The organism is Gemmatimonadota bacterium, assembly GCA_009838845.1.
Classification (GTDB): domain Bacteria; phylum Latescibacterota; class UBA2968; order UBA2968; family UBA2968; genus VXRD01.
In genome coordinates this window covers 1-57,671 of sequence record VXRD01000014.1, presented here as the reverse complement: position 1 = coordinate 57,671, position 57,671 = coordinate 1, and the positions used below count along the sequence as shown (strand labels likewise).

At 51.1% G+C, this 57,671-nt stretch carries 51 protein-coding genes and 1 tRNA gene (1 of these 52 running past the window's edge); 18 read left to right on the top strand and 34 right to left on the bottom strand.

Translation table 11 applies throughout. The features are described from left to right. From F4Y39_02100 to F4Y39_02050, 11 genes are all read left to right on the top strand, one after another. A protein-coding gene (locus F4Y39_02100) for a capsule assembly Wzi family protein (GenBank protein ID MYC12499.1) crosses the window boundary here: on the top strand, positions 1-1,512 show its 3' portion. It extends 108 nt beyond the left edge of the window; only the last 1,512 of its 1,620 coding nucleotides appear in the window; its start codon lies beyond the left edge, outside the window; it ends in the stop codon at positions 1,510-1,512. A gap of 13 nt (positions 1,513-1,525) precedes the next feature. Then, on the top strand, positions 1,526-2,698 hold the full coding sequence (locus F4Y39_02095) for a glycosyltransferase family 39 protein (GenBank protein MYC12498.1): 1,173 nt from the start codon (positions 1,526-1,528) through the stop codon (positions 2,696-2,698). Further along, positions 2,695-4,089 carry an O-antigen ligase family protein gene (locus tag F4Y39_02090; GenBank protein MYC12497.1) on the top strand — a complete coding sequence of 465 codons (1,395 nt, stop codon included), beginning with the start codon at positions 2,695-2,697 and terminating at the stop codon, positions 4,087-4,089. Before F4Y39_02095 ends, F4Y39_02090 begins: the two co-directional genes overlap by 4 nt. Continuing rightward, positions 4,082-5,002, top strand: a complete 921-nt coding sequence (locus F4Y39_02085) for a glycosyltransferase family 2 protein (GenBank protein MYC12496.1) — start codon at positions 4,082-4,084, stop codon at positions 5,000-5,002. Before F4Y39_02090 ends, F4Y39_02085 begins: the two co-directional genes overlap by 8 nt. Further along, a complete protein-coding gene (locus F4Y39_02080; GenBank protein MYC12495.1) occupies positions 4,834-6,111 on the top strand; it encodes a DegT/DnrJ/EryC1/StrS family aminotransferase in 1,278 nt (425 codons plus the stop codon). The genes F4Y39_02085 and F4Y39_02080 overlap by 169 nt, the downstream gene beginning before the upstream one ends. A gap of 8 nt (positions 6,112-6,119) precedes the next feature. Then, positions 6,120-7,724, top strand: a complete 1,605-nt coding sequence (locus F4Y39_02075; GenBank protein ID MYC12494.1) for a methyltransferase domain-containing protein — start codon at positions 6,120-6,122, stop codon at positions 7,722-7,724. Beyond that, on the top strand, positions 7,717-9,840 hold the full coding sequence (locus F4Y39_02070; protein MYC12493.1) for a hypothetical protein: 2,124 nt from the start codon (positions 7,717-7,719) through the stop codon (positions 9,838-9,840). The genes F4Y39_02075 and F4Y39_02070 overlap by 8 nt, the downstream gene beginning before the upstream one ends. 174 nt (positions 9,841-10,014) lie before the next feature. Further along, positions 10,015-11,373, top strand: a complete 1,359-nt coding sequence (locus F4Y39_02065) for a hypothetical protein (protein ID MYC12492.1) — start codon at positions 10,015-10,017, stop codon at positions 11,371-11,373. A gap of 19 nt (positions 11,374-11,392) precedes the next feature. Then, on the top strand, positions 11,393-12,208 hold the full coding sequence (locus tag F4Y39_02060; protein ID MYC12491.1) for a hypothetical protein: 816 nt from the start codon (positions 11,393-11,395) through the stop codon (positions 12,206-12,208). A 35-nt stretch (positions 12,209-12,243) separates the two neighbouring features. Next, positions 12,244-12,831 carry a penicillin-binding protein activator LpoB gene (lpoB, locus tag F4Y39_02055; GenBank protein ID MYC12490.1) on the top strand — a complete coding sequence of 196 codons (588 nt, stop codon included), beginning with the start codon at positions 12,244-12,246 and terminating at the stop codon, positions 12,829-12,831. Positions 12,832-12,900: 69 nt separating this feature from the next. Continuing rightward, positions 12,901-13,446 carry a porin family protein gene (locus F4Y39_02050; protein ID MYC12489.1) on the top strand — a complete coding sequence of 182 codons (546 nt, stop codon included), beginning with the start codon at positions 12,901-12,903 and terminating at the stop codon, positions 13,444-13,446. Positions 13,447-13,516: 70 nt separating this feature from the next. Here the strand turns inward: F4Y39_02050 and F4Y39_02045 are convergent, their stop codons facing one another. Genes F4Y39_02045 through ggt form a run of 3 tightly spaced genes read right to left on the bottom strand, consistent with a single transcriptional unit; the run spans position 13,517 to position 17,380 of the window. Continuing rightward, a complete protein-coding gene (locus tag F4Y39_02045) occupies positions 13,517-14,539 on the bottom strand; it encodes an ROK family protein (GenBank protein ID MYC12488.1) in 1,023 nt (340 codons plus the stop codon). 10 nt (positions 14,540-14,549) lie between these two features. Then, positions 14,550-15,815 carry a hypothetical protein gene (locus F4Y39_02040; GenBank protein ID MYC12487.1) on the bottom strand — a complete coding sequence of 422 codons (1,266 nt, stop codon included), beginning with the start codon at positions 15,813-15,815 and terminating at the stop codon, positions 14,550-14,552. Next, on the bottom strand, positions 15,755-17,380 hold the full coding sequence (gene ggt, locus F4Y39_02035; GenBank protein MYC12486.1) for a gamma-glutamyltransferase: 1,626 nt from the start codon (positions 17,378-17,380) through the stop codon (positions 15,755-15,757). Before ggt ends, F4Y39_02040 begins: the two co-directional genes overlap by 61 nt. Positions 17,381-17,574: 194 nt before the next feature. On the opposite strand from ggt, the gene F4Y39_02030 reads away from it, so the two are divergent. Next, positions 17,575-18,687 carry a M20 family metallopeptidase gene (locus tag F4Y39_02030; GenBank protein MYC12485.1) on the top strand — a complete coding sequence of 371 codons (1,113 nt, stop codon included), beginning with the start codon at positions 17,575-17,577 and terminating at the stop codon, positions 18,685-18,687. Between the two features lie 82 nt (positions 18,688-18,769). Here the strand turns inward: F4Y39_02030 and F4Y39_02025 are convergent, their stop codons facing one another. The 5 genes from F4Y39_02025 to F4Y39_02005 form a co-directional block, all read right to left on the bottom strand. Then, a complete protein-coding gene (locus F4Y39_02025; protein ID MYC12484.1) occupies positions 18,770-19,036 on the bottom strand; it encodes a MoaD/ThiS family protein in 267 nt (88 codons plus the stop codon). A gap of 38 nt (positions 19,037-19,074) precedes the next feature. Then, a complete protein-coding gene (locus F4Y39_02020) occupies positions 19,075-21,375 on the bottom strand; it encodes a xanthine dehydrogenase family protein molybdopterin-binding subunit (protein MYC12483.1) in 2,301 nt (766 codons plus the stop codon). Between the two features lie 78 nt (positions 21,376-21,453). Next, on the bottom strand, positions 21,454-21,786 hold the full coding sequence (locus F4Y39_02015) for a DUF2442 domain-containing protein (protein ID MYC12482.1): 333 nt from the start codon (positions 21,784-21,786) through the stop codon (positions 21,454-21,456). Then, the gene (locus tag F4Y39_02010; GenBank protein MYC12481.1) at positions 21,761-22,030 is read right to left on the bottom strand and encodes a DUF4160 domain-containing protein; all 270 of its coding nucleotides are present in this window, start codon (positions 22,028-22,030) and stop codon (positions 21,761-21,763) included. Before F4Y39_02010 ends, F4Y39_02015 begins: the two co-directional genes overlap by 26 nt. 54 nt (positions 22,031-22,084) lie before the next feature. After that, positions 22,085-23,011, bottom strand: a complete 927-nt coding sequence (locus F4Y39_02005) for an NAD(P)-dependent oxidoreductase (protein MYC12480.1) — start codon at positions 23,009-23,011, stop codon at positions 22,085-22,087. A 77-nt stretch (positions 23,012-23,088) separates the two neighbouring features. On the opposite strand from F4Y39_02005, the gene F4Y39_02000 reads away from it, so the two are divergent. Further along, positions 23,089-24,636 carry a carbohydrate kinase gene (locus F4Y39_02000; protein MYC12479.1) on the top strand — a complete coding sequence of 516 codons (1,548 nt, stop codon included), beginning with the start codon at positions 23,089-23,091 and terminating at the stop codon, positions 24,634-24,636. Here the strand turns inward: F4Y39_02000 and F4Y39_01995 are convergent. The 3 genes from F4Y39_01995 to F4Y39_01985 form a co-directional block, all read right to left on the bottom strand. Then, complete coding sequence (locus F4Y39_01995; protein ID MYC12478.1) at positions 24,629-26,419, bottom strand: ATP-binding cassette domain-containing protein; 1,791 nt, start codon at positions 26,417-26,419, stop codon at positions 24,629-24,631. The two genes, F4Y39_02000 and F4Y39_01995, sit on opposite strands and share 8 nt — an antisense overlap. After that, positions 26,412-28,115: a hydantoinase B/oxoprolinase family protein gene (locus F4Y39_01990; protein ID MYC12477.1), complete on the bottom strand. Its 1,704-nt coding sequence runs from the start codon at positions 28,113-28,115 to the stop codon at positions 26,412-26,414. Before F4Y39_01990 ends, F4Y39_01995 begins: the two co-directional genes overlap by 8 nt. Positions 28,116-28,246: 131 nt before the next feature. Beyond that, on the bottom strand, positions 28,247-30,349 hold the full coding sequence (locus F4Y39_01985) for a hydantoinase/oxoprolinase family protein (GenBank protein MYC12476.1): 2,103 nt from the start codon (positions 30,347-30,349) through the stop codon (positions 28,247-28,249). A gap of 124 nt (positions 30,350-30,473) precedes the next feature. Here F4Y39_01985 and F4Y39_01980 point away from each other — a divergent pair. The 3 genes from F4Y39_01980 (at position 30,474) to F4Y39_01970 (ending at position 32,567) form a co-directional block, all read left to right on the top strand. Next, positions 30,474-30,550 (top strand) — tRNA-Gly (locus F4Y39_01980). Positions 30,551-30,598: 48 nt separating this feature from the next. Beyond that, positions 30,599-31,738, top strand: coding sequence for an alanine--glyoxylate aminotransferase family protein (locus F4Y39_01975; protein MYC12475.1), 1,140 nt, complete (start codon positions 30,599-30,601; stop codon positions 31,736-31,738). Beyond that, a complete protein-coding gene (locus F4Y39_01970) occupies positions 31,530-32,567 on the top strand; it encodes a rhomboid family intramembrane serine protease (protein MYC12474.1) in 1,038 nt (345 codons plus the stop codon). The genes F4Y39_01975 and F4Y39_01970 overlap by 209 nt, the downstream gene beginning before the upstream one ends. A gap of 7 nt (positions 32,568-32,574) precedes the next feature. Here F4Y39_01970 and F4Y39_01965 read toward each other — a convergent pair whose 3' ends face one another. The 15 genes from F4Y39_01965 to F4Y39_01895 all read right to left on the bottom strand — a co-directional run bounded on the left by F4Y39_01965 (position 32,575) and on the right by F4Y39_01895 (position 47,976). Then, positions 32,575-34,182 carry an NAD(P)/FAD-dependent oxidoreductase gene (locus F4Y39_01965; GenBank protein MYC12473.1) on the bottom strand — a complete coding sequence of 536 codons (1,608 nt, stop codon included), beginning with the start codon at positions 34,180-34,182 and terminating at the stop codon, positions 32,575-32,577. 3 nt (positions 34,183-34,185) lie between these two features. Continuing rightward, positions 34,186-35,004 carry a ferredoxin--NADP reductase gene (locus F4Y39_01960; GenBank protein ID MYC12472.1) on the bottom strand — a complete coding sequence of 273 codons (819 nt, stop codon included), beginning with the start codon at positions 35,002-35,004 and terminating at the stop codon, positions 34,186-34,188. A gap of 10 nt (positions 35,005-35,014) precedes the next feature. Further along, a complete protein-coding gene (locus F4Y39_01955) occupies positions 35,015-36,112 on the bottom strand; it encodes an Ldh family oxidoreductase (GenBank protein ID MYC12471.1) in 1,098 nt (365 codons plus the stop codon). 33 nt (positions 36,113-36,145) lie between these two features. Then, entirely contained in the window at positions 36,146-36,532 is a 387-nt protein-coding gene (locus tag F4Y39_01950) for a VOC family protein (protein ID MYC12470.1), read from the bottom strand. Positions 36,533-36,577: 45 nt separating this feature from the next. Next, the gene (locus F4Y39_01945; protein MYC12469.1) at positions 36,578-37,600 is read right to left on the bottom strand and encodes a dipeptide ABC transporter ATP-binding protein; all 1,023 of its coding nucleotides are present in this window, start codon (positions 37,598-37,600) and stop codon (positions 36,578-36,580) included. Between the two features lie 136 nt (positions 37,601-37,736). Continuing rightward, entirely contained in the window at positions 37,737-38,726 is a 990-nt protein-coding gene (locus F4Y39_01940) for an ABC transporter ATP-binding protein (GenBank protein MYC12468.1), read from the bottom strand. A gap of 1 nt (position 38,727) precedes the next feature. Further along, complete coding sequence (locus F4Y39_01935) at positions 38,728-39,480, bottom strand: hypothetical protein (protein MYC12467.1); 753 nt, start codon at positions 39,478-39,480, stop codon at positions 38,728-38,730. 12 nt (positions 39,481-39,492) lie between these two features. Beyond that, complete coding sequence (locus tag F4Y39_01930; GenBank protein ID MYC12466.1) at positions 39,493-40,629, bottom strand: ABC transporter permease; 1,137 nt, start codon at positions 40,627-40,629, stop codon at positions 39,493-39,495. Next, positions 40,630-41,625 carry an ABC transporter permease gene (locus tag F4Y39_01925; protein MYC12465.1) on the bottom strand — a complete coding sequence of 332 codons (996 nt, stop codon included), beginning with the start codon at positions 41,623-41,625 and terminating at the stop codon, positions 40,630-40,632. 9 nt (positions 41,626-41,634) lie between these two features. Further along, positions 41,635-43,731 carry an ABC transporter substrate-binding protein gene (locus tag F4Y39_01920; GenBank protein MYC12464.1) on the bottom strand — a complete coding sequence of 699 codons (2,097 nt, stop codon included), beginning with the start codon at positions 43,729-43,731 and terminating at the stop codon, positions 41,635-41,637. Positions 43,732-43,743: 12 nt separating this feature from the next. Continuing rightward, a complete protein-coding gene (locus F4Y39_01915) occupies positions 43,744-44,481 on the bottom strand; it encodes a zinc dependent phospholipase C family protein (GenBank protein ID MYC12463.1) in 738 nt (245 codons plus the stop codon). Between the two features lie 13 nt (positions 44,482-44,494). Beyond that, a complete protein-coding gene (locus F4Y39_01910) occupies positions 44,495-44,698 on the bottom strand; it encodes a hypothetical protein (GenBank protein MYC12462.1) in 204 nt (67 codons plus the stop codon). Further along, positions 44,698-45,120 (bottom strand): type II toxin-antitoxin system VapC family toxin, encoded by a 423-nt coding sequence (locus F4Y39_01905; GenBank protein MYC12461.1) that lies wholly within the window; start codon positions 45,118-45,120, stop codon positions 44,698-44,700. Before F4Y39_01905 ends, F4Y39_01910 begins: the two co-directional genes overlap by 1 nt. After that, on the bottom strand, positions 45,117-46,907 hold the full coding sequence (locus F4Y39_01900; GenBank protein MYC12460.1) for a hypothetical protein: 1,791 nt from the start codon (positions 46,905-46,907) through the stop codon (positions 45,117-45,119). The genes F4Y39_01905 and F4Y39_01900 overlap by 4 nt, the downstream gene beginning before the upstream one ends. 91 nt (positions 46,908-46,998) lie before the next feature. Next, positions 46,999-47,976: an MBL fold metallo-hydrolase gene (locus tag F4Y39_01895; GenBank protein ID MYC12459.1), complete on the bottom strand. Its 978-nt coding sequence runs from the start codon at positions 47,974-47,976 to the stop codon at positions 46,999-47,001. On the opposite strand from F4Y39_01895, the gene F4Y39_01890 reads away from it, so the two are divergent. Together F4Y39_01890 and F4Y39_01885 are read left to right on the top strand one after the other, a co-directional pair. Next, a complete protein-coding gene (locus F4Y39_01890) occupies positions 47,927-48,694 on the top strand; it encodes a 3-ketoacyl-ACP reductase (GenBank protein ID MYC12458.1) in 768 nt (255 codons plus the stop codon). The two genes, F4Y39_01895 and F4Y39_01890, sit on opposite strands and share 50 nt — an antisense overlap. A 131-nt stretch (positions 48,695-48,825) precedes the next feature. Then, a complete protein-coding gene (locus F4Y39_01885) occupies positions 48,826-49,605 on the top strand; it encodes a hypothetical protein (GenBank protein MYC12457.1) in 780 nt (259 codons plus the stop codon). A 145-nt stretch (positions 49,606-49,750) separates the two neighbouring features. Here the strand turns inward: F4Y39_01885 and F4Y39_01880 are convergent, their stop codons facing one another. The 8 genes from F4Y39_01880 to F4Y39_01845 all read right to left on the bottom strand — a co-directional run bounded on the left by F4Y39_01880 (position 49,751) and on the right by F4Y39_01845 (position 57,604). After that, complete coding sequence (locus F4Y39_01880) at positions 49,751-51,229, bottom strand: tetratricopeptide repeat protein (protein ID MYC12456.1); 1,479 nt, start codon at positions 51,227-51,229, stop codon at positions 49,751-49,753. Next, entirely contained in the window at positions 51,121-51,888 is a 768-nt protein-coding gene (locus F4Y39_01875; GenBank protein MYC12455.1) for a CPBP family intramembrane metalloprotease, read from the bottom strand. The genes F4Y39_01880 and F4Y39_01875 overlap by 109 nt, the downstream gene beginning before the upstream one ends. 25 nt (positions 51,889-51,913) lie before the next feature. Further along, on the bottom strand, positions 51,914-52,309 hold the full coding sequence (locus F4Y39_01870) for a hypothetical protein (protein ID MYC12454.1): 396 nt from the start codon (positions 52,307-52,309) through the stop codon (positions 51,914-51,916). Positions 52,310-52,407: 98 nt separating this feature from the next. Next, positions 52,408-54,123 (bottom strand): peptidase domain-containing ABC transporter, encoded by a 1,716-nt coding sequence (locus F4Y39_01865; protein MYC12453.1) that lies wholly within the window; start codon positions 54,121-54,123, stop codon positions 52,408-52,410. Between the two features lie 238 nt (positions 54,124-54,361). Beyond that, complete coding sequence (locus F4Y39_01860; protein ID MYC12452.1) at positions 54,362-54,688, bottom strand: hypothetical protein; 327 nt, start codon at positions 54,686-54,688, stop codon at positions 54,362-54,364. Positions 54,689-54,727: 39 nt separating this feature from the next. Beyond that, positions 54,728-55,480 carry a CPBP family intramembrane metalloprotease gene (locus tag F4Y39_01855; protein ID MYC12451.1) on the bottom strand — a complete coding sequence of 251 codons (753 nt, stop codon included), beginning with the start codon at positions 55,478-55,480 and terminating at the stop codon, positions 54,728-54,730. A gap of 76 nt (positions 55,481-55,556) precedes the next feature. Beyond that, positions 55,557-56,828: an HlyD family efflux transporter periplasmic adaptor subunit gene (locus F4Y39_01850; protein MYC12450.1), complete on the bottom strand. Its 1,272-nt coding sequence runs from the start codon at positions 56,826-56,828 to the stop codon at positions 55,557-55,559. Positions 56,829-56,884: 56 nt separating this feature from the next. Then, positions 56,885-57,604 (bottom strand): response regulator transcription factor, encoded by a 720-nt coding sequence (locus tag F4Y39_01845; GenBank protein ID MYC12449.1) that lies wholly within the window; start codon positions 57,602-57,604, stop codon positions 56,885-56,887. Positions 57,605-57,671 lie beyond the last annotated feature (67 nt).

The following is a 57,671-nucleotide window of genomic DNA, read 5'->3' as shown; positions in this document are numbered from 1 at the left end:
CATCCCGTGTATCCCTTATTGGATCGCCTGAATGCACGAGACTGGGTCGCCGTGCCCGATACGCGTCCCTTGACCCGGATACAAGTTGTGCGGATGCTGTCCGCCGTGTCCAGTCAATCTATGTCGGCAACCGAGCGTGGCCTCATCAACCGATATATCGCAGAATTGGAAAATCGCGCGGCCTTTGCACGCGAACCCCGATGGACCTGGCACGACTCTGCGGCGTCCGTCATCCTCGAACCGCTGGCACGGCAACAGGTGATTGCGCGCAGGGGCGATGGATTTTTGAACGAGACCGCGTCGCAAACCTATATTGGTGGTTCTATGCGCGGGCGATTCCACATATTGGGATTTTATGCACGCCACTTTGAGGCCCGCGAGTGGAGCGACCAACCGCGCCTTCGCCGAGAAGATGTGCTGGCCCATCCCCTTGAAGACGTGCAACTCAAAGGCAAAAAAGTGGATTTCCGCGAAAGCGCGTTTCAACTGGCCTGGGCAAATACATGGATGCGTGTAGATGTGGGTAAAGGAAGCCTCAGTTGGGGCCCCGGGCGCACGGGAAATTTATTGCTCTCCAACAATGCGCCATCTTATGGCTTGTTCCGGTTGCGAACATCACATGGGCGATTGCGCTATACCCATATCGCTTCATCACTGCGCGCACGCCCGGGATTAATCGACACAACGCGACGGTGGATCGACAATGGGCATGTGCGTATTTTTTTAAGGCAGAAGCGACTTGCCGCGCACCGACTGGAGATTGCGTTCTCAAAAGTGAGAATAGGATTGCACGAGGCAGTGGTATATGGCGACCGAGGATTTGAACTGCTCTACGTTTTGCCAGTCGCCGTATTTGCTGGAACGCAAAACCACCTGGGAAATCGCGACAATCTCGTAATTGGAGCCGATATATCAGCTCACATCCTGACGGGACTAACACTTTATGGCGCGTGTTTTTTCGACGATATGGTCAAATTCGATCCCAATGCGTTTTCCAATCAATTTGCCTTTCAATTGGGCGCATTCTGGGTCGATCCCCTGGGCTTGCGAGATACTGACGTGCGCGCCGAATATGTGCGTGTGGAACCTTATGTGTACGCACACAATTTCCACATCAATACGTATGAACACTACGACGCGCTGTTGGGCTATCCAACCGGACCAAATGCAGACCGATATTTTGCACGAGTGACACACCGCTTTTCGCCGAGCCTGAATGCGTCTTTAACTTTTGAAAGAGAGCGACAAGGTGAAAATCCAGTAAATCCAGATGGAACAATTGTCAATGTAGGCGGCAATGCACAACTGGGGCGTCGATTAGAGGACCCAACTACGCGAAACTTTATGTCGGGCAATATAGAGACACTAAAAAAAATAGGTGGCCACGTGTTATTCGCACCCGTGAGAAATTGGACTTTACAAATGCAATATCAACACCATCGCATCACAACACAGCAAAGCAGGGTAACAGGGCATGAGTGGACAGCGACAATAGCTGTGAACTTCTATTAAGCGGGAAAGAGAAATGAGTCATCGCCAGTACCTGTGGGGCTTGCTCGCATTCGCATTATTATTGCGCGTAGGGTTTGGGTTGTCGCAATCCGATTTGACCAATGCATCTGATGAGGTACATTGGGATCGTTTGGGACAGGCTTATGTCGCGCTGGGCGTTTTGCACCCCGATACCGGAATGTACCGCCCCCCATTATACAGCTTATTTCTGGCCGGCATTTATCATACCTTTGGTCACAAACCCGTCCTGGTGCGGATTGCCCAGGCCATCTTGGGCACAATCACCTGCTATTTCATCTATGTTCTGGGCTGTAGAATGGGCAGGGTATTGGTCGGTCTGATCGCTACTGGTTTGTTCGCTATTTATCCGTTATTTATATTTTTTTCCGGCGTGTTGATGGCCGAAACCATTCTGATTTTTTTGACAACTATTAGCTTTTTGTGCTGTGTCCAATTCTGGGAAAAAAACACCTTTACGATGGCGATGATATTTGGTGGAATTGTGGGACTATCCGCACTTTGCAAGCCCGTTTTATTGCCCTGGTTACCTCTTGTTCTCTTTTTTTGGTGGCAAAAATCTCGCCTGGCACCTGTACAAAAAGCATCGCGCGTGCTAACCGTAGTCGGCGCACTCTGCCTGATTATTTTGCCCTGGACAGCGCGCAATCATATCGTCTCGGGCGAATTTGTGCCTATCTCGACTAATTTGGGGATCAACTTGCTGGTGGGAGCACACCTAGAAGGACGCGGCGTTTACGACAACCACATCGATTATCTGGCACTTTATCACACACTGGCCGACACATCTCAGGGCACAGCGGCCGACCGCCGCATCGCGGGCATTGTGTTGGGATGGATAATCGCGCAACCACTGCACTATCTGAGTTTGAGCATTGACAAACTGCTCTATTTTTGGTGCCCCTGGGTGCCGGGAGAGCCGCCATTATACAACGCAATTGCCGTGCTTTCCTGTACCCCATTGCTAACCCTGGGACTTGCCGGCACATTTATCCAACGCCAGAGGTCCGAAGGTCTGGCACTTATTCTACTGATAATTTGCATGTCACTATTGCACATGGTATTCTTTGCTCACACGCGCTTTCGGCTACCTGTTGACGCGGTTTTGTGCGCGCCTGCGGCCTGGGTATGTGTGCAGTGGATTAACCGAATAGGGCGAAGGGCGTGATACTTCGAGCAGATTTTTTTGACCCTGCAAAACCTCACCTGCTGGTTCTGGTGTGTTTTGGGCAGATATTGTTGATTGCACTGCCGTTTTTAGTAAATGACGCGCTTGCGGCGATTTTCGTCTTGAGCTTGTTGTCGGCAATCGCACTTTTTGGCTCTCTCACGCTGTCAGTGCTCTATTTGTGTTTCACCGCCGCGGTTGTGCCTTCCTGGTTTTACGAAGACTATCTGACCTTGCCTCTGGACTTCAAATTTTATGAAGGTCTTCTCGTAGTGGTGATGGGCATTGCCGCGCTCAACTATTTGTTAGAAGGCCGATGGAATTGGCGACGGCATACTTTTTTGGATCAACCAATGCGCGTATTGCTGGGGCTGGTCGTATTTTCATGCTTGTTGGGGTTGATCTACGGACAGTCGGTCTCGCAAATGTTGCGCGATGTGCGCTATCCATTATACTACACGTTGTTCTTTGTGATAACGTGGTTTTTTGATATACGGAGATTCTCCACATTCCTGCATTTATTTCTCTTCATCGCCGCAATTGTCGGCATCGAGTACTTGCTTGAATTTCTTTTACAGGTAGATGCGAACATTGCGGGCGGTTTTGTTCGGGTCGCACGGCTCGAAGGCATTGTGTTGCCGATGGGCATACTCATTATTGCCGCCATTTTGTTATTTGAAGCACGGGCATACAGACGAGCATGGGCGTGGGGCGCGATATTGCCTATCGGGCTGGCCCTGGTTTTGACAATGGGGCGGGGCATGTGGATTTCGCTATTCGTAGGGCTGGGCAGCCTCGCCGCGTTGACTGTGCTGGACAAGCAGGCCGCCCCCCGACGCCTGTCGCGTCTTTTTATAGTGGCATTGGTTCCCCTGCTGCTATTGGCGATGGGTTATATTTTCCAGCAACAAACCCGTGCTGCCGTCAGTGATATCGCATTGGACCGCGTGACGCGCAGCGTTGAAGCCATAAGTGGGCGGTTGATATCTTATGGCAAAGCACTGGAAAAAATTCGTCAGCGCCCTTTGCTCGGCGGCGGACACGGTGAAACCGTGACGTCTTTGGTGACATTTCCACCACCGCCACAGATATTGACAGTAGGTGCAGTTGACAACGTTTATTTAACGATTGGGATGCGAATGGGGCTGGTTGGCGTCGCAGCATTTTTGTGGGTCTTCGGCTTTGCTCTGTGGCGTGCATATCTATTATTCCAGCAAAGTTCTGATACCCGCGTGCGTCTGTTCTGCGCGGCATTTATCGCCATTTACGCTGCGCTACTGGTCTATGGCATGGCAGACGCAACCCTCTTTGCCAATCGGTTGATCTTCATCCATGCGACATTTTTGGGGCTTATTGCGCGGCTGGTAGCAGAGGAAAAAAATAATGCCTGAGCGCGTGACAGCAATAGTGGTCAATTGGAATGCCGGAAAACATCTGGCGCAATGCGTTGCCGCATTGATCAATCAGTGTGGAATTGATCTCGATGTGATCGTAGTCGATAACGCATCGTCGGACAACAGTCTGGAGGCATTGAAAACTTATGGCGACCGCGTGCGCGTGATTCAAACCGGCGAAAATCTGGGCTTTGGACGCGCAGTGAACCGCGGTGTGGCTGTCTCGCATAGCGCAATTGTCGTAGCCATGAATCCCGATGTTGTGTTGCAGCCAGATGCTGTGAATACAATGGTCGAATTTTTGAACACTCACGCCAATGTGGGCATGGTAGGGCCAAAGTTGAAAGACGCGGATGAACAGGTACTGGCCTCATGCGGCGAAGCACCCAGACTCAGAGACGAAATCTGTCGTAAATTCCTATTGCATCTAATATTTCCATTGCTTAAATTTCGGCGACGAAGCCCCTCCAAACCCGAAGCCGTGGCCTGGGTAACCGGAGCGTGTTTCGCGGTTCGTCGCCGCGTTCTGGACGCAGTCAACGGGTTGGACGAGGCCATTTTTATGTATTACGAAGATGTAGATCTCGGCCTGAGCATCAACCGTGCGGGCTGGCAGGTCATGTATTTGCCCCACGCCGAAGGCATACATATTGGGGGCGAAAGTTCCAAACAGGCATTGACGCGGATGCTCGTGGTCAGTGAAGCGTCTTATGCCTATTTTATTGCCAAACACCTGGGACAATGGGCCGCGCGCTTGCTCCGGCTCCTGCGTCCCATCGAAATGACATTGCGCGCATTGCTCTGGGGAAGTGTGTTTTTACTCGTCCGAAAGCATCGCACAGAGGCGCGAGCGCGTTTGCGGGCTTACTGGTTTATCTTAACTCACGGCGCTGTGGAGGAAGGTCCATGATTCCTATTTTTCGTCCCTGGTTTGACAACGCAGAAGTCGAAGCTGTGCGCGAGGTATTGATGTCCGGTTGGGTCGGACCCGGGGAAAAGGTCGAAGAACTCGAAGCGAGATTCGCCCATTATGTGGGAGCACAGCACGCGGTATCTCTGAACTCGTGCTCGGCGGCCCTTCTGCTGGCTTTGAAAACACTGGATATAGAAGGGGGAGAGGTCATTACCACACCCTTGACCTTTGTATCGACCAATCACGCAATTTTGCAAAACGGAGCCACGCCGGTTTTTTGTGACATAGATCCCGAAACACTCAATATCGATCCAAAAGCAATTGCCGCCAAAATCACGGCGCGCACCCGAGCGATTATGGTGGTGCATTTTGCCGGGCACCCTTGCGACATGGATGAGATTCTATCCATCGCAAACCAGCACGGAATTCCAGTCGTAGAAGACGCCGCACACGCCAGCGGCGCGCGTTACAAAGGCCAAATGGTCGGCGGAATGGGCACAGTGACATGTTTTAGTTTTGATGCGCGTAAAAATTTGTCAACATGTGACGGTGGGATGTTGACCACCAACAATTCAGGCCTTGCCGAGCGCGCGCGAAAACTGCGCTGGATGGGCATCTCGCGCGGAACTTATGATCGGTTTCGAAAAAATGGCGCAGAGCGCCGATGGGAATACGAAGTGGGCGAACTCGGCTATAAATGCTATATGAACGATCTCAATGCGGCAATTGGTCTGGTGCAATTGGGCAAATTGGAGTCAGCCAATGCACAACGCCGAGAGATTTTTTTGCAGTACGGACGTGCATTTGCCGCCCTCGACTGGATGCAAATACCTGTAGAAAAACCCCAGGTCCGCAGTGCAATGCACGCTTATGTGGCACGCGTATCCCAGCGCGATGAATTGATAGATCATCTGGGGCAACACAACATCGATGCGGGCGTACACTACAAGCCCTGCCATTTATTTGAAGTGTACAAACCCTATCGCACAGACCTGCCCATCACCGATGCCGTGTGGCGCGATCTGGTCACGCTGCCCCTGTTCCCAAGCATGACCGAAAACGAAATTGGACAAGTCATCGCAGCCGTGTGCGACTTTCAACCCTAAGGTGTGTTTTGACGCCCGTTATCTTATTCGGTATTACCGCAATTCTATCGGCTTTATTCACAGCGGTTGCGCGCCTGATGGCTCGCCGTTTTAATGCGCCCGACGCGCCTGTTTCAACTCTGGGCGGTACAGCTTTGCTGGCCGCTCTTTTTTGTGGCTTTTGGTTTTTGCCTCAATCGCTCCCTTTGGGCCTCGTCATCGGTGCTGTGGGAATGGCACTCATAGGCATTTTAGACGACTGGAAGCCTTTTGCACCGCTACACAAATTTGCGTTGACCCTTGTAGCTGCAGGCATTGCCGCCTACCTCGGCCCGTGTATCCATCTCACAAATATTATCTGGATAGATGGCCCCCTGACTGCGCTGTGGATGGTCTGGATGTGCCATGCGTTCAATGTTCTGGACATGGAAGACGGTCTTTCCTCGGGTAGTGGAACCATTGCTTCATTGAGTTTGTGGGTGATAAATGCAGGCGATTGGGCACTCGTAACAGCGGGCGCACTCACGGGATATTTGCTACACAATTTTCATCCCGCCCGCATCCTCATGGGCGATACTGGAAGCCTGTTAATTGGCTTTCTGCTGAGTGGTATGGCTATTGTTGTCTCAAACCATATTGATGGTCTCATAGGCGTTATCGGACCTTTGATCGTTCTGGGCCTGCCCATCTTTGAAGCGGTATTTATCAGTGCGATCCGATTTGCCAAAGGCCGCTCTATTGTCCGACCCAGCCGGGATCACGTTGCACAGCGATTGATACAATGGGGGCTACCAGTGCGTGCAGCAGTCGCTCTGATGTGGTTGGCAGGCATTGTTTTGGGTGGCCTGGCACTCGTGTTCGCGTTAGGGCATTGGATCAGTTTGGTTGGCGTTGCGTGCCTCGCCATTGGTGCGTGGTGGGGATTGTCGCGCGTGGATATGGAAGGCGATGGATGTGATGGACGCCCGGTCGGTCTATTTGGCAAAAACTGGTTGATTCACCGCACAATGCGCCAGACAATGGACAAAGTAAAGGAGATGGTAAGTGGAAAATTGCTGGATGTGGGGTGTGGCAATAAACCCTATGCCAGCATTTTTGAGACGCGCGTGCAACAATACATCGGCCTGGAAAAAGGGCGCGAGCGGTATGAACGCGCCGACGTATGGGGCGATGTGCTGGCCCTCCCCATCCGCGACCAAACCTGCGGTACCGTGTTATGCAATCAGGTCTTAGAACATGTGCCGCAGCCCCAATTGGCAATTGACGAAATGGCGCGCGTATTGCGACCGGGTGGCTATTTAATTCTCACCGCACCCCATATTTGGGGCTTGCACGAAATCCCCCACGATTATTTTCGTTTTACGCCTTATGGCTTGCGCCATCTCGCTGAAAAATCGGGGCTAACCGTCCATACAACGCACGCGCTTGCGGGATTTTGGGTCACAGCCGGGACGCGATTCTGTTATTATTTGGCGCGTTTTGAACGCGGTCCTCTAATCCCCTTTGCGCGCATTGGATTTTTTGTCATCCAACTCGGCGCACTATTTTTGGATCGCTTGCACCGCGTAGAGAGCGAAGCGTGGAATTTTCTACTCATCGCACAAAAGCGCGCAAAGGTTTTATCCCATGAGTGATTTTATCGCGTCCATTAAAGCCAATTTTAATGAGCGGTACCCGGGTATCCACCATGCGATAGTGAAACACTATTTCACATCTATCATCATCCTGATCATCTTCTTTGCATTTATCCTTCGATATTTCCAATTAAACGTCGGTTTGCCCTATTTGTATTTTTGGGATGAACCCCTTACAGCCAGCAACGCGCTTCAGATGATAAAAACGGGGGATTACAACCCCCATTTTTTTAAGTACGGTTCTCTGATGATTTATTTGAACCTGCTGATCGATCAGTTATACCGTATTTATCTCTCACTCACGGGCGATTTGGCAAGCGTAGAAAATATACGCATTGGAGCCGACACCGGTTGGCACTGGACGATATCTCATCCGAGCTTTTATTTTTGGAATCGTTTTTTGACCGCCACAATGGGCATCGCAACAGTATTTATCGCCTATTTAATCAGCAGGTCGATATGCAACAGATGGACAGGCATCATATCGGCCCTTTTTTTATCTGTTCTCCCGATCCACATAGTTCATTCGGGTTTTGTAACAATGGACGCGCCAGTCGCCCTGTTTGTCTCGCTTGTCGCCCTATTCTCCATTTTGTTTATCGACCAAAAAAAAATCATCTATTTCATATTGGGTTTAATATGCGTCGGCTTTGCCACAGCGATAAAATACAATTCGTGCCTGGTAATTTTGCTCCCCATTGCATCGCTGATTTGGATGTCTTACCGGGATGAACTCTCGCGCCAAAAATTTTATTGGCTTGCGATCCCCTGCCTGCCAGCGGTGACTTTCTTTTTTATGATGCCCTACGCAATTCTCGACTTTCCAAATTTTATTAAGGATGTTTTACACCAAATTAATTACTACAAAACCACGGGACACCCCGGCGCAACAATCAGCCCTGGATGGGATTATTTTGCATTTCAGATACGGGAATTTTACCAAAACATAGGGCTAACAGGCACCATCCTGTTTGCAATCGGTCTGGCGGGGACAATTTCCCGCCCTGTATTGCTCCTGATCTTATTATTTCCCGCGAGCTATCTTGTATTTATGAGCGGCATGACCGTCAACTTTCACAGAAACTTTATACAGGTGTACCCATTCATCGCCGTCTTTACTGGTGTCGCGTTTTACAATCTGCATGCAGCATTGACGCGCTTTTATCCAAAGCTCAAAAAGCCAATTCTGATTGTATGCCTCGCAGCCATGCTCGTTTTACTGCCACGAGCTTATGACGCTTATCAAACGGGCATAGTATTGCACAACACCAGAGATACCAGAAGCACAGTCATAGATACGCTCAACGCAATGGAAAATGTGCAAAAAGTCGTCTTTGCCAGAGAACTGCGTATTCACAAACAAGACCTCGACAGATTAAAATACGACTATGCGATACAGCCCATAGAAATAATGAGCGCGGAGCAAAATAGAGACCGCACACACTATGTCTTGCCAGTCGAAATATCTCAGATTTACACTTATCACCAGGGGGAAATACAGACAAAACAAGCAATCATCAACAAAATCCCCGACGAGCATATTCTGCAATACATCGACAACAATTACATCGGACAAAATATTGGCAAAGATTACATCAAACAAAATGCCGCAACCATGCTCGATGTATTTTCCACGAGTCCTTCGCTGATCATCGCAAATCAGATACCGCACGAACCATTGCACCCCAGCACTATTGCATTTGATACCTGCAAGCTATCTCCCACGGGCGTGCAAATCAACATCCGCAATACCGCAACACTCCGCGATGGCGTAATAACAACCCCGTCTTACCACCTGAAACGCGGGAGATACCTGTTCACATTTCAAGCAAACAAATCTGCGACACCAGAACGCTCTAAAAGCTTTATTTTTAGAGAATACGAAACAAAAATCACCGTAAAACGCCTGAACGCATTCCGCGAACATGCGAGCATCAAGGTCTCAATCTTTGCAGACCAGACGCTCTTAACACAACAAATATTCATCCCAACAGAGAACTTCGCTCAAATGGACGCCTTTTTTTCGCTCGAAAAAAACCAGCGCGTTTCAGTCAAAATAGAAAATCTCTATCCTGTGAAAACAACAGTTAAGCAACTGAAAATTTTGGCTTTGTAAAATTTTCAAACTGTTGTAAAAATTCACACCTGTGCCATAGCGTCACATATCCCGCCTTTTCTATCCTGATTATATCATGTTGTAATTCAACAACTTAAAACAATTCATCTCAATTGGCACGCTGTTTGCATAACACTTTTACCGCACACAAAAACCTCAACGGAGAAATGTGCGGTGAAAACAATTTACTACACAGTGCTTTTGCTAACCGTCTCGCTACACGGCTGCGCCACCTATTCTCACTTTTCGGGCGACTTTCGCACGAGCCTGCGCGCGCGCAATTACGAAGACGCCCGTGCAAAAATCAAAAAGTCGAGAAAAAGAGGCAACCAATTGCTCTATCTCCTCGAAAATGGCCTCTTAACCCACTATCAGGGTCACTACGAAACATCCAACCGCTATTTTGCCGAAGCCGAGCGGTTATCAGATCGACTCTATACCCGCTCGGTTTCCCGAGAAGCCGCCGCATTTTTGACCAACGACGCCATACGCAACTACCGCGGCGACAGCTTTGAAATGGTTGCCGTACACTACTATCGCGCGTTGAACTACTGGTATCTGGGCCTCCCTGAAGACGCCCTTGTCGAATGTCGCAAAGCCAATTTGAAACTCGACCAATACGCCATCCACAATGGACAGACGAGTTACAAAAATGACGCCTTTATTCACTACATCACCGGCCTGTTCTACGAAGCCACAGGCGAATTCAACGACGCACGTGTCTCCTATCAGCACGCACAAGACGCCTATTCATACTACGAAAAAAAGTTCTATACCGCCCCACCTCAAACCATCGCCGAAGACCTCAAACAGGTAGATGACATTCTCAACGGCAAGGAATCCGACATGCGCTTTGCCTCGCTCAACATCCCGCCCTTTGTACCGCCTGTGGGCAATGGCGAACTCGTGATCTTTTCTGAAATCGGCTTTATCCCCCGCAAAGTCCAGGAGGAAATAGATCTGCCCGTTTACGAAGAAGACATCAAACACAGCAAAGGCGACAAAGTATCTACCATCGCCGCCGAAATCTCACACCGCCGTCACCGCGTATATCCCATTCGCGATGTCGAATACTGGTTGCGCGTTACCCTTCCCAAATACGAGGCCGTTGCCCCGCGCACAAAGCACATTCTCATCCGCGCAGGAAATCGCACCATCCAAACGCAGATCGCCCAAAATTACGCCGCAATTGCAAAAACATCGCTCCGGGATCACTACCCGAGGATTATGATCAGAACAATTGCACGCGGGCTTGTGAAATACATAGCCCACCGAGAGGCCAAAGACGAAAATGAAGTCCTCGGTTTCTTCGTCAACCTGTTCAACATCTCAACCGAAATCGCCGACACCCGCAGTTGGGTCTCCTTGCCCCACAATATACAAATCGGCCGCCTCGAACTGCCACCCGGTATTCACACCATCACGCTCGAAGCACTCGACGCCAACGGGCGCATTATCGAAACCGAAACCTTTACCAACATCGAAATCAAACCCGGCCAACGCACGTTTTTAAATCACAGGATCTATCAATAATTACACAAGGAGGAACACAATGAAACTTTCACATCGAAGTCTTTTGTCGATAATCGCTCTCGTCCTGCTGGTCATGTCAACGGCAAACGCGGCGCAATCAGACCTGCCGCCCACGCGGGGCATCGTCGTCAACCTCGTCGAATGGGACGGCGGAGAATTGCCCGCCGTTTATGAACGCACGGACCAGCTACCCTTCACCCGTGAGGACCTGTTGCAATTGGTACAAAGCGACTTTAAACCCGACCAAATCGCACAGATGGTTTCCGAGCGGCGATATGCGGGCGATGCATCTGCTGAAGGTCTGATTGCACTGAAGGAAGCCGGTCTTGCACCCGTCGTTATACAGGCCATCTCCAAACACGCGCTCGCGCCCAATCAATCGCTCAACCTCACCATTTACCTGACCTTTGACGGGCATTCCCAAACAGTGCGCCATCGCTTTCTCTACGTCATCATTCCCGACGACGAGATCCAGCGCGTCTTCACTGCCGACTTAAACACAGTGCTCGCCGGACAGTGGAAAAGAGACACCCTGATCGATGCCACAGACCCCTTGATCCCGCGAAAAATTCGGCGCGTCACCTTCTCGGGAACAATCCCACTCAAAACACACGGCAGCAAAACCGTACGAATTTTCACATCCTCGCGCCCGGGAATCCATCAAATCGACGAGATACCAGCGATAGACCTCTCGCGGGTTCAAACATATCAAATGGATTATCCAGTCAGTTCACCCATTCAAGACTGCCGCGCCTATATCCGCTACAAACAGGATGTAGTGCTGCCGGACAAATGGCACATGATTGACACGCGCATGGAATGCGAATGGCGATAAGACACGCCTTTCACCTCTCAACAAGGAGTTAAGCCATGAAACTCATCACCTGGATAGCAATCGCCCTGATCGGTATCACAACTGGATGCGCTGGGCCCAGAGCCTTTACAAAAGGGACGTATGAAGATCCCAAAACCATCGCCTTGCTCGACGACCGCTTTAACGAAAACGACATGCAACTCATCGCCAAAAAAGTCGTCGATTCAATCCTCAAAGCCCCATTGAACAGACCTGAACCCGCCATCATGCTCGGCAAAATGCGCAATCGCACTACCGAACACATCGACATGGTAGCCCTCTCCGACAAAATCAAAACCGCATTGATCCAGAGCGGCAAAGTGCGCTTTGTCGATGTCACCAACCGCAAAGACATCGCCACAGAATACGACTATCAACAATCGGGCTACGTCGATCCCACACAGGCCAAAGCACCGGGCAAACAGACCGGATCAGACCTGATCCTCACAGGCACACTCAGCGCGAACGTGCAGGAAGTGGGCAAAGACAAACTCATCTACTACAAAGCCACTTTCCAACTCACGGATCTGGTCTCATCAGAAATTATATGGACAGACGAAAAAGAAATCCGCAAAGCCTACAAAAAGCGCAGCATCGGATTGTAATTGCGCAGAAGACCTGGGATTATTAGGTTGGGGTTTACGGATAATCCTGATCCAGAAAGGAGCAAAACCATGAAACACCTGTTATTCACACTCGCAATCGCTATACTTCTGGGGAGTAGTGCCAGCGCGCAAACTGGCCGCACTGATGGGGCAGAAGAAAGCGAATTCGGCAAAGGGGGATACCCGTTTGGCGGCCCGAGCCATCGCGTCTATCTCAACACCGCCTTTGGCTCTGGTTTTTTTGACCTGACGGACGTCAACAAAACGCGCACGGGTTTTCTCTATGGGGTTGACCTCGGCGTCGAAATGGACCAGTGGCTCGGCATTCAGGCGAGCTATAATTATCTTTCCGACCGCGACATGTCCATCTTCAGCCTCGGCTCGCGTTTTGCCTACGCCTTTGACCCCTTTGTGTACCACGTCTCGCTCAACGCCGGGCTATATGCGCCCAATGAAGGCAGCCGCAACTTTGGTCTGGCACCTGGCGCAGGCATAGACATCGTCCTCCACAAAAGGGTGCGTATCGGACTCGACTACAAACACGACTTTATCTTTACCGACAACCGCACCACCGACATGGACCGGATTTACGCAGGTCTCAAATTCTTCTTTTAATCAAAAAAACAAGAAGCGAGGGCCAAACAATCCCTCGCTTCTTGCGTCTTATCCACAGGCCTCATATCACCTATCCAAACACCTCACTCGCGACAAAAGCCATACCCAGTGCAGCAGCAGAATCGCCGCCGCGCGCCCATTCAAACTGCGTTGAAACAGCCTGCGTATCAAAGGGATTTTCGAGATAGATCGGCCACGACCCATCCTTAAATCCTTCGATTACCCACGCCATATACCGATCGCGAAAAGACGCTTCTGAAAGCCCTCCGCCGATCACCACAAGCCCGGGGTCGAATAACCGCACCCAATTCGCGATCGCATAACCCAGAATAAATGCCTGCTCCTTAAAAAGCGACACCGCGAGCGGATCGTCATTTTCCGCGTAATCGCGGAGTTGATACGCTTTTTCCTCAATTGACGCATCAGAAGCATTCAGTGCGTGATCCTTCCATTTATCCCTCGCCAATTCAATCTCAAGCCTGCGTCGCAATGCCATAAGCGACACCCAGGCCTCCGTACATCCCGTCAAACCACACGAACAAGCTGGCAACGCTCCATTCGCCTCCCGAAACGGAACCGAAGCATGCCCCACTTCCAGCGCGAGACCATTTGCCCCCTCGTAAATCTGCCCACCGGGTAAAACCAATCCACCGCCCAAACCCGTTCCCGGTGCGACAAGCAAAAGACCCGTGTCGCAATCCGGACGCGCAGCGTATTCACCCGCCGCCGCGGCATTGCCATCATTCGTCATATACACGGGCACACCCGCACGCGCAGAAAACTCGTCGCGAATATTCGTCCCCACCCAATCCGCCCCCAGATTGGCCTGCACCCGAATCACGCCATTGCTACTCGGCGCAGGCACATCCAGACCAATACCCGCGATATCCGATTGACGCCTTCCAGCGCGATCCGTCAATAACAACAGCGCTTCCTCAAGCTGTGCAAACGTCGCCTCATACCCTTCTTTGACGCGACTGGGCACCTCCACCATATCGCCCAATAAATTGCCTGAAGTATCGACGAGAATGGACTTCACACTCGTCCCACCGACGTCCAAACCCACAAAACAGCGCGTATCGCTCTCTCCCATAATCCCATTCCTATCTTCGTGTAATCACAAACAACTGGCGCGTCCCATCTCTGGAAATCGATGGAAAAAGCACCTGATCACTCGTGCGATTCCAGCACGGCGCGGGATCGCTCCTCAAATCCCCCGATATCCACGCCCCCTGATCGTATCGCTCGGTTCGCGCCCATGCCCCGTCAGCCATGCGATACATCACATAAACCGTTCCGCGCTTTGGTCCCGAACCATTGATGACCCACTTCCCATCTGGGGAAAACGCATTGTCTCCGCCAGGCTCCGGAAAAACAGACTGATCTCCCAAAGTCCGTACAATTTTCTGCTCATCGGTATCGTACACTACCAGATCATCTGCATTGTGACCGAGAATCTCATGCCCTTCCAACCACTCGGGATGACCACCAATAAAAACCTTCTGTATGGTCAAATCACTGCCATCGGAATTCACGGTAAAAGGCACATTGAGCCGATCCCCTCGCCCACCGAAATTGCCTCGCGCATAAAAATAAATCCGATCATCATCCCGGTTCCACAGCGTATGGTTGATAAACATCTCCTTGCTCTCAACTCCCGGGTGGTAATCCCGCAATGCATCTCCCAATTGGGCAAAAGATACAATCAACTCTTTTTGACCCGTATTCACATCAACCTTAAAAATCCCATCGTCCTCGGGATGTACAACCCCTTCAGTCCAGTCCGCCGCGCCGAGATATCCCGTCACCAACCGCAGACGCGCCATGCGCGCGTAATTTAATCCCAGAAAATAGCCGCCATTTTGCGCCACACCGCTGTTGCCAAACGACGTATCTTCATAGCGATACTCGCGGATCCTTTTCCCCCTGGAAATATCAAATAAAACCGTAAAAACCTTCTGCGTCTCTGGATCGCGATCATTGAAAAAAAACTGCATCTCCGGCGATTCGGGATTCCAATAAAACATCGTACCCTGCTGCGGATTCCATCCCTGCGACTGATCAACTATCTGGATCGAATACTCATTCTCAGTATCGATCAAAATCACATCCGCTGCCTCGCCAGGTCCGGGCATATGATCCTGAAAACCATTCCGCAACGCGACGATATAGCGACCGCTCTGATTCCAGGGAATGGTCTGCGACTGACCGATATAACCAAAAAAGTGATGTTTGGGACCATACGTGATCTGCTCAACTTCAAGCTCAAATGAATCTGACAATTTATTCTCCTCGTGTATTTTACGGATTAAACTCCTATCGCATAGCCATCGCGTCTCGGATCTGCACCGCCCATCAGCGCGCCCGATTCTGCATCTACCACAATACCCTGCGCACCCCCGCAAACGGGTGAATAATCGGGCAACACCTTCACATCGTGCCCACGCGCTTTCAGTGCGCGCCGAATAGACTTCGACACCCGCCCTTCAATAGACACATTAGTACCTGCACTCTCAATGCGGAACCGGGGTGCTTCAATCGCCGCCTGTATATTCATGCCGTAATCCAGCACATTGGTCAAAAATTGCACCGACGTTTGTTGAATACCCCAGCTACCCGGCGTACCCAGAGCAGAAAAAAGCGCGCCATCTCGAAACACCAGCATCGGCGACAAACACATATCCACTTTTTTGTGAGGCGCAATACAATTTGGGCTATTGGGCACAAGATCGCCCCATCGAATAAAATTGTTCAAAAACATGCCCGTATCGCCCATCATCACCCCCGACCCAAAACCCGACCCCAAACTCTGAGTTATAGCCACGGCATTGCCATCACCATCGACCACATCGAAATGTGTCGTGCATTCATTGAGCCAGGCCTTTGGATCGCCCGGGTCAACCTCGCCCGGCAACTTCGTCGCCGGATACCACTCGCCCCGATGCACGCCCGCGCGATTTCCAATCAGCTTTCGGCGTTCTTCTGCATACCCCTTCGCCAGCAATCCTTCAACAGGAGCCTGCGGGGCTGCCGCGTATTCGATCCGATCTGCATTGCCCAACTTCACAGCTTCGATGAACAGATGCAATGTCTGCTCCGAATGGTGTTCCATCTCAGCCAGATCGTATCCCTCCAGCATATTGAGCGTTTCAAGGATCTGAAATCCCGCACTCGGTGGCGGCGGACAAAATACCTCATAGCCGTGATAAGTCGTCACCAATGGATCGACCCATTCCGGTTCAAAATCCGCCAAATCGCGCTCGGACAACCAGCCCCCTTCACCCTGAATATATTCCGCCATTTCGCGCGCGAGATCTCCGCGATAAAAAACCTCCGCTCCCCCTTCAGCGACCCTTCGAAACGTCCGCGCCAAATCCTTTTGAATTAAAATCTCCCCCGGCAGAGGTCCGCGCCCACGCGACAGAATAACGTGTTCGGCCCTGTCGTTCATCTTTCCGCCACTGGTCATCGATTGGCTATTCCTCACCGTCACGGCATACCCGTTCTCCGCCAGATCAATCGCAGGCGCAAATACATCTGCTGGTGTCATCGTGCCATAGCGCTCCAACAATTCCAACCAGCCACCACAAGCACCCGGCGTCAAACACGAACGCGGCCCAGCATCTTTATCCGCCGGTCCATCAAACAACTCGGCACGCGCTTGATACGGTGTTCGCCCACAATAATCCAGCACGCGCCTGTGGTCGTTTTTCGCATCATACACAATCGCATACCCCACCCCCGCAATACCAGACATATAGGGTTCCACAACATTGAGCGCGGCAGCAACCGCCACCGCAGCATCAAACGCATTGCCCCCTTCAAGCAACATCCGCGCGCCAGATAGCGCGGCCAGCGGATGTGCGCACGCAACCATCCCGCGCGTACCCGTAACCGTTGGTCTATGTGTCACACCATGTGCTGAAAAAGCCATAACACTGCTCCTGATAGTTTGATTTCACGCCACAATAGGCCGAATTAAGATCGGTATAATCTACGTCCAAGAAAAAAAATTGGCAACCGTAGAGTCATAGCGATTATTGTTGCAGAATCTATTGCCCCAATCGCCGCACCAACGTATATTGCCCATCCACTATCCCATTCATCCATAATCTGGAAAGAAACCTTATGGACCCCGTACAACTCACGCGCGAATTTGTATCCTTCAACTCAACCAGCTATTTGAGCAACGTAGATTGCTCAAACGCCATGGCAGAAAGTATGCGCAAAGCTGGCCTCGCGGTCGAACGCATCCCCTACACAGACCCCAGCGGCGTTCCCAAACTGAACCTCGTCGGAAAAAAAGGAAATGGCACCGGTGGCCTCGCCCTGATGGGACACAACGACGTCGTACCCGCCGAAGGGTGGGCCTGGGACCCCTTTGAAGTCGTCGAAAAGGGCTCCCGCATTTACGGACGCGGCGTAGCCGACATGAAAGGTTCGGTCGCCTGCATGATCGCCACGGCAAGCCGTTTCTCCATCGACGAACTTAAACACCCCATCTACGTGGTCGTCACCGGAGATGAAGAAATCAACTGCGGAGGTGCCGATGTCGTCGCCCAAAAATCCGGGGTATTAAAAGAATCCGATGTGCGCTACGGCATTATTGGCGAACCGACCCTGCTCGACGTGGTACATGCCCACAAAGGCTCGGTCAAAATCAGCGTCACAGCCACGGGAAAAGCCACACACAGCAGCACGGGAACAGGCATCAACGCCAATCACAAACTCATCCCCTTCCTCAACGACATGCTCGCCATAGACCGCGAACTCAAAACCGACGAAAAATACCTCAACAATGCCTTTACACCCCCACACGCCACCCTCAACACCGTCATACACGGGGGTGAACAAGCATCGAACATCACCACGCCAAAAAGCGGGGCAACCCTCAACATGCGCCCCATGCCTGGGCAAGACTTCGCGCCCCTGCTCGACAAAATCAGGACACTGGCCAAAGAACGCGGAGTCCACGTCGATATCTACGACGGACTCGCTCCACTCCATACCCCCGTAGAATCTCGCATCGTGCAAGAAGCCCTCTCCGTTGCAAACAAGAGCGAACCCAAAACCGTAGCTTATGGCACCGATGGCATGATCTTTGGCAAAACCATGGAACTCGTCGTACTCGGTCCCGGCAATATCCAACAGGCACACACTATTGACGAATGGATCGAAATCGAACAACTCCATCAAGCGGTGGATACCTTCTCGGAAATGGTGCGGCGGTTTTGTAGTTAGGTACTCTCTTCCAAATATAAAAAAGCCCCGTGATCTCTCAATCACAGGGCTTTTTCATGTGTAATCGGACCGGCGCGAACCTCTACCCACCCGCAATCGACGTCACGAAATGAACCTCGCTATCGGGGGATATTTGTGTCCGCAAACCCTCTTCGGTGACAACGCCATCAATCGCAACAGCCAGTCCAGGTGCAATCCGATAATCCTCGTACACCACCCGATCTTTAATACCGGGAAATTGTGCATCCAGATTTTCGATCACCTCGCGCAGCGTATTGCCACCAACAACCACTTTTTCCTGACCATCGGTCAATTTGCGCATCAGCGAAGGAATCCACACTTCAGGCATAGTCAAACTCCTGTATCTCTGGCCCTCAGATCAGCGGATCAGGCCGAGCCGTTTCCACCGTTTTTATCCCACCAGGCTTCCAGCACGCGCGGAGGCGACATGGGCAACTCTGTCAGACGCAGGCCAATGGCATCGTAAATCGCATTGGCAACTGCTGCTGTGGGTGGCACAATCGGCACCTCTCCCACCCCGCGCACACCGTATGGATGCCCCGGATTGGGAACCTCGACAATATGCGCATCAATCATCGGCAAATCCAAACACGTTGGCATCCGATAATCCAACAAGCTGCTATTCCGCAAAATGCCATCTTCATCATACACATACTCTTCGTTGAGCGCCCAACCAATCGCCTGCGCCACGCCGCCCTGCATCTGCCCCTCCACATAAGGCGGATAAATCGCTTTTCCCGCATCCTGGAAAATCGACGCGCGCAAAATATCGACCTTACCCGTATCGGGATCGACCTCCACATCCACAATCGCCACCGCATAAGCCCCTCCAACACCTGTGGGTTTTGCCGTGGCGCGCCCCATCACTGGCCCACCCGTTGAATCGAGCTTGGCCGCCAAATCTTTAAACGTAATCGACTTCGACGGATCGGACTTCGAGCGGAACACAGCCTGATCGAACTCGACATCATCCTCAGAAATCTCCCACAAAATCGCCGCACGCGCCATCATCTGCTCTTTGATATCCTGCGCGCATTTATAAGCCGCCCAACCCGTCGCAAATGTCGTGCGCGAACCACCCGTCACACCCGTATAACCAATCGAATCCGTATCGCCCACCTGCGGACGAATCTGCTGCTCTGAAATACCCAGCACTTCTGCCATCTGCATCGCAACCGACGTACGCGTACCCCCAATATCTGTCGATCCCTCCACCAGATTGATCGTGCCATCGTCATTCACACTCGCAGCCGCACTCGAAACACCGCCCCCATTGCCCCAAAAACCAGACGCCACACCGCGACCACGATATTTTCCATTGAGCACTGTCTGATAGTGATCAGAAGAGACCGCAGCGCGAACGCATTCCTCGTGCCCAATGCGCTTATTCACAGGCCCATCTGCGCGGCGCGTGCCTTCTTTTGCAGAATTGCTCAACCGAAATTCCAGCGGATCGACCTCCAATTTCTCGGCGAGTTCATCCACCACAGTTTCAACGGCAAAAGCCGCATTCGTCGTGCCCGGCGCGCGATAAGCCGAAGAGGAGGGCTTGTTGTTCACCACATCATAACCATCCACCAGAACATGCGGGATAATATAAGGCGCCAGCATATTGCGCGCGCCCGCGCCCACGGGACTGCCAGAAAAAGCCCCCGCCTCATAGACCAGTTCGCTCTCGGCAGCGACGAGCTTGCCGTCATTGGTCGCGCCCATCTTCACCCGGATCCACGAACCCGACGTCGGGCCAGTCGCCTGCAAGACCTCAGTGCGGGTCATAATCATTTTCACCGGATGCCCGGTCTTTCTCGACAACAGCGCGGCAATCGGTTCCAAATACGCTTTGATCTTCCCGCCAAATCCCCCGCCAATCTCCAGGGGCACAACCTTAATTTGCGACACGGGGATGCCCAAAATTCTCGCAGTCTGATCCCGCACGCCAAACGCACCTTGATTGCTGCACCAGATCGTCACCACGCCATCGGCATTCCACAACACCGTGGCATTTTGCGGTTCGATATAGCCCTGATGCACCATATCCGTGAGAAACTCGCGCTCCACAATCACATCGGCTTCGTCAAATCCCTGCTCGATATCGCCCAATTCCGTGCGAAAATGCGACGCCACATTGCTAAAATTCTCGCTCCTCTCGCCCATCGAATTGGTTCTCTGGTCTTCATGTACCAGAGGGGCATCATCCTTCATCGCCTCCCGCACATCCAGCACATGGGGCAGCACCTCGTACTCTACCTCAATCAAATCCAGCGCTTCTTCGGCAATATGGACATTGGTCGCTGCCACCGCCGCCACGGGATACCCCTGATAGAGCACCTTCTCGCGTGCCAACACTGCCGCACACATATCTTTAACGCGCACCACCTCTTCGCCTAAATCGGCCAACTGCTCCTCGGCATTGAGCGCCAAATCCTGCCCCGTAACAACCGCGCGCACGCCTTCGAGCGCTTCGGCCTTGCTCGTATCAATCGACTTAATCCGAGCGTGCGCATGCGGGCTTCGCAAAACTCTGGCATGCAACATATCGGGCAAATTGAGGTCCGTACCGTAAATCGCCCTGCCCGTCACCTTATCTGCGCCATCGTGCCGCACGGGCCGCGTCCCCACGACCTTATAATCCGTAATGCCCAAATAATCTTCCTGTGGAATCGCCATTTATTCCTCCTGTGAGTTTGTATCAGAAATACATTTTCGAAAATTTGTAATCAAAACAACTAAGCGACGCGTCTTTGATCATTTCTTGACACTGCCAGAACCGAGATAGTCTGCAATACGGAGTTCATCATTGATAGCGCACTTATCCGGATCCCATAAGAGTTCTGTGCGACCTGGAGAGATCTCGTACTTTTCGCGTTCATCGGAAGATGCGTGATAAAGCGTCGGAATCCATTTCAAGGGCACAGACAGAATGCGTCCATCCGTTAATTCGATATGGATATGCACCTCATCAAAACGCACCTGATGAATAAGGGCTTCTTGAGGAAAGGTATAGGCAGAAACTGGATATGGAATATCATACCATTTCACTTCAATCCGTTCTTCAGTTTGTTCTACCTCTATACTCATACCATGCCTCCAATAAAAATGCTTGATTTTGTTCAATAATCTTCAAAGCTCGATTTAATTCAGGCGCTCTCAACGTACGACCAGAACGCGCAACTTGAATAGTGGGTTCGATCCAGACTTTAGCATCATGAGTATCATTTTGCATACCCTTTCCCACATGAACACTGGCTCGATTTTCATGAAGCGCATCAAAACTGTGAAACCAAAAAATGAGACTACCTTCTCTGAGAATCCTCGGACTCATCTAACTCCTTCTCAAAAAAAATAATTAAGACCTCGCCCCCTGTCCAGTCTTTAATTACGCATCGCTTATCTTGATACCCGACAGGGTCTCAATAGTCTTTGTCACGGCTGAAAAATCGAGTGCGCCAGCACCCAGGCTACTGGCGGCCGCATACATTTGATAGGCCACAGCCCCCAGCGGCACAGGCACATTCATCGCACGCCCCATCTCCACGCCAATACCGATATCCTTCTTCATCAAATCGAGCATAAACCCCGGCGCATACTCGTCCTTAAACACAAAATCTGCAACGCGCGCCTGAAAAGCCGACGAATCGCCCGAACTCACGCTAATCACCTGCCGCATCACCTCGGGATCAGCACCCGCTTTAACGCCCAATGTAAGCCCCTCTGCAATCGCCGCCATCGAAATACCGCCGAGCAACTGATTGACAATTTTAACCGTTTGCCCCACCCCAACATCACCCACATGAAAAATATTCTCGCTATTGCCCATCGCGTCAAAAATCCCCTGACAACGATCAAAATCGGCCTTTGCCCCACCCGCAATAATAGTCAGCGTGCCGTTAATCGCCCCAATATCTCCGCCACTCACTGGCGCATCCATCACGCGAACCCCTTTTTGCGATGCCTCCTCTGCCACATCCTGAATCGTCAACGGCGAAATCGTACTCATATCCACAATGAGATCGCCTTCAGATGCCCCGGCCAAAACCCCCTGATCGCCCAAAATGACCTCGCGCACCTCGGGATCAGCCGTCACAATCGTAATAATAATATCCGTTGCCTTGCCCACCGCCTGTGACGAAGACACATAAGTCGCCCCCGCGCCCTCCATCTCGGCCACAATCTCATCTCGCCGAGCATAAAATGTCACATCAAAACCCGCCTTCAATAAATTGTGACACATAGGCTTACCCATAATTCCCAAACCGACAAACCCTATCTTGTCCATCTCATCACTCCTTCTCTGGTAAAACATCCATTTGTCTTTGACAACTGAAATACTTCAATATAATATAACCACAACCTACCCTATCATCCAATAAAGAGCCAACCATGAACACAAAAAAATCCTCCGCCCCTTTACTCATCGGCATCGACGTTGGAACCACCAACATCAAAGCCTTGATCTTTGATCCTCGAGGTCGCGAAATCGCCCGCGCACAGGCCAAAACGCCCACGCATCATCCACAGCCAGAATGGGCGTATTACAAACCCGATGAACTCTGGAAAACCGTGAGCAACGTCCTGAAAGATACTGTTGCACAAATCGACAACCCCGCCAACATCGCGGGCATAGCCACCGCGAGCATTGGAGAAACAGGCGTCCCAATCGACAGAAGCGGAAATCCAACGGGCCATGCAATTGCGTGGTTTGACCAGCGCACCCGCCCGCAACGCGAGCAATTGCGAAAAACCTTTGACCGCGACGAACTCTTCTCGCTTACAGGGCTTCCACTACAACCCATTTCCAGCCTGTGCAAAATCCTCTGGATACGCGAACATCAGCCCGAAGCCTTTGCGCGAACCGCCACCTGGCTCAACACAGCCGATTATATTGCCTTTCGATTATCGGGCATACCCGCCACCGACTATTCCCTCGCCTCTCGCACCCTTGCCTTTGACCTCCATAGGCGGCAATGGGCAAACGATATCCTCAGTGAACTCCGTCTTTCGCCAAATCTCTTCGCACCGCTTTGCAATGCAGGAACAGACCTGGGCACCATTCTTCCCAACATCGCACGCGAAACCGGCCTGCCCCTGCACACGCGAATATGCGCTGGTGGACACGACCATATTTGTGGCGCACTTGCCGTTGGTGTTACAGAACCGGGAACAATGCTCAATTCTCTGGGCACCGCAGAAGCCATGTGCCTGCCCATTTCTCAGCCGCTTACAGACCCGCAAATAGGCCGCCAAAACTTCACCATAGGCGCGCACGTCGCACCCGACCAATATTACTTCCTCGGCGGATTGTTTACAAGCGGAGCGAGCATCGAGTGGTTCCGCAGTTTATTTGGCGAAGACGCAGATTATAACACCTTAATTTCCGAAGCGAGCGAATCGCCCCCCGGTAGTCTGGGTGTTGGCTTTCTCCCACAACTGCGCTTTACCAACCCACCCCATGCAGAAGCCATAGCACGCGGAACATTTATTGGCCTGACCCCCGATGCCAACCGAGGTACGCTCTTTCGCGCAATCCTCGAAGGTCTATCTCTGGAAATGCGCCATATTATCGACGCGTCCAAATCTCATCCCGGCGTGCCCGAAACAAAAAATATTGTCGCAATCGGCGGAGGTATCCGCAACCAACTCCTCATGCAAATCAAAGCCACTGTTCTGAACCAGCCCATCGCCCTCGCTGAAATGGATGAAGCAACAGCCCTGGGCGCGGCAGTACTCGCGGGATTGGGCACAGGTGTTTACGCGGACATCACCGATGCCCTGCACACGCTCGATATCCCCCTGCAGACCATTCACCCCATACCTGAACAGGTCGTCCATTACAACAGAATTTACAACCGCGTACACAAACAAATTTATCCGGCAGTACAAGATCTCCACCACCAGATAGACCAGATCCAGATGACAACGGTCAGATAGCCTTATCTTTGCCAATCTCCATATTCCGAAATTGCAAATCGCACAACTCGCGATAAAGCCCACCCCTATCAAACAAAGCCTCATGAGTTCCGCACTGCGCGATCTCCCCTTGATCCAGCACCAGAATGCAATCCGCATGTTGTACTGTTGACAACCGATGTGCAATAATAAATGTCGTGCGCCCCGCCATCAACCGTTCCAATGCCTGCTGCACCTGCGCCTCTGAAGCCGAATCCAGCGATGAAGTCGCTTCATCCAGCAACAAAATACGTGCATCTCTCAACAGAGCACGCGCAATTGCAACCCTCTGCCGTTGTCCCCCACTCAATTTCACGCCCTTTTCCCCAACCAACGCGCCATATCCATCTGGCAATTCCACAATAAAATCGTGGGCATTCGCATCTCGCGCCGCCTGCTCAACCTCTTCATCCGCCGCATCCAATCGCCCATATCGGATATTTTCGCCAATGGAAGTACCGAACAAATCCACATCCTGTGATACCAGCGCGATCTGTTCGCGCAGCGATACAATCTGCACATCGCGCACATCCACCCCATCCACACGCACAACCCCAGAGGTCGCATCGTAAAATCTCGGAATCAGATTCATCAGCGTCGTCTTACCCGCGCCGCTCGCCCCCACAAGTGCTATTGTTTGCCCAGGCAGGGTCTCAAATGAAACCCCCTTGATTACCGGGCGGGCGGACTGGTATCCAAACCAAACATCTTCAAACGCCACGGCACCGCGAACATCTGCAAGCGGAAACGCACCCTCGCCATCGGCAATCTCCGGTCGCGTCTCCAGCAACTCAAAAATGTGTTCTGACGCACCCACAGCAGAATTTAAGGACGCATAAAGACGCGAAATCCCCATCACAGACCGGGAAATATTCATCGCGTAAAAGATAAACGCCACCAGATCGCCCGCCGACAAGCGCCCGGCCAGCACCTCCGTGCCCCCATACCAGAAAATTACCACCAGTGCCAGCATAAAAAGAAATGCAATACAAGCCGAAAAAACCGCCTCCATAATCACGCGATAGCGCGATGTGCGAAACAAATCTTCGTTTGCCTTGCCAAACCGATTCACCTCAAAAACTTCGCGTGCAAACGCCTTAACAACCCGCACAGCCGACAGGGCTTCTTCGGCAATCGCAGTCGTATCGCCCAACCGATCCTGCACCGTGCGAGATAATTCGCGGATGCGCTGTCCAAAATAGCGCGTCCCAACAGCAGCAACCGGCGCAGCGGCAAACACTACCAGACTCAATCGCCAATTGAGAGCAACCATAGCCGCCACAGAGCCAACAGTCATAATCCCCGTCATCAAAACCTGCGAAATAGCCCCCGTCGCGGCATTTCTGATAGCCCCCACATCATTGGTCAAACGCGACATGAGTTCGCCCAACCTGTGATCGGCATAAAAGCGAAGCCCCAAAAGGTGCAAATGCGCGTAAACCTTCTTTCGCAGATCTGTCACCACGCGCTCACCCACCCAGGAAATCCAGTAATGGCTGCCAACGTGCAATAGCGACTGAAGCACAAACAGCACCAGCATGCCAAGCGCCAGCAAATCCAACTGCTGTCGATCGCCCTGCTCGAACACAGAATCCAAAAGCGACCGCAAGCCCAGCGGAATCAGCAGCCACACACCTGAAGAAAACGCGGTAAATACCAGCCCCAGAACGAGCCGCAACAAGTATGGCCGGGCAAAAGCAAAAATGCGCTTCCACGCCAGCCATAATGCCACAGGAGAATATGTCTGGTTACTTTTTTCAGCCATTCATTTTTCTCCTCAAAACAGCGGTCTCTTCAACATCTACCTCGAGATCAGCCGTAATCGCCACGCCATAAGCGTCTCGCGCGGCTTCGTGCGATAGCCGCTCCTGTTTGACATCCTCCACCACCCTTTTGGGATCGCGTTCAAAAGGCGACCCATAGCCCCCACCGCCCGGAATGCGCAACGTCACCGACTGCCCGGGTTGGAGGTCATAGCGCCCCTTTGGCGGCAGAACAGTGCCATCCGACAAAAAAAGTTCGCCGCGCCTGCCATCGCCTCCCCCCAAAAAACCGCGCGGTGCATAGCGCGTGCGATCGTACATACACGAATGCAGCGTGGGATGATCGGAGTCAACAGACAAAACCATCTCCTGCCCCAAACCACCCCGAAAAGTACCCGCACCGCCAGAATCGGGAATCAACGCGCGCCTGTGCATAATCACGGGCGACACGGACTCAATCGCTTCGGCAGGCACGCCCTTAATCCCACTGGGAAAAGCCGTCGCCGAAATCCCATCATCGCCGGGACGCGCACCCATACCTCCTGCGGAAAAAAAGATATACGCAAAGCGTTCACCCGTGCGACCTATCCCCTCCAACTGCGTATTCCAAAGCCCAGCCGACCCATCGGCAATCACGCGATCGGGAATCGCCTGAGAAAGCGCTCCCAATAGCGGCTGCGAAAGAAAATGCCCAACCAGATGCCGCGCGCCCACAGCACATGGAAATTGTGCATTTAAGATACATCCCTCGGGTGCCGTAACTGTTATGGGACGAAAACTGCCTTCATTATTGGGAATATGCGGGCTAACGGCGCATTTCAAGGGATAAGTCGTATAGGCATGCGTGTAATTGTACACCACATTGATCCCGCGATCGACCTGTGGCGACGTGCCCGTATAATCAACGATCAAACTGCGATCTTTGACAATAACTTTTGCGCGAATAACCAGCGGTCTGTCGTACCCATCGAGTTTCACCTCATCCTCATAAACACCATTTGCAATCTCCGAAATCGCCTCTCGGGTTGCCGCTTCTGACCGATCCAAAATCAGTTCCGACAAACCCTCCAGATCCACGAGATCGTAATGTTCCAGCGCCTGAAGCAACTTGACAGCCCCCACATCATTCCCTGCCTGCTGCGCGTACAAATCGCCGACAACCTGATCTGGCTCGCGCACATTTGCCCGCACAATTGCGATCAAATCGCGATTGATCTCTCCCTCGCTAAACAATTTCATAATCGGGATATTCAGGCCCTCTTCATACACCTGACGTGCACCGGCCCCCAGCGTGCGGCCACCAATATCCATGGCATGGCAAGTATTGGCAAACCACCCCACGCCCCTGCCCCGATAAAAAACCGGTGTGACAACTGTAATATCGTGCAAATGCCCCGACCCCATCCACGGATCATTGGTGAGCAAACTATCGCCGGGGTTCAGCGTATCAATCGGATACGCTTTCACGAAATGCCGCACGCAATTCGCCATTGTATTGATATGCCCCGGCGTCCCCGTCACCGCTTGCGCCAACATGTTACCCCCGCGGTCAAACACCCCCGCAGACAAATCACCGGCCTCGCGCACCACCGTTGTAAAAGAAGCGTGCATCAGCGCTGCTGCCTGCTCATTCACAATAGAAATAAGGCGATTCCAAAGCACTTCCAGCTCAACCGCATCGATCTCGCGCCCCGTCATACATCCTCCATATAAAAATCAGCGAATCTACGAATCAGCGAATCTACGAACCCCGCCCATCCTCCCAAAACCAGTATATATTTCCATTCGTCTATTCGTCTATTCGTCTATTCGTCTATTCGTCTATTCGTCTATTCGTCTATTCGCGCTTTTCCTACATCCTCCCTGATGAGAATCAGATTACCCGTATCATCGACCTGCAACACCCATCCGGGCGGCAGTACCGTAGTGGATTCAACCTCCTCGACAATAGCGGGACCTTGCAAAACAACCCTTCTTCCAAGTTCCTCTCGCCTGTAAACCGAAGTCCCGTATTTCCCTTCCGAAAAAAGAACGTCGCGCTGTCCCTCAGACACCTGATCGCCCGCGACTTCCCCAAAGGACCCAACATCGCAAATTTCCGGCTCTGGCCCCGAAACCGTCACGCGCCAGTGGATGGCCTCAACGGGAACTCCCTCACACAGGCGTCCGTATAATTTTTTATACGATGCATCAAAAGCCGCTTGAAGCGCGCCATCGGAACTTTCTGTGAATTCTCCCAAAGGTACGGGAACGCTTATCTCGTGCCCTTGCCCCACATATCGCATATCTGCCGTGCGTACCACGCGGATCTCAGAATCATCAATCCCCGCCTCTCGCACAAGCGCACGGCCTTCGTCTTCCATCTCCCCATAGAGCTTATTGACAACCTCGCGATCCAACGCGGCGATCCGCGACACAAAACTCCGCACATAATCAAAAGCAATCGGCGCGAGCATCAAACCAAAAGCCGATCCCACACCCGCAGCTGGCGGCACAATCACCCGGTCAATCCCCAATCGCATCGCAACCCCGCATGCGTGTACAGGCCCAGCCCCACCCGTTGCAACAAGCGCGTATCCATTCAAATCAATCCCGCGCTCGGCAGCGTGAACCCGCGCGGCATTGGCCATATTTTCATTCACCAAATCGTGAATACCCTGTGCGGCGCGCACGCGATCCAGCCCGATAAATCGCGCAAATTCATCGACCGCATCCGCAGCGCGACCCACATCCAGATCCATTTGTCCGCCCAAAAAATACCCGGCATTTAAATAGCCCAACAAGAGATCGGCATCCGTCACCGTGGGTAACTGTCCACCACGCGCATAACAGGCAGGACCGGGATCTGCCCCCGCACTTTGCGGCCCAACCGTGGGCAAACCCAATTCACTCGCATGCGCGATACTGCCTCCACCTGCTCCAATCTCGATCATATCGAGCACGGGTACGAGCAAGGGCAATCCGCTGCCGCGCTTGAAGCGATAAACCCGTGCGACCTCTGATTCAGTCGTAATGGGAAACGCCCCATTTTCGCTCAAAATGGCCTTTGCCGTCGTGCCCCCCATATCAAATGCGAGAATCTGCCGATACCCCGACCGATTGCCGTAATGCGCCGCGGCAAGCGCGCCGCCGCAAGGACCGGATTCTACGAGACGCACGGGAAAACGCATTGCGGTCTGCACAGAACACGACCCACCGTTTGACAGCATAATATGCAGCGGTGCCAAAATCCCCAGCGCCTTCAACCCATCTTCCAAACGCGCGAGATATTTTTCCACCATAGGCTGCACATAAGCATTTGCCACAGTCGTGGAAGTGCGCTCAAATTCTCGAAGTTCGGCGGCAACCCTGTGCGAAACCGAAATGCCTGCATCGGGCATAAGAAAACGCACAATCTCCTCTGCACGACGCTCGTGATCGGGATTGACATAAGCGTGCAAAAACACAATGGCGACCGCCTCCACCCCGGCTTCGCGCAACGCCTCGCAGGCTTTGACCACATCATCTTCATTTAATGGCGTCATCACCTCGCCACGCGCGTACAGCCGCTCCCGCACCTCAACGCGCAACCGCCTCTCAACGAGGGGTTCAGGCAATTTTAAAAACAAATCGTAGATATCGTAACGTCCTTCGCGCCCGATTTCCAGCGCGTCTCGAAAACCCGCTGTCGCAATCAGCCCGGTCTTAGCCCCCCTGCGCTCAATCAGCGCGTTTGTCACCAGCGTCGTGCCGTGAACCGCTCGGGAAATCGCGCCTGGCGATACCCCATCGAGCACCTCTTTCACGCCCTCCAGCACACTGACCGAAGGGTCTGGAGACTGCGTCAACACCTTCGCCACAGACAAAACACCCGAAGCGTGTTCTCTCAACACAACATCTGTGAATGTGCCGCCAATATCTATTGCAAGCGTGTATGCCTCGTCGCTCACCATCATCTCCTTTGCATTTATTTTTCTTCTTCATCTCAAAAATAAAGAACAGCCCCTTTACCAACAAAGACAAAATTGACCTTGACAAGCCATGATCCTTTTTGTAATTTTTGAGTCCTCACAACGAGCGGGAATAGCTCAGCTGGCTAGAGCATCTGCTTGCCATGCAGAAGGTCGCGGGTTCGAATCCCGTTTCCCGCTCCATTAATCCAACCCGTTAAATTAACGGGTTTTTTTTATGGAGCAAACCGCTTGTCATCAGCTCTTGCCCGAGAAATAGCCAACCTTCGCCTGCCCGCACTTGCCCTTTGGGCACCTGGACCGCACATGCTCACCCCTGCGGTTCGCCGGGTCTTGCAAACATATCAGACGACCTATTCCCACCGATCCGCTGCATTTCAAGCTTGCTATCAAAAAACTGTAGATTTGCTGCGCGAAGTCTTTCAAATTCCACGCGGATTTACGCCGCTCATCTTCGGTCACACCGGCAGCTACAACTGGGAAATGGTCGTCACCAATACGCCCTGCAATAGCGCGACACTGGGCATGGACATCGGTGCTTTTTCCAAAAAATGGGCACAGATCTTCACAAGTCACGGACGCAACATCGACATCTTAAAAGCAGCCTGGGGCGACGGCATCTGCGCTCGGACATGGTCCAATGCCATTGCAAAAAATTACGACCTTGCCCTTTTAACCCACAACGAAACATCTACCGGTGTTATGCTACCCGTACAGGAAATGTGTGACACCGTCCGCAACACATCTCCCAAAACCCTGATTGCCATCGATGCAGTCAGCATAGCAGGGGCATCAGATACGCCGATTGAGACCCTGCGCCCCGACTACTATCTCTGGAGCCTGCAAAAAGATTTCGCGTGCCCTACCATCGGCTCTGTCATGATTGTATCCGACCGCGCGTTTGACATCGCAGCCAACACGCCAAACCGCGGTTATGTCCTCGACTTGATCGAATGGCGAACGCGCGCAAAAACAGCCCAAACCCCCATGACCGTAGCCGACCTGACCCTACAATGTCTGAATGCGCGTCTCGAAGAAATGAAACGAGAAGGCGACCAGCGCTTCAAACGCCACCAGAGCCTCGCCCACATGCAACGCGAATGGGCGAGAAAACATGGCCTGAACCTCATAGCCAAACCGGGATACGAGAGCCTGACCGTAAATGCCATCCTCTTACCAGACTACATCTCGGGCTCTGATTTCGTCGATCGCGCAAAAAAATTGCTCAATGTACAACTCGCCCCGGGCTATGGCGACACCAGAGACAAAGCCTTCCGCATTGCGGCTATGGGCCACACGTCAGAATGCGATATGCGACGCGTACTCAGGGGCATCTCCCTCATCCTCAACAACTGGTCAAAACTCGAGTAATCCCATGCCACCTCCCACCTCCATGATCTGCCCAGGCTGTGGCTACCTCATCAATACCGATGAGAAAAGATGCCCACATTGCGGCGCTTATAATCCCAGTCTCTGGGGTGTCGGTCCCGCGCTGAACCGACTTTTCGGCGGTCGCATCGACGTCCTCACCCTGATACCCACCGCGTGTATTGCCCTTTACGCAGTCAGTCTATTGCTCGACCTCGGCGCCGCACTGTCTATGGGCGGCGGGCTTTTTGGCATGCTAAGCCCTGGCAATATCCCGCTGATCGTTCTCGGTATGACCCATGGCGAAGCCCCCTGGTGGACCGTGCTCACCGCGACATATCTTCACGGCAGCCTCCTCCACATACTGTTCAACGTCCTGTGGATCCGGCAACTCGGTCCTGAGGTCGGGCAATTCTTCGGTCCGGCGCGCTATTTTATCATCTACACCGTCGCGGGAGCTATCGGCTTCATCCTATCCAATCTCATCTCAGGCTACCCCACCGTAGGCGCTTCAGGGGCTATTTTTGGACTTTTTGCCGCCATCATTGTGTACGGCCGCAAGCAGAAAACGCAGATGATGTCCCTAATGACGCGGCAGATGTGGCAATGGGCCATCATGCTATTTGTCCTGGGCTTTCTCATGAGCGGCGTCAACAACTGGGCGCATCTGGGCGGTTTTATCGGCGGCTGGATCGCAGCGCAAATCCTCGTTTCAAGTGCAGAATACCGCGAAGGACGCATCACCATTCTCATAGCCCTGATCTGTCTTTTGCTCACCGTCCTCGGCTTTGTCCTCTCAATCTTAGAATACTTCCCACTCCTCCTGTCCTGACGCAGGCTTATCCCCCCAATCTCACATCCACAGGCTCAGGTATCCAGGAAGCAGTAATACCCAGATCGCTGTGAATAACCTGTGCTGCATTATAACCCGGCAAACCGGTCACATTGCCACCGGGATGACAGCACGACCCGCAAAGATACAGCCCTTCAAAATATCCCCGATAATGCCCGGCACCGGGAAAAGGACGGTTATAACCCGTCTGCCCATTTGTAAACGCACCCACGAGCAAATCCCCATCCCGCATATTGGGCAATGCGCGTTCGACATCCAGCGGACTGCGAACAAAAGAATCGATCACGCAATCCTTCAAATTAGGCGCGTATTCAGACCACATATCCAGCATATCGCGACCAACCACATCCCGCTGACTATCCCAGTTTGCAGAATCGCCATACAGGTGAAACGGCAACTTCTGCCACATAAACGCCGTGTGTTTTCCCAAAGGAGCCTGCGTTGTGTCAAAATGCGTTGGACACGCGCCCCACATCACAGTCGGCGGAATCGTTCCCTTTTCGTGGTGGGCAACAATATCCCCATATTGATCCGCGTGTTCCAGCCCCAGAATAACCATCAGCGAATCCGCCACCTCCGGATGTTTTTCCACAGCGCGATAACGCGGCGATTCACCCAAATTCAAATGGAGTGCGAACAGCGGAGCCAGCACATTGTACTGAAATCTCTCGACCCGGTTTTGCCACATCCCGGGCAATGCCTCGCGGTCAATCAAATCGAGAAACGTCTGATGGGGATTCAAGCTGGACACAACCACAGGCGCTTTAATATACTTCCCATCCGTCGTTTCAACACCTCTAACGCGATTATCCTCCACCACAATGCGCCCGGGTACAGTTTGCAACCATATCTCCCCACCCATCTCAGAAATAGCAGCAATTAGTGCGCGCGCCAGCCCCGCGGATCCACCCACACACATCTGAGCTTTCCCCTTGCTCGCCAGCAAAGCCGGTATATGGTGTCCAAATCCCGCGGCGCGCAAATCCACTTCGCGCAGACCATTGAAAAACAACAATCCAGCCCGAATAACCGGGTGTTCAAATTCCCGATTCACAAACTCCAGCGGAGAAAGCGCGCTGACTTCGAGCAACATCTTCCCCTCTCGGGACTGCGACAAAATTTTTCGCCTCAACGCCTGCGGCAAAGGCGGCGCCTGTGCCTCTACAGACAGAATATTTCTCACAACGGGGTCAAACGCATTGCGCCATCGCCGAAGTGTCTGTGCATCCCTTTTGCTAAACCGTGCAAAACTGTCTTCAGTGCGTTCAAAATCCGTGTACCATTTCAGCACATCGCCATTTCGCAGCACAAGCGCCACATTCAGTTCGGGTTCAATATAGCGCGCGCCATACCGTTCCAGGTGCAAATCGTCAAACCACGGCATTTGCGTGATGGCGCGATGAAAAAAAGAATGCGTATTGTGCAAAAAACCCGGATAACGGGGGTCTTCAACAGTCGCCAGCCCGCCTCCGGGTTTATCCGTTCGCTCCAGGCAAATCACATCGAGTCCTGCGCGACACAAATACGCCTGCAAAATGAGGCCATTGTGCCCGGCACCCAGCACAATCGCATCAGTCGTTATATCCTCTCCCATATCTCACCAATAGCGTTCTATATGTATCTGCCCGGGATCTCTCCGTTTATGCTCCTTAAAACCCTCTGAAATCAAAATTTCTGTCACATCATCGCACATATAGGGATTACCGCATACAAACACATGCGTATCTTCCGGTGTGGGATGTCCCCCCCAGACCTCATCGAGCGGACCATCTGTCCACAAATTCTGCACATAACCCGTATATCCGCTCCACGCCACATGCTCATTTGCCGGACGGCTAATCTGGGGGATATAAATAAAATTAGCGCATAAATCCTGCATCATCTCCAACTCTGATCGATACCCCAAGTCCCATGAATGTCGCGCCCCGTGCAACACCACAAAACGCCGCTCTGTGTTTTCTTTCAAATAAGTCCGCAACATACTCATATAAGGCGCCAAGCCCGTACCCGTCGCCACCATCACGACATTTTTATTTGGCGGAACATCTTGCAGCGTAAACATACCCGTAATTTTTGGCCCCAACCAGAGGCGATCGCCAATTTCGAGTGCGAATAACCTGGGCGTCAACGCCCCCGACCTCACCAGGGTGATATAAAACTCGAGGTACTCTGTTGCCACCGAAGAAGATGCAATAGAATACGCCCGCCGGATCAAACCTCTCTGCGGCTTCTCATAATCTTCGACAGGATCTGAATACTCTGTGCGGGGTGCCTCGGGAGGCAATCCGATCACGCCAAATTGTCCGGCTTCAAAAGCTGGCAATTCCCATCCGTCGGGCACAACGCGAAGAATAATCAAATCGGGGGTCACTTCGAGACGTTGTGTCACAACGGCATTGAGTTCATCCTTCGGCAAACCACCCTCCTTAAGCTAAGGTTATACCAACTGCCTGTCCTGTTTCGCAAATCTGTCGCCAGGTCTCATCATCTATATCTACACCACGGGCTTCTTTCTCCCGCCGCATGCGCGCTTCCATCTCACCTGGCATCAAAATTTCATCAAACCCGGGCGCGAGCCGGGCACTCTTCAAAAACTGAACAAATGATTGCATCTCATCGCGAAATTGATCGCGTCCGACAAAAGCCCCAATATCCAGCGCCATAATAAACACCCCATTGCCACCGGAAAGTCCACCTTCGCGACTGCAACCACCGCCACCGAGTGCGCCAGACAAAACATCGACCACCACAGAGAGCGCGTAGCCCTTATGCGCGGAAATCCCGCCAAAAGGCAAAATAACCCCTCTGGGAGGACCGTAAAACTTTGCCGGATCCGTCGTCGGATCACCCTCTGCATCAATAACCCAGCCTTCGGGCAGCGATTCCCCCAAATTGCGCTTCACCCGAATTTTCCCCTCCGCGACAACACTCGTGGTCAAATCCACGACAATTGGAAAATCGCCCCCCGTGGGAATGCCCACGGCAATGGGATTGGGCGACATGCGCGCGTCAATGCCGCCAAACGGATGCTGAAGCAATCCCCCGCCGTGATTGTTGCACATCACAATGCCAATCATCTCGGCCTCGGCAGCGACCTCCACATATTCGCCCAAACGTCCAATATGCCCGCTATTGAAAAGTTCGACCACGGCAACCGACCGCTGTTTTGCTTTCTCCATTGCCAGTGCCATAGCCTGATGGCAAACCGTTTGTCCAAACCCCCAACCACCATCGACAACCGCCGAAGCATCGGCCTCGCGCACAACCGCGATCTCTTGCCCTGCATGCACGCGCCCTTCCTCGAGTGCCTGAACGTATTGCACCAGGCGAATCACACCGTGGGAATCGTGCCCCATCAAATTGGACAACACCAGCGAATGCGCAATCTGGCGCGCTTCTTCCGCGCCCAGACCCGCGCCTTCAAACACCTGTGTACAGGCCCCTTTGAGCCTCTCAACATCCAGAACAGGCATACACTCTCCTCCCAAATCGCAATCGGGCCATAATCTACCATTAACGAGCATAATGGTCAATAATTGAGTCTAATTTCTCACCCCTCAAAGCATCTTCTCTTTGCGATGCACCAGTTGCACGCAAACGCCCCAGGGATCGCGCAGCATCGCCAGCGTATCCCCTGCATCCGTGGGTTCGGGTTCCTGCACAACCGTTGCACCCGCGGCTTTCAATCGCGCGAAATCGGCCTCAATATCCTCGGTCGCATAAGCAAAATGCAGTGCCAGATGGTGCATCGAAGCATAATCTGGCGTCTCCACCTCTGGCTGGTGATAAAGCTCGTACATCGTCTCCCCTTCCGAATCCGCCACAAACGTCATCTTGATGGGTGGTGGCCCCTGGCGCACAACGCGCATACCCAGATTATCGCAATACCACTTTGCAACCACATCGGGATCATCAACCACAAAAGCAATGTGTTCAACCTTCATCTCTTTCTCCTTTTACGAATGATGGGCAGATTCATGGGTCTGCCCCTACCCAGCCATACCTTCCAACTGCAATACATCGCTCAAATGACAGCGCACCGCATGCCCTGGCGCGATCTCGCGCAATTCTGGAACTTCCTCCTTACATTGATCCTCAGCATAAGGACAGCGCGGATGAAACGCGCATCCCGAAGGCGTATTCCCGGGATCCGCTACCTCGCCAGACAGCAAAACGCGCTTCTTCTTTCGTTTGGGATCTGGATTGGGCACCGCCGACAAAAGTGCCTCGGTATAGGGATGCGCCGGACTTTGAAAAAGCTGATCAACCGGAGCCAATTCCACAACCTTACCCACATACATCACCGCCACGCGGTCGGAAATATGGCGCACCACACTCAAATCGTGCGCGACAAACAAATACGTCAACCCGAACTTTTCTTGCAACTCCTGAAGCAAATTGAGCACCTGCGCCTGCACAGAGACATCCAGCGCGGAAACGGGTTCATCCGCCACGATCAACCTGGGATGCAATGCCAGTGCCCTCGCAATGCCAATACGCTGCCGCTGCCCCCCGCTAAAAGCGTGTGGATACCGCCGCAAAAAATGGGGATTCAACCCCACCTGAGCGAGCAATTCCCGCACGCGCGTCTCCCGTTCGTGGCGATCTGCGACCCCATTGACCAGCAGCGGTTCACCAATAATATCGAGCACCGTCATACGCGGATTCAAAGAAGCATAGGGATCTTGAAAAATCATCTGCATATCTCGGCGCAATGACTTGAGCACATCGTGAGGCGCCCGTGCAACATCGACCTCCTCGCTATCCTTGCGGAACCACACCTCGCCAGCCGTGGGGGCTATCGCCCGCAAAATCGTGCGCCCAACCGTTGTTTTACCCGATCCACTTTCCCCTACCAGTCCCAGGCACTCACCCTCAAACAAATCAAAACTCACGCCATCTACGGCTTTGACCTGGCCGACAACCGTATTGAAAAAACCACGCGTAATAGGAAAATGCTTTCTTAGATCGCGCACCCGCAACAGGGCATTCTGTTCACGCATCGCGCACATCCTCTCGGCAAAACAGCGAATCAACGAATCAGCGAATCAACGAATCAACGAACCCCGCCCATCCTCCCAAAGCATGTGCTGACATGATGTAAGTCAGTATCAGTGTGTATCGCCATTCGTCTATTCGTCTATTCGTCTATTCGTACAACACACACGCAACCCCATGCCCATCTCCAACAGCGAGCAATTCTGGCCTATCGCCCGCATTGCACACCCCATCCTGCGCCACTTCACATCGCGGATGAAAAGGACACCCCTGCAATTGCGTATAGGGATCGGGCACGGACCCCCTGATCGTCTGCAACCGCGTCTTTCTCGCCCGGGTCATTCCCGGGATAGATTGCATCAGCGCCTGTGTATAGGGGTGTTTGGGATTTTCAAAAATCTCCTCTGTCGCCGCGTGTTCCACAATGCGCCCCATATACATCACCGCAACCTCATCTGACATCTCTGCGACCACACCCAAATCGTGTGTAATCAACATAATCGACATCTGAAATTCGTCTTGCAAATCGCGCATCAAATCCAGTATCTGTGCCTGAATCGTGACATCTAATGCCGTCGTGGGTTCATCGGCAATCAACAGTGATGGACGGCACGAAAGCGCCATGGCAATCATCACGCGCTGTCGCATCCCACCGCTCATCTCGTGCGGATATTGTGCAAACCGCCGCTCCGCATCCGGAATCCCAACCCGATCCAGCATATTTACGGCGAGTGACCGCGCTTCTTCACCCCGCAAATCGAGATGCAGCCGAATCGCCTCCACAATTTGAAACCCCACCGTATGCACCGGACTCAGCGACGTCATCGGCTCCTGAAAAATCATCGCAATCTCGTGCCCGCGAATCGCGCGAATATCCTCGCCCTCCTCGTCCAGATCCGTCAAATAAATCTCGCGGTCGGGACGATGCAAAACAATCTCGCCCTCCACAATCCGCCCGGGTGATGACACCAGGCGCAATGCCGAAAAAGCCGTCACACTCTTCCCGCACCCACTCTCCCCCACAATACCCATCGTCTTTCCCCGGGGAATATCCATCGTCACGCCATCCACAGCGCGAACCGTTCCCTCATCGAGAAAAAAGTGCGTCTTCAAATTATTTATGGTCAACACATGGTCCAAATCACACAACCCCTTTTGCCCGCGCTATAAACGCCTTCGCACCCTCTTGCAACCACCCGGTGCTATTCACCAGCATCATCTGCACCCCGGCAGCGGCGAATTTCCCGACATTGTCTGAGGAAGTCATCGTACCCGCTATACGTCCCGACGCGATGATCTTTGCAAGCGCGTCGTCAATCGTCTTTTGCACCACTTTATTTTCTAAATCGTCAATATACCCCATCGACGCCCCCAGATCTGAAGGCGCGACAAAAAACACATCGATCTGACCCACAGTCAGAATCTCATCCAGATTCTCCACCGCGACAATATCTTCAATCAAAATGGTGAGCAATACTTCGTCATTCGCCTTAGCAAAATAATCCGCAACCCCATAGCCCTGCCGACTCGTGAACATACCGCGCTGACCAATGGGCGCGAACCGCCCGCCCGCCACGACATTTTCCGCTTCTTCGCGCGTATTCACATGCGGCACCACAATACCCTGCGCCCCCCTGTCCAGGGTGCGATAAATAAGCGTCTGATCATTGCGATTCACGCGCACAATCGACGTCATGCCCCACAGATCACAGGCGCGCGTGAGATTGCCCAACTCGTCAAAAGCCATAGGGCCGTGCTCACCCTCAATCCATATCCCATCAAAATTTGCGGGACCAAATGCGTCGATATCATCCGCGTGCGTAAATCCACCGGCGATATACGCCTGTTCGCCTCGTCGCAACTTGTGTTTTACCCGATTCTGTCGAAGTTCCATAAGTCTAATCCCCTAACGTGAATAAGGATCGGCGGCGTCGCGCAGACCGTCGCCGACAAAATTAAATGCGAGCACAGTAATAATTACAAAAATCACAGGCGTCAAAAGCCACGGCTGAAAAGCCACAGCCTGAACATTTTGCGCCTCTTTCAACAGCACGCCCCAACTCGTCACCGGCGGACGCAGCCCAAGACCGAGAAAACTCAGCGAAGTCTCGCCCAAAATCATACCCGGCACAGCGAGCGTCAAACTCACGATAATATGGCTCATAAACGAAGGCAGCAAATGCCGCGTCATAATCCGCCAGCGACTCGCGCCGGCAAGCAGCGCAGCAGTTGCAAAATCCTCTTCGCGCAACGACAAAATTTTCCCGCGCACCTGCCGCGCCAAACCCGTCCACCCAATAAAGGACAACACAACCGTAATGCCCATATAGATTTGCAAGGGCGACCACGATGAAGGCAGCGCCGCGGCCAGAGCCATCCACAGCGGAATAGACGGAAAAGACCTGAGAATCTCAATCCCGCGCTGAATGAGATTGTCGATCCAACCCCCGTAGTACCCGGACACCACGCCGATCACCAGACCAAACACAAAACTCAGTGTCACCCCCACCAGCCCTATCGTCAGCGAAATGCGCGAACCGTAAATAATCCTCGAAAGCAAATCCCGCCCGAGATGATCCGTACCCAACAGAAAAAGCGTCCCCCCATCATCAACGCCAAAAAGATGGATATCCGTCTCAAACAAGCCCCAGAACCGATAGGGTGCGCCTCGCACAAACAACCGTACGGCATAGCGTTGCGAGCGGTCTTCGATATAGAACTTCCGAAGCGTTTCCGGATGTCGCACGCCCTTGATCCCATACACAAACGGCCAGAAATGCACGCCCTCATCCGACACAAATTGCAAACGCTGGGGCGGAGCAAACGCATAGGCAACCTGCCGATGATTGAGCGTATAAGGCGCCAAAAACTCGCAAAACACAGCCACCACATAAAGCGCGACAATAACCATACCCGCAGCCATCGCCAGGTGGTGCTTGCGAAACTTCCACCACATCAACTGCCACTGAGACGCGGCATAAGCCTCCGTTTCCCCGGTCAGCACATCTTGCTCGACCACCTCTTCTCGTCTGGGCATAGCCATCTAATGCTCTCCCTCTTCGTATCGAATGCGCGGATCGAGCCACAACAACAAAATGTCTGAAATGAGCGTACCGACAAGCGTCAACAGGCTCAACATCATCACCATACTGCCCGCCAGATACATATCCTGATTCATAAGCGCGCGCAATAACAGCGGTCCCGTCGTCGGCAACCCCAACACCACCGACGTAATCGTCGCCCCAGACACAATACCCGGCAAAACCCATCCCACAGTACTGACGAGCGGATTGAGCGCCACACGCACCGGATACCGCATCAGCAACACCCAGTAGCGCACGCCTTTGGCGCGGGCAGTCATCACGTATTGTTTCCGCAATTCATCCAGCAAATTGCCCCGCATCACCCGTATCAACCCCGCCGTACCCGACGTGCCAATCACAATCACAGGGATCCACAAATGCCAGAGCAAATCGAGAAATTTGCCAAAGGACCACGCCGCACTCTGATACTCCGGTGAAAACAGACCGCCTGCACTCACCCCAAACACGGAATACCCGATGTACATAAAAATGAGCGCGAGCAAAAAATTGGGCGTTGCAAGCCCGATAAAGCCCAAAAACGTAAAACAATAATCCGGCAGTGAATACTGCTTCACAGCCGAATAAATCCCAACCGGAATCGCCAGTGCCCACGTCACCAGTAGCGTCACAATCGAAATAATAGACGTCAGCAAAATGCGTTCGCCAATCAGCTCTGTCACGGGGCGATTCCACTCAAACGACATCCCCAAATCGCCCTGCACCATACCTTTCAACCACCGCCAGTATTGCACCATAAAGGGCTGATCGAGATTGTACCGCGCCCGCAGTGCCGCAGCCTGTGCCTCATCCACCGTCTCCCCCGTCTCACCCAGCGCAGCAATATACGACGTGAGATAATCCCCCGGAGGAAGCTGGATAATTGAAAACGAAATAAATGAGATGATTACCATCGTGGGAATCATCCACAACAGGCGTTTAATCACCAAATTTAGCATCTATCTTTCCTATTCCTCAATCGCATAACACTCAACCGCCGTATTACCGGGCGTGCGAAATGCCCAGCCGGACATCGCGACCTCGGGCACATTGCGAAATGAATTTTTGACCAGATAAAACGAGGGCAATGCCCCCACCGTGCCGATAACCCATAAATTCTTCCGATTCAAATCGATAATTTCTCCCATAAGCCTGATCTGTTCCTCTTCGTCAATCGTCTTCTCAATCTCCCAAAACAACTCAATACACCGCCGCATATCTCTGGGGGGTTCTTCGCCGCGTTTTTTTTCCGTGCGATACCAGCGCGCATAATCCACCGCGTGTACAGACTCATCGCTAAATGGAACGAGCCAGCGCGGATCCAGAACAGCGATCTGCTCATCTGACCCGCCCCACACGCCAACATCGTGCAACAAACCCTTTTTGCGCTCGTAAAATAACTGCCGCGCTTCTTCCTTGACTTCTGAATGCACCCCCACCGCAGTCCAATAACTCGCCACCAGTTCCAGAATGCGATTGTTCAGAGACGTCGTCTCAATATAGAGCTTAATAGGTGCCCCATCTGCCCGCAGTCGCATGCCATTTCTCCCGCGCTTCAAACCCATCTCGTCGAGCAATACATTTGCGCGGTCCGGATCGTATTCGATATATGCACGCTCGTAATCCGCATCGTAAAACGGCGACGATGGCGGCGGACACACTTGTCGCGGCTTCCCAATCCCAAAATAATCCGCCTCGTTTAATTCATCGCGATTCAGCGCGAGTGATAGGGCTTTTCGAAAGCGATGATCCCCGATAATCCTCTTCATTTCCGGATCGCGGTGATTCAAATTCAACGCCAGGATATTTGACCCCGCCGATCCATTGATCCAATGCACAACCCGATAATCGCCCTTCTTTCTCCCCTCCATAAACAGCGGATAATTCTGGAACTGAAGGTGCCGCCCCTGCATGCCTATTTCCCCGTTGATCGCCTTGAGATTAATCGTTTCAGGATCAAAAATCTCAAAGGTCATGCGGTCGATGTACGGCAGTTGATTTCCATCGGGATCGACCTTCCAATAATAGGGATTGCGCTCCAGAACTGCCGGGCGCGCAGGCGGTGGCGCAACCACAATCCATGGCCACAAACGCGGGATATCCGGATTGCGCCAATCGCGCATATCTTCAAAAAGCTGCTTCCACAAATCAAATCCCGCAGCCTCACTCATCGCCTCAAGCTTTTCCAAAGACGTGTACTTCGGATGAAATTGCTTCATATAATGGGCGGGATAGCGCAACATCTCATAACCGCGCCCCGACGCCAACTTCACAACAAACAACCCATTGGGTTCCAAAAACGTGAACCGCACCGTATAATCATCGACCTTCTCCAACCCCATCACCCGGCCACCCCGTTTAAAATCGCGCGGAACAACAGGCGTTATCTCCTCATTTTGCAACACATCCTCATACCAGAAAATCAAATCATCAACCGTAAACGGATGCCCGTCTGACCACCTGACCCCTTTTCGCAAAAAAAATATAAAACTGCGCCCCCCATCGGCAATCTCCCACCGCACTGCCAGATTGGGGATCACCTCCTGCGCCATCGCATCCCACCGCACCAACCCTTCATACGCAAACCGGGCTTCGACAATACCCACATCGCGGGGACCAGTGGCAAACCGCGTCCACGTCCCACCATAAGGCCCATGCTGTTGCGGCGGTACAATAACAAGAGGATCTTCCGGCAGGCGTTCCGGTACCGGCGGCAGGATCCCTTCTCGCACCCGCTGGGCGAGCATAGGCGCTTCACCCAATCGTCCACCCGACCATTCTACCACCCGATGCACCGCCCCCGTTGCCTCGGGATGGCGATTGGGAATCTCAACATCCGCCATCACTGCTTCAAGGTCCCGCGCCCCATCTGCCTGCACCACAGGCACAACACCATCCTCGGGCGCACGCACCAGACTGCCCATCACAGCCTCAAATTCCGATGCCCGTTGTATAGCATCCGGATCGCGTGGCGAAAGGTAAAACGCGACATATCCCATCCCCTGCACCAGAAGCACAAAACTGGCAAAAACACCGATAAGCGCGATCCACACTTTAATTCCCATACGGATAATACCTCATCTACTATATGCCCCACTGACAAACTTCTCAATCTCATCCCGCCCCCGCGCAATAGCTTCATCGACAAAACGCGCTTTTATATCCTCATCAAAAAACGCATCTGCCCGTCTTCTGTTCTCAGCAAGATGCTTTTCCATATCATCAGGCAGGGGGCGACCTATCATCTTGAGAAATATCTGCTCGAGAACAACGGGGTCTGTATTCTCTGCCCACCCCCGCGCACGCCTCACAAATCGGGATACTGTCGCGCGATCAATAAACCCCACCTCTCCACGCCCTTCAAACTGATCCAGCACCCCCCCGACGCCTGGATAATTAATGGGCAATTCATCTACATAAGACCACAACCCGTAAATAATGGGTCGCCAGTCTTCAATACCGTGTACATAAATCGTCACCTCATCGCGAAATGCTTCATCCGTCGTCAAATGTGCGATATACCCCATCAACAAAACGCGATCTCGTGGATCCATATTCTGATAATCTGCCAGATTGGGATGCGCTTCAAACATACCCGAAACGGATTTGCCCCACGTCTCGCGCCGATCCTCCGTATAAAAATGTGATCCGTACTTCCCCATCTTCCCCAACAAACGCATCGCATCCGGCGCCATAGAACCCGCCACAAGCTCCGGCAAATACCGCCCGCTTAGAGCACCTACTTCTGGCAAATCGCGCTCGAGCAGTTCCTGCAACCCGAGCACCAGCGCAAAATGACATCGCCCACGAGGCATCCGTTTCCCTTTCTCAACAAGAATCTACTTGTAATTCTGCTCGTATTTCAGAGTATGGCCGAAAGCCCGTTGCCGATTCAACCGCCCGATCCAGATCTAAAGCGTCTTCTAAATCCTCAAGTCGTTGCATCAAAGCGCAATAATCTTTGATTGACAGTACGACTGCGGTCTTCCGCCCCTTTTCATCCACGACATATTTTGGTTTGATATTGAGCATCATTGTTCAACCGTTTTGAGCACAGTTATCCCCATCATCGCAAAATGCTCATCAAAAGCATAGGTCTCAGAAATGTTATGCTTCTGACAAACCGCGAAACTGGTGCAATCTGTAAATGATAACTTTGCGGAATCGTATTGCCGAAAAAGCCGCTTGGCTTCTTGAAATAGGGTCTTATCAATTTCCGCGACAGTTAAACCATCTATTTTTTCAGCGCGTTCAATAAAATCGAGAAACTGTACTGCTACTGAGTGGCTCACGTCATATCTGAGCCGAGTTATGGTTTCATCAAGCACATAATCAGTCGTAAAAAATCGCGCTCTTTGCCGTTTTAAGTCCGCGTAAATCGTCACAGCGTCGGTGTGATTCCGATCTCTTTGATTGGTAAGAGCAATCCAGGCACCGCTATCGACAAAAATCATGGTTTTGATCGCAATTCATAGATGCTTTCATCATGATTGACAGACCCGTCGGTTCGGTCAGATTTCGCAAATCCAACCATCTCATCGAGAATTGCGTAGCCTTCTTCTATTTTATTTTTTTCAATGATTTCAGGATTAATAGGGCCACTTCGCACAAGAAAGATGAAATAATCCAGCACGTCTAATGCCCGCCAGATAATCCCGGTGAACACATCGCGCAAATGCTGGCTCTCAACGCCGAAGTCCCTAGCAATTTTTCGATATTTGTTACCCTTGCGATGCGCGGCACTACTGGAACGTAAACTCTGAAGTTTCCGCAGAAAGGCGATACGCTCGGCAGCACCTTCAACATCATGGGCACTAAGCACAGCTTCCAGACGTGCAATGCTACCTTTAAGTTTTGCCTTTTGATCTTTAGAAATGAGCGTGTTTAGACGCCTCTCGTTTAGGGAATCAATGAGTATCTTTGTGAGACTCAAAACCAACGCATCAAAATCGCTTTGCTCATCGGTGGCTGGAATCCTCAAGCCTTGGAAATGGTATTCGTCACCAGTGCCCAGCGGCAACAACAACTGCCAACCCAGATATTCTTGACAGGCATCTTGCAACTTTTGATAACGTTCTCTAAACAAGTGCTCAGGTCGATCTGACTCTGCAGACTGATTCAAGATTTGACGCTTAAAATAGGTCTTACTTACACCGCCTTCGGGCGGGATATTGTAAGACCGCCAGTATAGCTGTTCTGTATAAGGGAGGTCTCGCCCCAGATCGCCTAACCACGCACAGATTTTGTCGTCGTGATAGCTGTCAATCTCCATGCACCACAGGTCACCACAGCGCAGAAGCGAATCCTCTACGGTATATTTACTGGACTCATGGTAATACTTGTCTAAAACCTGTTTGCGAAAATGCACAGGGGTCAGATAATGGGGCGCGTCGGGGTTTGCTCCAAAATAATTTGCCAGAGCATCCGGATCAGATGTATGGATAATTTCATCTCCGTCCTCATCGACATCAATGATAAATTCCACATGCTCTTCTTCCGGTTTCTCAGAAAATCCCCATAACCCGCTTTTGGATTTCGGCAGAGGTTTAATAAGTCGCTTGCCCAGCAGCCGACTAAATGCTTGGTGGCTACCGGAGACGCCAAAATCTCCATAGTGATGCCCCCAACATATAAGATCATCCCTCTGATCACCTCCACCTTCCTTAAGCCCAAGTTCTTCCAGAGAGTACTCCGAGTACTCCCTACAATCGAATTGAATTGATAAATACATTTCCTTAATCGCCAAAAACTGACGAATCTCCTTGAGCCTTATCTGGACCTGATTGGCCTCAACAATAGCTACTACATCTTCATTACCTTCGTCATCAATCTTGATGTATTTATCCTTCTTTCTGTCGTGATATAGATTGTGAAAAAGGCGAAACTCCTCAGATATTTCCATATAGGCATCATATAAACCAGAGAATTCGCGCCCCAAAACCAAAGGTTCCACTCTATTTGTTGTACCTCCATACCGGAGATATTCAACTCTCTCTTCTCCGCCTTCATAAGACACAGATGCATCAGGCATACCACCACCCCAACGGAGGTCCCAACTCGGAGAAGAAAATACTTGATCAATCCCATCCAATGGAATTAAAGCACAATAAATGCCGTAATTGTGGGACTCTCGGTGATCAGATAGATACACGGTGACCATCTCAGTCATTTTTAGATCGCGTCGCAACCAATCCAGCATCTTGGCTTGCGATAGTCGTTTTCGGTCTAAATCAATGCTCATCACTATCCTCCTTCCGCTATTTTGAATCCTGATCAAACAAATGTATAGCACAAAAACCACGTTTGTCAACTTAATCCCCTAATCTGATTCTCTATCTCACCTCATAAGCCCCCACATCATCTCGTCGCAATCTTCCCCATGCAACATCCGGATCGTGCGGCCACACCATAATCCAGTTCTCGGCAACTGCTCTCTCCATAACCTCTTGCTTAACCAGATAGGTCTGCCGCGGATACAGATCATAAGCCATCACATAAATCGGCTTCAGGTGATGCGTAGTAGGAATCAAATCCCCCACAAAGCAGAACGTATCCTCGCCCGTATGCACCAGCACAGATTGATGCCTGCGAGTATGCCCTGGCGTAACTATGACCTCGATAAAAGGACAAATACGCTCATCTCCATCCAACAGCGAGAGCACAGATGCCAACGGCCTCATCACCTCGTCGTATCGATACCCATTCACAGTCTGCCCATCGGCATTCTCCGCATCCTCCCATTCCCCCTCTTGCACGTAATAAGTCGCATTTGGGAAAGCGGGCACATATTCACCCCCCTTGTGCACCGTACAACCCCCGGCATGATCCTGGTGCAAATGCGTCAACACAACCCGCGTAATCTCCTCAGGCGCAACATTCAACGTCTCCAGAGACGCCAAAAGCCCATCCGACTCATCAAGCGCGTAAATCTTTCGCAGCTTCTCCGTCACCTTACCCCCAAACCCGGTCTCAATCAGCACGGTCTCCCCCTGCCCTCTCACAAGCAAACAATTCATCGTCAACCCAATGCGATTGCGCTCATCGGGCGGATAACACTTTTCCCAAAGCGGACGGGGCACAACCCCAAACATCGCGCCACCATCCATCCTCACATATCCAGCAGATAAAACCCAAACATCGCAACCACCACTTTGTCTATAATCTACAATCGCCATATTCGCACCTCCAACTTTGCACTTCGCACTTACCCCTATATATCTTATCTTATCTCTATACAAAACCAAAAAAACAGGAGGAACCATGCCAGCAGCACTCGTCACCGGATCCAGCAGAGGCATCGGCAGAGGCATAGCGTTCTGCCTTGCCGACGCGGGCTACGACATCCTTGTCAACTACGCGGGCAATCTAACCGCAGCAGAAGAAACCGCAACAGGTATTCGAGAACGCGGACAAAACGTCCATATATGTCAGGGCGACATAACCCGCATAGAAGATGGCAAACGCCTCGTAGATACCACACTCGATGCCTTTGGCCGCCTCGACATGCTCGTCAACAACGCCGGCATTGCCCCCCGCGTGCGCGCCGACATCCTCGAAGCCACGCCAGAAAGCTATGAAGACGTCATGAACACCAACCTCAAAGGCCCCTACTTTTTAACCCAATACGCGGCAAACCACATGATAACACTTAAAGAACAGGGAAAAATACAAACACCGCGCATCGTCGTCATCACCTCCATATCTGCCTACACTTCTTCAACAGCGCGCGGCGAATACTGCGTCTCAAAAGCCGGACTGAGCATGATGACGCGCCTATTTGCCGACCGGCTCGCAGAACACGGCATCCCCGTCAATGAAATCCAGCCGGGCATCATCCAGACCGACATGACAGGACCCGTAAAAGAAAAATACGACCATTTGATCGCCGATGGACTGACCCCCATCCGCAGGTGGGGACAACCCGAAGACATCGGCAAAGCCGTAGCCGCCATTGGACTCGGCTATTTCGACTTCACAACCGGCGCGGCAATCCCGGTTGACGGTGGATTCCACATGCACCGACTCTGATTTGGTAGCCAGCACACAGCCCCATTTAGCCTTTAATTTTCTGGGGTACGAGGTTGACATATTCGCCCTTATATCCTACCTTATAAATAAGTATAAAACATCGTATTCGACGCTTTCAAGTGAGGACCCAAATGCTGAAACGCTTTTTTAGTAAAAATGACGAAGAACCAGATAATGGTACAAGCAAAGAAAGACAAATCCACATCGAAGGGCAAGACGAGCACGTTCAGGAAGCCATGGACCTCCTCGCACAAGAGGATCAAGATGAACTCGACGAAGCCCTTGACGAAGTTAATGAAACCGTAAGAGAAGCCGCCAGAGCCTCCCTGCGCGACCTGAGACTCATGCAAGAGGGCCACTGTCCCTCCTGTGGCCACAAAACACTGCGGCAATTTCTCTTTACAACTGTGTGTTCCAGTTGCGGTTGGTTTTCTTTTATCTCGCCTGAAGAAGGCAAATCTCACATCCACCTGCAAAGTGGGCGCACCATCGAATGCGGCACCACATTTGACACCAAAGGCGACTTTGTACTCGGCATCACAAGCGGTGTGGTTCGCGCCAAAGTGCCCAAGGAAAATGTCGAATACATCGAATTTTCCTGGACCGACGAAGAAGTCCGGCGCAAACGCGAATCCCGCGCAAAAGAGGAAACGGGAATATGCAGCTGGTGCGAAAAATCCCTCGCCGATGATGGTGATGAAAATATCATTGTCTATGCGGCTTTCGGCTCCACCCAGGAGCGCTATGTCTTCTGTTCGGACAAATGCAACGAAGCCTTCCAAAAACAATATCCCATTCGCATTCACAAAAATTGCTATGAACGCTCCTGCCTCGATTGCGACCTGTGCAACAAACGCTACCTGGGCGAAGACGAGACCTTCCTAAAATTGCTCGAACAAGGGAAAGTGTGAGAAAGCGGTCACCCCGCCCAACCCAAAAATCAATCCCCCATTGCAATAACGCGCAATGGGGGATTTTTTTTCAGCTTATGTGATTTGAGATATTTTAGAATGCGGATAAATCAGATGGTCACATCACACCTCACGCCATAGCATTCTATTTAAAAACTTCCAAATCTTTCAAGACTTGAAATGCTTCATCTGATTGCATACCCTTTTTGTAATCGGGATTCAATACAATCGCTCTTTGCAAGGAAGAAACAGCGGAATCTCGGTTGCCCAAAAAGACATAGACACGAGCGCGATTGTACAATGCCAGGTGATAGTCATCCTTCAGCATCAGTGCCTGGTCAAAAGCTGTGAGTGCCTCGTCGTATTGCTTTAGTGAATACAATGCCCACCCTTTGTTATTCCAGGCAAAAGCAGCGAGAGTAGAATCCGGATCCATCCGAAGTGCATCATCAAAACATTTGATAGCATCTTCAAATCGCTCCATCATCAGTAATACCACACCTTTGCTATTCTGCAGACTGACATCCTGAGGTGATTTCTCAATTGCCGTTTCAAATACGTCCAGGGCCTCGTCATATCGCTCTAAATCTATCAATGCAGAGGCTTTTTGTTTTAGCAACAAAGTCTGATAGGAAGACGCAGTCTCGTTGCGATCCAACGCTTTTGTTGGCCCATCTAATCCCGCGCCAATCGCCCGATCAAATATTTCGAGTGCCGCTTCAAATTGTTTCGCTTCGGCATAGGCCTGTCCTTTCAGAAGCACTATGTTCGGATTATCAGGACTGTATGCAAGGATTTGATCATAGGCGTCAATGGCTTGATCATAGAATTTTTGTTCGAGGTAAATTGCCGCTTTCCACTGCCAAGCAGTGGTATCTTTTGGATCCAAATCTATCGCCTGATCAAATGCTTCCAAGGCTTGTGCATATAATCTTTTTTTGTAAAAAGCTTTCCCCTTATCACGCCAAAATTTGGGATTTGCATTATTTAAATGCGGATCGGTCTCAGCAACATTCAGAATTTCTCGAGATTCTTGCTCTCGCCCCATTGCCTTGAGTATCTCTGACTTTAGAATCAGAATCACCCTGTGGTCATCTGGTTTGGAGACCACATCAAGTGCGCGATCAATATGATGAAGTGCCGCCTTGTGCTCTTCCATCTTGAGAAGCAAACGCGACAAGTGATAGGCGTAAACTGAATTCGTTGGGAGTAGCGCACTGGCTCTATCAAAACAATACGCCGCCATCTTGATATTGCCTAACTGCTCTTCCAAAGCACCGAGTGACTCCCAGGCAAAGTAATGGTCAGATCGGATCCGAATTGCAGCCTTATATGCTTCCATAGCCTTGTCGTTATCCCCTTCCCTGGCATAGTGGAGACCGCGGACTCTCAGGATAGCAGCATAGTGGTGTGGATTGCTATGCAGAGCAAGTGCCATGAATGCAGCGGAGTAAATCCAGGGCAAAAGGAGGAATCCTATTCTGATCGCAATAGGAGATTTGAGGAAGAATTTTATCATGGCAGCAATGGCGGCTCTGTCTTGGCTATTGTTCCCCCTATGAGGTAGCCAATCAGAGGCGCACTGTGATAGGTCAGGTTTACTGCTGCATGGATTACAACACATGGCAGAAGCGTGCGTCTGGTTTCGTACAAATAGGCAGCTAAAAGACCAAAAGAAAAATGAGTGAAAAAGAGAAAGACAATCGTCAGGGAATATGCTACCAATGCCCGCTGAACTGACTGGTGAATGAAGACAAAGATGACCGTTGATATAATCGCTGCAGGCCACCGACCAAACCGGGGTCTTATTATACCGTAAATCAGAAACCGATAAATGAGTTCCTCGTAAAATGGAATCAAAAGAACAGATCTGATCATGCGTATGAATATGAACCAAAGCTCAGATTCATACTGTGGTCCAAAACCTGAAGGAATCTCCAAAGCCAGATTGAATGAAGTTGCTGCAAGCGCAACATAACCCCACTTGAGCAAGTCTTTTGAATCGGACTTTTGGAGACCCAAAATTTTAGTGATTGACACACCTGTAATAAAATGTACAGCAACCCCCATTGCGACGGTTATGAGACCTACAACCCCTACTTCTACGATCCAGTCCAATGCTGTATGGGAAGATATATGGGGACGAAAAACGATATGGGAGTAGATCCATATTCTGTTGGTGAGCACCGCAACGAGCAACAGAATTAAACCAGAGCGTAGCGAGAGTGATAGTGATACCGGCCAATTAGCAGAACAGGTCCTTCGAGGGATGTTCACGCCCATGATTATTCCTCTCTATCTACAGGTATTAATCGCCAGTATCCTTTTTCTCATCATCGGTGTCAGTTTCTGGCACTGGTACCGCTGTTTCTGTTTTACGCGTGTATCCCACAGGAGTAGAAAGAACATTTACCTGGTACGTACTATCTGCAGATACTGTGGTCGTTGTACTCGAGCCGGAAAATGGGAGACCCATTGTCTCGGTTATATTAGTTCGTTCCGTATGACTACCCCGGATAGTATCCACATGTGTAGTGGTTAAGTGAATCCCAGAGCTATCCACAGATAAATCTGGTCCAATAGTGAGCCTCTGGGTTTCCCAATTTGGATCATAATCTGGACCACACAAAGACGGATTTGGACCACAGATATAATCTTCTGCGGCTATATCGTCTTTCCATTGTTCTACTTCAGATTTAGGCATTTGAAAACTCCTTTCAATAATAGCGTGAACACCCCGAAGGATTTACAGATTTTATGATTATGAGTGCTTCTACTGCTTGAAACATAAAAATTCCTGTTTTATATCCTCGCCGTTTTGTCATACAAGCGAGCATAAACCCCATCTTGCATGGCTAACCACTCGTGCGTGCCCTGCTCTGCGATCTGTCCCTCATCCAATACCACAATCTCATCTGCATTTTGGATGGTTGAGAGTCTGTGCGCGATGATAATTGTGGTTCTACCTTGTCGCACGGTTTTTAATGCTTCTTGAATGTGATATTCGGATTCCATATCCAGCGCGGCGGTGGGTTCATCCAAAATCAAGATGGGCGTGTCCATTAACAGCACACGAGCCAGTGCAATGCGCTGTTTCTGTCCTTCCGACATCTGTGCCCCTTGTTCTCCTACCAGTGTTTCATATCCCTCGGACAATGACGCGATGAAGTCGTGAATGTACGCGCCTCGTGTCGCATCCTGAACATCTCGCAAGGGTATGTCGTGTCCAAAGGTCAGGTTGTCTAAAATACTGCCTTGAAACAAGGTGCTTCCTTGCATCGCAAATCCCACCTGCTGCCGGATGGACTTTAAGCGATAGTTTCGAATATCGTGCCCATCAATAGACAGATACCCCTCTTGCGGATCATAAAATCTCGGGATCAATTTAGCAAGTGTTGATTTACCTGAGCCACTCTTGCCGACCAGAGCAATGGTGGCTTGCGCCGGGACGTGCAGGTTGATGCCGCGCAAAACGGGTTGATCTTCTTGATACGAAAAACTCACATCGTGAAACTCGATCTCACCTCTAACCTGTGGCAAGGTGGGCATATCTGGACGATCCTGGATTTCAGGACTCAAGTCATAGACTTCAAAAAAACGATTGATGCGAACCAATGCCATTTCAACCTGCCCCACAAGACCGATGAGATTGCCGATTGGACCGTAGAGATAGCCCACATACCCCGAAAAAGCCATATAACTGCCCAGAGAGAGGTTGCCATTCAGAACTTGCGTCCAGCCATACCAGCCATAAGCCAAAGTACCCGCTGTTTTCACCAACGACCCCATAAACCCAAATCCACCACTTAAATGAGTTGATCGGATTCGCAATTTGGAAACATCAATAAATATGTCTCTGATCTTGTGGTAAAACGCGGCTTCCAGTCCCAGTGCCTGTACAGTGCGAATGCCTGAAAGCGATTCGTAGGACGTGGCCGATGATTCAGCAGATGCTTCGGTCAGTTTTTTAGACACTCTGCTGAGATATTTCTTTGAAATCATAACCAACACGGTATCAAAAGGCAGCACCGCCAGACTGATCAACGCGAGTTTCCAGTTGATATAAAGCAAAATAGGTGGAAAAATAAGCAATTGAAGCGAGTTCATAATCAGGCTATTCACCATCCCTACGGTACTATTGACAGAACTATCCATATCTCTGAATCGAGACAGAATTTCGCCCGTCTGACGGTTGTCAAAAAAGCTGAAGTCCAGCGATTGTATGTGGGAATAGAAGCGGGATTTGAAATCCAACCCCATGTTGACACCCACATAACGCGCAAAATAAGTGCTCAACAGATTTGTGAATCCCAATCCCGTCGAGAGCACAGCACCCAAAATCAGAATAAAGGTCAGGAGCGTGTAGTCTTTGTGCGGATACACATCATCAATCAATACCTTGGTAATGTATGGTCCTGGGATTTGCAAAAACATGACCATGATGCCCACGAGAAGGGATTGAAAGATAAACCGCCAGTAGGGTCTGAGCATTTTGATGATTTTGAATATCTGACGCATCGAATCGTACCGTGGTAATTTTCAAAAGAAGGTCTATGACAAACGTCGAAAGCGTGTCATCTATCAGGACTGGCGTTGTGCTTATGCGTTTATCGAGAAATTATTATGGGTGTTCAACACCTACCTGATTGATAATTCGGTAGGCATTGAACACCCAATGATCAGAGGTCATATATTTTGTTCTTCTAAGCGGCTATCAATGATCAAATCCGAAATTCATTTGATCTTTTGACATCCGCTAATTACCCTCATCCTTCTTCTTTTCTTCCTCCTCTTCATCCTCTGTTTCTATTTCCGGTACAGGCGGTTCCTTGGGAGGGCTTTGATCATGGCAACTCCTATAGCAATCAAGGTATAATCTCGCTGTATACATGATTCCTCCAGTGACAGGGATAAGCTCCACGTTCCCCGTTGCGGCTGTTATTCCTATAGTAGCAGCTGTCATAACTTCAACGCTCGCACGGGCATCGTCATGCGCTTCGTTGATTGCAGCCTCCCTTGGATCTTCTGGAATCTCAGGCGCAACATACGTTGCATCCTGTTGGGTAGTAACGAATTCAGGCATTGTTTTGCTCCTTTCTGGAAAAGTGCTGATAACCTCTGATCATAAAATAAAAAATTCTCTATACTGAAATACCACTACAGAGACTAAATTGCCAATACTGTGATATATAAAGCTGGCAGTAAGTGAATTTGTGTGTTCTGCCAAGAATGCTGTCACAACACCAGAAAAAAATATAAAAAAGAGGCCTGTAAGATCTGTCCCCAAGACATGGAATGCTGAAAAAATAAGGGCTGAAATCAAGGTTGAGATAATGCTATCATTTCGTTTGCGTAAAATTCTATACAATACCCCTCGAAAGTACAATTCTTCTCTGAATGGACCTAATAGGCCTCCAACTATTATCTGGCCGTAAACTATCACAGCAGAAGAATATTGGGGGGGATTACCAAAATTTACGATTTTCCCGGCCCATAACAGGGACTTGATAGCACCTAAGACGAAGGCAAAAAGGATATATCGAACTTGAGTAACATGGTATATTGACCCCCAAATTGTCCTGAATGATAAATTCACTTTCTTGCACTGCCATTTTAGAAAGGCAAGAAAGGCAAATATCAAAACTAGCACGGGATATGTCTCAGTAATATGCAGTAGATCACGGAATTTTAAATCCCACTGATTGAAGTGATTAAGATGTATTATCAATAAGTGAAACAGCCAACTAACAACAATCACAATCACCATGTATGAAATCCCCCAAAGGATTACTTTTTTAATAGACCAGGGGAGTTGTAATCGCTGAGCATTATTAAGTTCCATATCAGTGCCTACATCTATTTTGCTATCTTGCATGTTCTTCTCGCGTGTAAAAGATGAACTTGATTCGCGTCACTAAACACCAAGGCGAGGCAGGCCTCGCCCCTACCCACTATCCATTACCTCTATCTTCCAACCGATAAATCTCAGGGCGCCCAATTTTGCCCACGGTCTTCAAAAACTTTTTCCACAGCAAGTCAACAATGGGACCGCGCTCTGTCACGATCTTAGCTTCTACACCCATGCCATAAGCAAGCGGACATTCTTTCTCACCATCAGATAAATGCGGATCTATCACACTGATCTTCACAGGATAAACAGTACTCATACTGCCCGGCACGAGACCGGCACCCAGGGGTGTGATGGGTTCGGGTTTTCTCGGCACATCTGTCACCCTGCCCTCAAAAATCTTGTATTCCATGTGTGGAAATGCATTCACATATATCCGCACCTTATGTCCCTCTTTCACCTTTGGGATATCCACTTCTTGAATCAGTACCTCAGCTTGCCAACTGTGCAATTCGGCCAGTTCAATCAAGGCTTCACCCGCCTCAATGCGGTCTCCCTCGCGTTTATCCAGGTCGCGCGTCAACACGGTTCCAGAAACAGGCGCATAGATCTTCATCTGTTCCAAACGCGTTTCGACAAGGCGATGGCTGACCTGTAATTTTTCATACGTTTGTTTTAGCATCTCGTGTTCCTGATTGCGATTGTCCAGAGCGACCAACCGTCGTTTTACCCGTTCAATTTCTACTTTTGCGCCCTCTACCCGCGTCTGGTGTACCCGAATGGGAATCAACGTATCAACAGGTGGTCGCACACTCCCATCTTCGCGATAGGGCGCGTATTTGCGGTAGATCTGGTATTCTTGCCGAACCTGTTCCAACTGCAACCTTGCGGTCTCATATTCCACTTCAGCCCGTGTAATCTCTGCCTCCAAAACAGCCCGCTCGCGTTGCAATTCTGCCACCAAAGCCACACGCCGACGTTGATTCATCGCCAGTTCATGTTCGAGTTTCTCCAATTCCGTGCGTAAATCGATATCATCCAAAGTCAGCATCAAATCACCCTGTGCAATCTCTTGTCCGTGTTGCACATGAACCGTCTGGATCAAGCCTGATCGCTGTGCTTTCACTTCATAACGCGCAGTAGGCTGCAAGCGACCTTGTCCTGCAACCGTAATTTCCATGCCCAAATGCCATCCCAAAAGACAGATAAACGCGACCATGCTTCCCACAACGCACAAAATGGTGAGCAAGAAATAGCGCACAAACCGGAAGCCAATCCCCGAAGTTGAGAGGGCTTCTCGCGCCTCTGTGTTTTCAAAAGACCCATCTTTTCGGGAATAGCCATTGAATCTTACAACCTGTTCACTGTGTACCATAACTCATTCAGCCCACTGTTGAAAGTGAATTTCGACCAGAGAAATGAACATTCAACTCAGACATCTTCCGAAGATGTCTGAATTTCTCCGCGCATAACTTTTGTGCGGTACTGGGTAGGAGGCATTCCGTGTATCGTTTTGAAAGCCTCGCGCAAACGATTTGGTGAAAGAAATCCGCACGCACTTGCAATCTCATAGACGAATATCGAAGGTTCTTTTATCAAACGCTGTGCCTGTGCAACCCTGATCTCTCGCAATTTTTCTGAGAACGTCTTGCTCACATGTTTTTTGAACAGCTTGCAACCGTGCGACCTGGAAAACCCAAAATGGGCCATGAGATCATCAAAGCTCAGTCCTGGATCGCTGTAATGCTCCTCCAAAAACGACACCAGACTCCTTTTTATCCAATCCTGTGAAGGCATGCACTTCTTAACCTTTGCCAAAAATTTATCCTTGCTGATCGGTTTATCCAGCACGCCTACAGCACCCAGCTTGAGCATCCTTTCCATTAACTCCAGGCGTTCCATCCCGCCCATGATCAGGACATGTGTTTGAATTTCCTCTACCTTTAGACAAGTCAAAAGAGATATCGCATCAAGGTCTCTTATATCTTTGTCAACCACAGCGAGATCGATCTTTTCACGTCTCAAAGTTTTAAACCCTGCTACGCCATCTCTCGCTGTGAATACATCGTAAAGTTCATCGCTCAAGTATTCACAAAGAGTCGATATAACGCAGCTATTGCGATCTACAATTAGAACTTTCTGCTCGTTCATATTTTTCTCCGTACGCCAAAAAATCTCTACAACCACATTCAAACATGCACCTTGCACGTAAATAGAT

What these genes read in the sequence shown, in the direction of transcription:
- F4Y39_01990 (MYC12477.1), bottom strand. Translation starts at nt 28,115, where the DNA reads ATGACGGGGCGCGAGATCGATGCGGTTGAGCTGGAAGTGCTTTGGAAT.
- F4Y39_01870 (MYC12454.1), bottom strand. Translation starts at nt 52,309, where the DNA reads ATGCCTAAATCTGAAGTAGAACAATGGAAAGACGATATAGCCGCAGAA.
- F4Y39_01880 (MYC12456.1), bottom strand. Translation starts at nt 51,229, where the DNA reads ATGTGTTGTAATCCATGCAGCAGTAAACCTGACCTATCACAGTGCGCC.
- F4Y39_01915 (MYC12463.1), bottom strand. Translation starts at nt 44,481, where the DNA reads ATGCCTCGTGGGCGATGTCATTTTGCGCTGGTGCTCGGGTTGCAGGAA.
- F4Y39_01945 (MYC12469.1), bottom strand. Translation starts at nt 37,600, where the DNA reads ATGTGCGCGATGCGTGAACAGAATGCCCTGTTGCGGGTGCGCGATCTA.
- F4Y39_02060 (MYC12491.1), top strand. Translation starts at nt 11,393, where the DNA reads ATGAAACTTTCACATCGAAGTCTTTTGTCGATAATCGCTCTCGTCCTG.
- F4Y39_01905 (MYC12461.1), bottom strand. Translation starts at nt 45,120, where the DNA reads ATGATTTTTGTCGATAGCGGTGCCTGGATTGCTCTTACCAATCAAAGA.
- F4Y39_01845 (MYC12449.1), bottom strand. Translation starts at nt 57,604, where the DNA reads ATGAACGAGCAGAAAGTTCTAATTGTAGATCGCAATAGCTGCGTTATA.
- F4Y39_01895 (MYC12459.1), bottom strand. Translation starts at nt 47,976, where the DNA reads ATGCCTCTGCCGATGCCTCTGCTGGATCCGGTGACGAGTGCTGCTGGC.
- F4Y39_01885 (MYC12457.1), top strand. Translation starts at nt 48,826, where the DNA reads ATGCTGAAACGCTTTTTTAGTAAAAATGACGAAGAACCAGATAATGGT.
- F4Y39_01910 (MYC12462.1), bottom strand. Translation starts at nt 44,698, where the DNA reads ATGCTCAATATCAAACCAAAATATGTCGTGGATGAAAAGGGGCGGAAG.
- F4Y39_01985 (MYC12476.1), bottom strand. Translation starts at nt 30,349, where the DNA reads ATGGTGAGCGACGAGGCATACACGCTTGCAATAGATATTGGCGGCACA.
- F4Y39_01920 (MYC12464.1), bottom strand. Translation starts at nt 43,731, where the DNA reads ATGGGAATTAAAGTGTGGATCGCGCTTATCGGTGTTTTTGCCAGTTTT.
- F4Y39_01935 (MYC12467.1), bottom strand. Translation starts at nt 39,480, where the DNA reads ATGGAACTTCGACAGAATCGGGTAAAACACAAGTTGCGACGAGGCGAA.
- F4Y39_02080 (MYC12495.1), top strand. Translation starts at nt 4,834, where the DNA reads ATGGGCCGCGCGCTTGCTCCGGCTCCTGCGTCCCATCGAAATGACATT.
- lpoB (MYC12490.1), top strand. Translation starts at nt 12,244, where the DNA reads ATGAAACTCATCACCTGGATAGCAATCGCCCTGATCGGTATCACAACT.
- F4Y39_02015 (MYC12482.1), bottom strand. Translation starts at nt 21,786, where the DNA reads ATGAGTATAGAGGTAGAACAAACTGAAGAACGGATTGAAGTGAAATGG.
- F4Y39_01855 (MYC12451.1), bottom strand. Translation starts at nt 55,480, where the DNA reads ATGCAAGATAGCAAAATAGATGTAGGCACTGATATGGAACTTAATAAT.
- F4Y39_01950 (MYC12470.1), bottom strand. Translation starts at nt 36,532, where the DNA reads ATGAAGGTTGAACACATTGCTTTTGTGGTTGATGATCCCGATGTGGTT.
- F4Y39_01930 (MYC12466.1), bottom strand. Translation starts at nt 40,629, where the DNA reads ATGGCTATGCCCAGACGAGAAGAGGTGGTCGAGCAAGATGTGCTGACC.
- F4Y39_01925 (MYC12465.1), bottom strand. Translation starts at nt 41,625, where the DNA reads ATGCTAAATTTGGTGATTAAACGCCTGTTGTGGATGATTCCCACGATG.
- F4Y39_01875 (MYC12455.1), bottom strand. Translation starts at nt 51,888, where the DNA reads ATGGGCGTGAACATCCCTCGAAGGACCTGTTCTGCTAATTGGCCGGTA.
- F4Y39_01860 (MYC12452.1), bottom strand. Translation starts at nt 54,688, where the DNA reads ATGCCTGAATTCGTTACTACCCAACAGGATGCAACGTATGTTGCGCCT.
- F4Y39_01995 (MYC12478.1), bottom strand. Translation starts at nt 26,419, where the DNA reads ATGGCTGAAAAAAGTAACCAGACATATTCTCCTGTGGCATTATGGCTG.
- F4Y39_01970 (MYC12474.1), top strand. Translation starts at nt 31,530, where the DNA reads ATGCCATCCTCTTACCAGACTACATCTCGGGCTCTGATTTCGTCGATC.
- F4Y39_02095 (MYC12498.1), top strand. Translation starts at nt 1,526, where the DNA reads ATGAGTCATCGCCAGTACCTGTGGGGCTTGCTCGCATTCGCATTATTA.
- F4Y39_02010 (MYC12481.1), bottom strand. Translation starts at nt 22,030, where the DNA reads ATGAGTCCGAGGATTCTCAGAGAAGGTAGTCTCATTTTTTGGTTTCAC.
- F4Y39_02070 (MYC12493.1), top strand. Translation starts at nt 7,717, where the DNA reads ATGAGTGATTTTATCGCGTCCATTAAAGCCAATTTTAATGAGCGGTAC.
- F4Y39_01965 (MYC12473.1), bottom strand. Translation starts at nt 34,182, where the DNA reads ATGGGAGAGGATATAACGACTGATGCGATTGTGCTGGGTGCCGGGCAC.
- F4Y39_02000 (MYC12479.1), top strand. Translation starts at nt 23,089, where the DNA reads ATGAACACAAAAAAATCCTCCGCCCCTTTACTCATCGGCATCGACGTT.
- F4Y39_01900 (MYC12460.1), bottom strand. Translation starts at nt 46,907, where the DNA reads ATGAGCATTGATTTAGACCGAAAACGACTATCGCAAGCCAAGATGCTG.
- F4Y39_01850 (MYC12450.1), bottom strand. Translation starts at nt 56,828, where the DNA reads ATGGTACACAGTGAACAGGTTGTAAGATTCAATGGCTATTCCCGAAAA.
- F4Y39_02050 (MYC12489.1), top strand. Translation starts at nt 12,901, where the DNA reads ATGAAACACCTGTTATTCACACTCGCAATCGCTATACTTCTGGGGAGT.
- ggt (MYC12486.1), bottom strand. Translation starts at nt 17,380, where the DNA reads ATGGCTTTTTCAGCACATGGTGTGACACATAGACCAACGGTTACGGGT.
- F4Y39_01890 (MYC12458.1), top strand. Translation starts at nt 47,927, where the DNA reads ATGCCAGCAGCACTCGTCACCGGATCCAGCAGAGGCATCGGCAGAGGC.
- F4Y39_02025 (MYC12484.1), bottom strand. Translation starts at nt 19,036, where the DNA reads ATGCCTGAAGTGTGGATTCCTTCGCTGATGCGCAAATTGACCGATGGT.
- F4Y39_02045 (MYC12488.1), bottom strand. Translation starts at nt 14,539, where the DNA reads ATGGGAGAGAGCGATACGCGCTGTTTTGTGGGTTTGGACGTCGGTGGG.
- F4Y39_02085 (MYC12496.1), top strand. Translation starts at nt 4,082, where the DNA reads ATGCCTGAGCGCGTGACAGCAATAGTGGTCAATTGGAATGCCGGAAAA.
- F4Y39_02030 (MYC12485.1), top strand. Translation starts at nt 17,575, where the DNA reads ATGGACCCCGTACAACTCACGCGCGAATTTGTATCCTTCAACTCAACC.
- F4Y39_02005 (MYC12480.1), bottom strand. Translation starts at nt 23,011, where the DNA reads ATGTTTTACCAGAGAAGGAGTGATGAGATGGACAAGATAGGGTTTGTC.
- F4Y39_01955 (MYC12471.1), bottom strand. Translation starts at nt 36,112, where the DNA reads ATGCTCGTTAATGGTAGATTATGGCCCGATTGCGATTTGGGAGGAGAG.
- F4Y39_02020 (MYC12483.1), bottom strand. Translation starts at nt 21,375, where the DNA reads ATGGCGATTCCACAGGAAGATTATTTGGGCATTACGGATTATAAGGTC.
- F4Y39_01865 (MYC12453.1), bottom strand. Translation starts at nt 54,123, where the DNA reads ATGCGTCAGATATTCAAAATCATCAAAATGCTCAGACCCTACTGGCGG.